General features: G+C 64.6%; 47 protein-coding genes. 35 read left to right on the top strand and 12 right to left on the bottom strand.

Annotation, left to right across the window (positions count from 1 at the left end):
* Positions 1–24 precede the first annotated feature (24 nt).
* Positions 25–1,074 carry an ABC transporter substrate-binding protein gene (locus XI04_RS33225; RefSeq protein WP_271610157.1) on the bottom strand — a complete coding sequence of 350 codons (1,050 nt, stop codon included), beginning with the start codon at positions 1,072–1,074 and terminating at the stop codon, positions 25–27.
* Between the two features lie 230 nt (positions 1,075–1,304).
* On the opposite strand from XI04_RS33225, the gene XI04_RS33220 reads away from it, so the two are divergent.
* The 7 genes from XI04_RS33220 (at position 1,305) to XI04_RS33190 (ending at position 7,104) form a co-directional block, all read left to right on the top strand.
* Entirely contained in the window at positions 1,305–1,673 is a 369-nt protein-coding gene (locus tag XI04_RS33220; protein ID WP_028140692.1) for a hypothetical protein, read from the top strand.
* Between the two features lie 117 nt (positions 1,674–1,790).
* A complete protein-coding gene (hisE, locus tag XI04_RS33215; protein ID WP_028140691.1) occupies positions 1,791–2,195 on the top strand; it encodes a phosphoribosyl-ATP diphosphatase in 405 nt (134 codons plus the stop codon).
* A 45-nt stretch (positions 2,196–2,240) separates the two neighbouring features.
* Complete coding sequence (locus tag XI04_RS33210; RefSeq protein WP_080670090.1) at positions 2,241–2,843, top strand: YqaA family protein; 603 nt, start codon at positions 2,241–2,243, stop codon at positions 2,841–2,843.
* Positions 2,844–2,991: 148 nt separating this feature from the next.
* A complete protein-coding gene (locus XI04_RS33205; RefSeq protein ID WP_271610156.1) occupies positions 2,992–3,531 on the top strand; it encodes a hypothetical protein in 540 nt (179 codons plus the stop codon).
* A gap of 30 nt (positions 3,532–3,561) precedes the next feature.
* Positions 3,562–4,962, top strand: coding sequence for an aspartate ammonia-lyase (locus XI04_RS33200; RefSeq protein WP_038948858.1), 1,401 nt, complete (start codon positions 3,562–3,564; stop codon positions 4,960–4,962).
* Positions 4,963–5,216: 254 nt separating this feature from the next.
* Positions 5,217–6,185, top strand: coding sequence for an NAD(P)H-dependent flavin oxidoreductase (locus tag XI04_RS33195; RefSeq protein WP_028140687.1), 969 nt, complete (start codon positions 5,217–5,219; stop codon positions 6,183–6,185).
* A gap of 145 nt (positions 6,186–6,330) precedes the next feature.
* Positions 6,331–7,104 carry a thioesterase family protein gene (locus XI04_RS33190; RefSeq protein ID WP_271610155.1) on the top strand — a complete coding sequence of 258 codons (774 nt, stop codon included), beginning with the start codon at positions 6,331–6,333 and terminating at the stop codon, positions 7,102–7,104.
* A 341-nt stretch (positions 7,105–7,445) separates the two neighbouring features.
* Here XI04_RS33190 and XI04_RS33185 read toward each other — a convergent pair whose 3' ends face one another.
* A complete protein-coding gene (locus XI04_RS33185) occupies positions 7,446–9,008 on the bottom strand; it encodes an AMP-binding protein (RefSeq protein ID WP_271623888.1) in 1,563 nt (520 codons plus the stop codon).
* Between the two features lie 124 nt (positions 9,009–9,132).
* Here XI04_RS33185 and XI04_RS33180 point away from each other — a divergent pair, with 124 nt between their 5' ends.
* From XI04_RS33180 to XI04_RS33165, 4 genes are all read left to right on the top strand, one after another.
* Positions 9,133–10,098 (top strand): NAD(P)H-dependent flavin oxidoreductase, encoded by a 966-nt coding sequence (locus XI04_RS33180; protein WP_271610153.1) that lies wholly within the window; start codon positions 9,133–9,135, stop codon positions 10,096–10,098.
* 144 nt (positions 10,099–10,242) lie between these two features.
* Positions 10,243–10,491, top strand: coding sequence for a hypothetical protein (locus XI04_RS33175; RefSeq protein ID WP_028140683.1), 249 nt, complete (start codon positions 10,243–10,245; stop codon positions 10,489–10,491).
* A gap of 132 nt (positions 10,492–10,623) precedes the next feature.
* Positions 10,624–11,343, top strand: coding sequence for a hypothetical protein (locus XI04_RS33170; RefSeq protein WP_271610232.1), 720 nt, complete (start codon positions 10,624–10,626; stop codon positions 11,341–11,343).
* A gap of 87 nt (positions 11,344–11,430) precedes the next feature.
* Positions 11,431–12,141: a hypothetical protein gene (locus XI04_RS33165; protein ID WP_097669130.1), complete on the top strand. Its 711-nt coding sequence runs from the start codon at positions 11,431–11,433 to the stop codon at positions 12,139–12,141.
* 49 nt (positions 12,142–12,190) lie between these two features.
* Here the strand turns inward: XI04_RS33165 and XI04_RS33160 are convergent, their stop codons facing one another.
* Entirely contained in the window at positions 12,191–13,762 is a 1,572-nt protein-coding gene (locus tag XI04_RS33160; protein WP_271610152.1) for a winged helix-turn-helix domain-containing tetratricopeptide repeat protein, read from the bottom strand.
* Positions 13,763–14,211: 449 nt separating this feature from the next.
* Here XI04_RS33160 and pcaB point away from each other — a divergent pair, with 449 nt between their 5' ends.
* Positions 14,212–15,573, top strand: a complete 1,362-nt coding sequence (gene pcaB / locus XI04_RS33155; protein ID WP_271610151.1) for a 3-carboxy-cis,cis-muconate cycloisomerase — start codon at positions 14,212–14,214, stop codon at positions 15,571–15,573.
* Positions 15,574–15,686: 113 nt separating this feature from the next.
* Entirely contained in the window at positions 15,687–16,943 is a 1,257-nt protein-coding gene (locus tag XI04_RS33150; protein WP_028140680.1) for an aminopeptidase, read from the top strand.
* Positions 16,944–17,096: 153 nt separating this feature from the next.
* On the opposite strand, the gene XI04_RS33145 is transcribed toward XI04_RS33150, so the two are convergent.
* Positions 17,097–17,651 carry a hypothetical protein gene (locus XI04_RS33145; RefSeq protein ID WP_038948847.1) on the bottom strand — a complete coding sequence of 185 codons (555 nt, stop codon included), beginning with the start codon at positions 17,649–17,651 and terminating at the stop codon, positions 17,097–17,099.
* A gap of 237 nt (positions 17,652–17,888) precedes the next feature.
* Between XI04_RS33145 and XI04_RS33140 the strand changes: the two genes are divergently transcribed.
* On the top strand, positions 17,889–18,344 hold the full coding sequence (locus XI04_RS33140) for a cupin domain-containing protein (protein WP_038948845.1): 456 nt from the start codon (positions 17,889–17,891) through the stop codon (positions 18,342–18,344).
* Positions 18,345–18,408: 64 nt separating this feature from the next.
* Here the strand turns inward: XI04_RS33140 and XI04_RS33135 are convergent, their stop codons facing one another.
* The 5 genes from XI04_RS33135 to XI04_RS33115 form a co-directional block, all read right to left on the bottom strand.
* Complete coding sequence (locus XI04_RS33135) at positions 18,409–19,524, bottom strand: amidohydrolase family protein (protein WP_271610149.1); 1,116 nt, start codon at positions 19,522–19,524, stop codon at positions 18,409–18,411.
* A 274-nt stretch (positions 19,525–19,798) separates the two neighbouring features.
* The gene (locus tag XI04_RS33130; protein ID WP_161966274.1) at positions 19,799–20,320 is read right to left on the bottom strand and encodes a hypothetical protein; all 522 of its coding nucleotides are present in this window, start codon (positions 20,318–20,320) and stop codon (positions 19,799–19,801) included.
* 64 nt (positions 20,321–20,384) lie between these two features.
* Complete coding sequence (locus XI04_RS33125; protein WP_271610148.1) at positions 20,385–21,197, bottom strand: MBL fold metallo-hydrolase; 813 nt, start codon at positions 21,195–21,197, stop codon at positions 20,385–20,387.
* A gap of 153 nt (positions 21,198–21,350) precedes the next feature.
* The gene (locus tag XI04_RS33120; RefSeq protein WP_095426861.1) at positions 21,351–22,877 is read right to left on the bottom strand and encodes a permease; all 1,527 of its coding nucleotides are present in this window, start codon (positions 22,875–22,877) and stop codon (positions 21,351–21,353) included.
* Entirely contained in the window at positions 22,874–23,623 is a 750-nt protein-coding gene (locus XI04_RS33115; RefSeq protein ID WP_038948841.1) for an ABC transporter ATP-binding protein, read from the bottom strand. The genes XI04_RS33120 and XI04_RS33115 overlap by 4 nt, the downstream gene beginning before the upstream one ends.
* Positions 23,624–23,885: 262 nt before the next feature.
* On the opposite strand from XI04_RS33115, the gene XI04_RS33110 reads away from it, so the two are divergent.
* The 6 genes from XI04_RS33110 (at position 23,886) to XI04_RS33085 (ending at position 30,701) form a co-directional block, all read left to right on the top strand.
* Positions 23,886–24,761, top strand: a complete 876-nt coding sequence (locus XI04_RS33110) for a branched-chain amino acid ABC transporter permease (RefSeq protein ID WP_018321344.1) — start codon at positions 23,886–23,888, stop codon at positions 24,759–24,761.
* Between the two features lie 4 nt (positions 24,762–24,765).
* Positions 24,766–25,917, top strand: coding sequence for a branched-chain amino acid ABC transporter permease (locus XI04_RS33105; protein ID WP_028140673.1), 1,152 nt, complete (start codon positions 24,766–24,768; stop codon positions 25,915–25,917).
* Positions 25,914–26,672, top strand: a complete 759-nt coding sequence (locus XI04_RS33100) for an ABC transporter ATP-binding protein (RefSeq protein WP_018321346.1) — start codon at positions 25,914–25,916, stop codon at positions 26,670–26,672. The genes XI04_RS33105 and XI04_RS33100 overlap by 4 nt, the downstream gene beginning before the upstream one ends.
* 3 nt (positions 26,673–26,675) lie before the next feature.
* Complete coding sequence (locus XI04_RS33095; RefSeq protein ID WP_038973129.1) at positions 26,676–27,464, top strand: ABC transporter ATP-binding protein; 789 nt, start codon at positions 26,676–26,678, stop codon at positions 27,462–27,464.
* 91 nt (positions 27,465–27,555) lie between these two features.
* On the top strand, positions 27,556–29,394 hold the full coding sequence (locus XI04_RS33090) for an AMP-dependent synthetase/ligase (RefSeq protein WP_271610147.1): 1,839 nt from the start codon (positions 27,556–27,558) through the stop codon (positions 29,392–29,394).
* 107 nt (positions 29,395–29,501) lie between these two features.
* On the top strand, positions 29,502–30,701 hold the full coding sequence (locus XI04_RS33085; protein WP_028140670.1) for an ABC transporter substrate-binding protein: 1,200 nt from the start codon (positions 29,502–29,504) through the stop codon (positions 30,699–30,701).
* A 180-nt stretch (positions 30,702–30,881) separates the two neighbouring features.
* Here XI04_RS33085 and XI04_RS33080 read toward each other — a convergent pair whose 3' ends face one another.
* Together XI04_RS33080 and XI04_RS33075 are read right to left on the bottom strand one after the other, a co-directional pair.
* Positions 30,882–31,994: a lysozyme inhibitor LprI family protein gene (locus tag XI04_RS33080; RefSeq protein WP_095426862.1), complete on the bottom strand. Its 1,113-nt coding sequence runs from the start codon at positions 31,992–31,994 to the stop codon at positions 30,882–30,884.
* 156 nt (positions 31,995–32,150) lie between these two features.
* Positions 32,151–32,882: a transglutaminase-like cysteine peptidase gene (locus XI04_RS33075; protein WP_028140668.1), complete on the bottom strand. Its 732-nt coding sequence runs from the start codon at positions 32,880–32,882 to the stop codon at positions 32,151–32,153.
* Between the two features lie 620 nt (positions 32,883–33,502).
* On the opposite strand from XI04_RS33075, the gene XI04_RS33070 reads away from it, so the two are divergent.
* Together XI04_RS33070 and XI04_RS33065 are read left to right on the top strand one after the other, a co-directional pair.
* The gene (locus XI04_RS33070; RefSeq protein WP_442868728.1) at positions 33,503–38,887 is read left to right on the top strand and encodes a VCBS domain-containing protein; all 5,385 of its coding nucleotides are present in this window, start codon (positions 33,503–33,505) and stop codon (positions 38,885–38,887) included.
* Between the two features lie 74 nt (positions 38,888–38,961).
* Positions 38,962–41,193 (top strand): CHASE2 domain-containing protein, encoded by a 2,232-nt coding sequence (locus tag XI04_RS33065; RefSeq protein ID WP_212428828.1) that lies wholly within the window; start codon positions 38,962–38,964, stop codon positions 41,191–41,193.
* A 338-nt stretch (positions 41,194–41,531) separates the two neighbouring features.
* Here XI04_RS33065 and XI04_RS33060 read toward each other — a convergent pair whose 3' ends face one another.
* On the bottom strand, positions 41,532–43,127 hold the full coding sequence (locus XI04_RS33060) for an ABC transporter substrate-binding protein (protein ID WP_271610145.1): 1,596 nt from the start codon (positions 43,125–43,127) through the stop codon (positions 41,532–41,534).
* A gap of 199 nt (positions 43,128–43,326) precedes the next feature.
* Between XI04_RS33060 and XI04_RS33055 the strand changes: the two genes are divergently transcribed.
* From XI04_RS33055 to XI04_RS32995, 13 genes are all read left to right on the top strand, one after another.
* On the top strand, positions 43,327–44,982 hold the full coding sequence (locus XI04_RS33055; protein ID WP_095426865.1) for an ABC transporter substrate-binding protein: 1,656 nt from the start codon (positions 43,327–43,329) through the stop codon (positions 44,980–44,982).
* Positions 44,983–45,177: 195 nt separating this feature from the next.
* On the top strand, positions 45,178–46,131 hold the full coding sequence (locus tag XI04_RS33050; protein ID WP_028140664.1) for an ABC transporter permease: 954 nt from the start codon (positions 45,178–45,180) through the stop codon (positions 46,129–46,131).
* A gap of 162 nt (positions 46,132–46,293) precedes the next feature.
* The gene (locus XI04_RS33045) at positions 46,294–47,199 is read left to right on the top strand and encodes an ABC transporter permease (protein ID WP_095426896.1); all 906 of its coding nucleotides are present in this window, start codon (positions 46,294–46,296) and stop codon (positions 47,197–47,199) included.
* Positions 47,200–47,201: 2 nt separating this feature from the next.
* Positions 47,202–48,263 carry an ABC transporter ATP-binding protein gene (locus tag XI04_RS33040; RefSeq protein ID WP_271610144.1) on the top strand — a complete coding sequence of 354 codons (1,062 nt, stop codon included), beginning with the start codon at positions 47,202–47,204 and terminating at the stop codon, positions 48,261–48,263.
* Positions 48,260–48,457: a hypothetical protein gene (locus XI04_RS33035; RefSeq protein WP_271610143.1), complete on the top strand. Its 198-nt coding sequence runs from the start codon at positions 48,260–48,262 to the stop codon at positions 48,455–48,457. The genes XI04_RS33040 and XI04_RS33035 overlap by 4 nt, the downstream gene beginning before the upstream one ends.
* On the top strand, positions 48,454–49,869 hold the full coding sequence (locus tag XI04_RS33030) for an amidase (RefSeq protein WP_271623887.1): 1,416 nt from the start codon (positions 48,454–48,456) through the stop codon (positions 49,867–49,869). Before XI04_RS33035 ends, XI04_RS33030 begins: the two co-directional genes overlap by 4 nt.
* On the top strand, positions 49,866–50,843 hold the full coding sequence (locus XI04_RS33025; RefSeq protein WP_028140659.1) for an ABC transporter ATP-binding protein: 978 nt from the start codon (positions 49,866–49,868) through the stop codon (positions 50,841–50,843). The genes XI04_RS33030 and XI04_RS33025 overlap by 4 nt, the downstream gene beginning before the upstream one ends.
* A 215-nt stretch (positions 50,844–51,058) precedes the next feature.
* The gene (locus tag XI04_RS33020; protein ID WP_028140658.1) at positions 51,059–51,328 is read left to right on the top strand and encodes a GlsB/YeaQ/YmgE family stress response membrane protein; all 270 of its coding nucleotides are present in this window, start codon (positions 51,059–51,061) and stop codon (positions 51,326–51,328) included.
* 260 nt (positions 51,329–51,588) lie between these two features.
* Entirely contained in the window at positions 51,589–53,337 is a 1,749-nt protein-coding gene (locus XI04_RS33015; RefSeq protein ID WP_095426868.1) for a type I secretion system permease/ATPase, read from the top strand.
* Between the two features lie 10 nt (positions 53,338–53,347).
* On the top strand, positions 53,348–54,682 hold the full coding sequence (locus XI04_RS33010) for an HlyD family type I secretion periplasmic adaptor subunit (RefSeq protein ID WP_028140656.1): 1,335 nt from the start codon (positions 53,348–53,350) through the stop codon (positions 54,680–54,682).
* A gap of 281 nt (positions 54,683–54,963) precedes the next feature.
* Complete coding sequence (locus XI04_RS33005) at positions 54,964–56,433, top strand: AMP nucleosidase (protein WP_028140655.1); 1,470 nt, start codon at positions 54,964–54,966, stop codon at positions 56,431–56,433.
* Positions 56,434–56,553: 120 nt separating this feature from the next.
* On the top strand, positions 56,554–57,168 hold the full coding sequence (locus XI04_RS33000; protein ID WP_028140654.1) for a tetratricopeptide repeat protein: 615 nt from the start codon (positions 56,554–56,556) through the stop codon (positions 57,166–57,168).
* 132 nt (positions 57,169–57,300) lie between these two features.
* Positions 57,301–57,576, top strand: coding sequence for a DUF1488 family protein (locus XI04_RS32995; RefSeq protein WP_020508771.1), 276 nt, complete (start codon positions 57,301–57,303; stop codon positions 57,574–57,576).
* Positions 57,577–57,671: the final 95 nt, after the last annotated feature.

Raw genomic sequence — 57,671 nt, 5'->3', positions numbered from 1 at the left:
TATAGCGGAAGCTGTCAGTTTTGCTCAGTTGATCAGCCGCCCCGCCACCGGCGGCAGGTACCGGTCGTCGAAGATGTCGCCCGCCGTGGGCCGTTTGCGGAATTTGAAGTCCTGCGCGATCTGGTCGATCGAGCGCTCCAGGCGCGCGGGCTCGACGCCGCCGAGGCCGTTGCGCTTGACCTCGTCGGTCAGGATGTTGTCGACGAGGACGGTGCGCAGGCGCTCCAGCTCCAGGTCGCGGTCGCCGTCGTCGATGCGGCCAGCGGCCTCGTCCGCCGCACGTGCCGGCTCCTTGATGGTCGCATTGATGCCGGCGATCAAGGCGCGGACGAAGCCCTTCACGGCGTCCGGCTTCGCCGCGGCGAAGGCGGGATTGACCACCACGGCGAAGCCATAGGCCTCGCAGCCATAGTCGGCATAACGCAGCACGACGAGATCGGCTCCGGGCACGCCGCGGTCGCGCAGGTTCACCGCGGAGAGATAGTTGAAGCCTGCGACGGCATCGACCTGCCCTGCGGACAGGATCGGCTCGCGGACCGCAGCGCCAATCTTGTGGAATCTGACGCGCGATGCCTTGATGCCGTTCTGCTGCGCCAGCGCCGGCCACAGCCGCATCGACAGGTCGCCGTCGGCAACGCCGACGGTCTTGCCGTCGAGATCGGGCAAGAGATGGATGCCGCGGCTCCTGCGCGCGACGATCGCGTAGGGCGCGCGGTTGAACAGCACGAACACCGCCTTGACCGGCGCCGAGTCCTCCTTGTCGCGAAGGCGGATCAGCTCGTTGATGTCGATCAGCGCAAGCTCGCTGTCGCCCTTGGCGACGCGTGCGAGCGCCTCCGGCGAGCCGGCTGCGCTGTTGAAGGACACGTTGAGACGTTCGGCGCTGAACCTGCCGTCCTTCGCCGCAAGGAAGAACGGCGCCATGCTCGCGTCGAGCGGGCGGTCGAAGGTGAAATGGATCGCAACGGACGGCGCAGCGGTCTCGGCCGCACTGACATCGCGTGCAACGAGCGTTGCAAGCGAGATCGAGAGAGCCAGCAGGCAACGCAGGGCGGTCGTCTTGAATCCTGACATCGATTGCGCCGGGTTCCGCATTGTTATGGTTTCGTGACGCTTTACGGCAGCCGGCTGCGGCCAGTCTCTCCGCGCCAACATGAACGGCAGATGAGCGGCGGTTGCGGCACGATTACGCAACCCCGTTCAGCTTGTGTTGGGGTTGGGGAACCCAACTTAGGCTGTGCGGGTTTGAAAGGCATGAGCCTGTCCGCAGGCGTCCATTCCAGGTCCCAAGGAGGGCCCAAGACATGTTCGAGCGATTCTCCAAGTTTGCGGGCCGAAAGGCCGTTCTTGCCACCGCGGCGGTGTTGGCGCTGACCGCGCTTGCCCCGACCGCATCCTATGCAGGCGGCCGTCACTGGCATGGTGGCGGAGGCGGCGCGGCCGCAGCTGCGGCTTTCGCGGCCATCGGCACCGGTCTTGCCATCGCCGCGACCCGTGACTCCTATGCCTATGACTACGGTCCGGGCTATGGCTATTACGGCGGTCCCGCCTATTACAGCGGCCCTTCCTACGGGCCCTATTATGGTCCAGGCCCGAACTTCCAATATCAGCGCTACGGCGGCACCGCTCCGTCCGAGTTCTGCGGCCAAGGTTACTACCAGAACTGCTACTAGCTCTGGCAGCTGGAGTTGACCATGACAGGCCGTCGCGCTTGCCGCGCCGGCCTGTTTTCTGCTTTTATTGCCGCGCGTTAACACGCTCGCCATTTGTTTAGAGTAGTTTTGAGTACCATGAGTGATTCGCTTGAGCGGCTATATCTGGCTGTGCTCGCGGCCAGGGATCTTGATCCGGCAACATCGCGTACGGCCCGGCTGTTTCAGCGCGGGCCCTCGAAAATGGCAAAGAAGCTCGCCGAAGAGGCCATCGAGGTCGTGATCGATGCCGTCAATGGCGATACCGACGCCGTGATCCGGGAAAGCGCCGATCTCCTGTACAATCTCACCGTGCTCTGGGCCTCTGCGGGCGTGCGCCCCGAGGACGTCTGGCGCGAGATGACGCGGCGGGAAGACATGCTCGGCATTGCCGAGAAGCTGCCGAAATCGTCGATGAAGCTGCCCAAGGTCGCGTCACCGCGCGTGGCTGCCAGGCGGCCAATTGTCGCGCTCGAGGGGCGTGCCGCGCGCAAGCGCCACTAGAAACGTCATAATTCGCCTCAATCTCGGCATGGACAAATCCGTCCCATGGTGCTTCATCGCGGCGCCATGCTGAAACGTATCTACGACTGGTGCATCGACGCCGCTCACAAGCCCTACGCGCTCTGGATCATGGGAGCGGTGTCTTTCGCCGAAAGCTCCTTCTTTCCGGTGCCGCCGGATGTGATGCTGATTCCGATGTCGCTGGCGCGCCCGCAGCGCGCCTGGCTCTACGCGGCCGTCTGCACCATCACCTCGGTGCTCGGCGGCATCCTGGGCTACGCCATCGGCGCGCTGCTGTTCGACTCGGTCGGTCATTGGCTGATCCAGGTCTACGGCCTCGGCGACAAGGTCGACGCCTTCCGTGCCTCCTATGCGGAGTGGGGCGCGGTGATCATCCTGCTCAAGGGTTTGACGCCGATCCCCTACAAGCTCGTCACCATCACCTCGGGCTTTGCCGGCTACAACATTCTGTTGTTCACCATCTGCTCGATCGTCGCGCGCGGCGGACGCTTCTTCATCGTCGCCATCCTGCTCAACCGCTATGGCGATTGGATCCGGGTCCAGATCGAGAAGCATCTCGGTCTCGTGGTGGCGGTCGGTGCTGCCGTGCTGGTGCTCGGCTTCGTGGTGGCGATCAAGTTGATCTAGAGCATGATCCGGATCCGAAGGGCCGCGTCAGCGCAAGGTGTGAAGCGGTTTTCCCTCGCGACAAACGCGGAACGCGTTTGCGCGGAGATCATGCTCACTTGGTAACCCGCGCTTTGCCGCCGGGCCGGGTTCGGCTACGGTTGCCGTCATGATGGTTCGATCCGGCAATCCGGCCTTGCGGCTCGGGACGCTGATATCAGCAGTGCTGCTGGTCCTGCTCGGTGCCGCCGGGACCGGATGGCCGCAATCCGCTCCGCCGGTGCTTGGCTTGCAGGAGCAGGGGCCGAAGGCCGCGCCTCAGCCGTCGACGCCCGCTCCATCGGCGCCGCCGGCGGTAGCGGAAAATCCCGGGCTGATCAATGAAATGGGCAAGCTGTTCGACAAGCTGCCCTCGATCCTGCCGCCGATCAAAAGCCCGAGCGAGACCATGAACGATCTGTCGCGGCTGGCGAAGCCTTCGACCATGGTGTCGGGCCGGGTGGCCTGTCCGCCCTCGTCCAACGGCGCGCCCGATTGCAAGCAGGCCGCCGACCAGCTCTGCCAGAGCAAGGGCTACAAGGACGGCAAGAGCCTGAATGCCGACTCCGCGGAAAAATGCTCGGCCAAGGTCCTGATTCCCGGCAGGGCTCGCAAGCCGGACGACTGCCGCACCGACACTTTCGTGACCAGCGCGCTGTGCCAGAACTAGAGGACGTCGCGCGAGCAACAAGGAGCGCCCATGAGCCGTACGGAGCAGGACTTCCTCGGACAGCGTGAGATCGCCGACGACATCTATTACGGCGTCCAGACCATCCGGGGTAAGGAGAACTTCCACATCACCGGCATTCCGATGAACCAGGAGCCTTACTTCGTGAAGGCGCTCGGTTACGTCAAGAAGGCCGCCGCCATGGCCAATCGGGATCTCGGCGCGATCGAGGCCAAGGTCGCGGACGCGATCATCCTCGGCTGCGACCGCGTGATCGCCGGCGACATGATGGACCAGTTCGTCACCGACTTCATCCAGGGCGGCGCCGGCACCTCCACCAACATGAACGCCAACGAGGTGATCGCGAACCTCGCGCTGGAATCGCTCGGCTTCGGCAAGGGCGACTATCAGCACGTCAGCCCCAACGATCACGTCAATTACGGCCAGTCGACCAACGACACCTATCCGACCGCCTTTCGCCTCGCGCTGATCCTGCGGCTCGAGAGCTACATGACCGCGCTGCGTCAGCTCCAGGAAGCGTTCTTCGCCAAGGGTCGCGAGTTCGATCGTGTCCTGAAGATGGGCCGCACGCATCTGCAGGATGCCGTGCCGATGTCGCTCGGGGCCGAATTCCGGGGCTGGGGCACCACGATCGGCGAGGAGGTCGACCGCATCTCGGAAGCGCGTGCGCTGCTGCGCGAGATCAATCTCGGCGCCACCGCGATCGGAACCTCCGTCACGGCTGCGGTCGGCTATCCCAAGCTCGCGGTCCGGCACCTCAGCGCGCTGACCGGCGTCGACTTCATTCTCGCCGGCGACCTCGTCGAGGCGACCTCCGACACCGGCGCCTATGTGCAGCTCTCGGGCGTGTTGAAGCGCACCGCGAGCAAGCTGACCAAGATCTGCAACGACATCCGTCTGCTCGCCTCCGGCCCGCGTGCCGGCTTCAACGAGATCAACCTGCCGCAGCTGCAGCCGGGCTCCTCGATCATGCCGGGCAAGGTCAATCCCGTGATCCCCGAGGTCGTCAACCAGACCAGCTTCCTCGTCATCGGCCTCGACACCACGGTGACGCTGGCCGCCAGCGCCGGCCAGCTCCAGCTCAACGTGATGGAGCCGGTGATCTCGTTCGCGCTGTTCTTCTCGATCCGCACCATGGAGCGCGCGGTCAACAGCCTGCGCGAGAATTGCGTCGTCGGCATCACTGCCAACGAGGAGCACACCCGCAACATGGTGCTCAACTCGCTCGGCATCGTCACCGTGCTGAAGCCGCTGCTCGGCTACAAGCAATGCGCCGAGATCGCGCGCGAGGGCTACAAGAGCGGCAAGTCGCTGCACCAGATCGTGGTGGCCGAACGCAAGCTGCTGACGCAAGAGAAGTGGGACGAGATGTTCTCGTTCGAGCGGCTGATCAATCCGGATCTGCTGGGGTAGGCGGTCGCTGTCATTCCGTGGCGCGCGTAGCGCGAGCCCGAAATCCATCTCGCTACGCGCATTGATGCCCGATGAATTCCGGGTTCGACGCTGACGCGTCGCCCTGGAATGACGAGGAAAGAATTCCGCATCTTGGAATAGTGTCGCGGGGTGCCGCCTACGGCGCCAAAACGCAATACTTGACAGTGGAAAGATTGCCTTGTTGGTATGGCGGTCAACCTTCCATTGACCTGCCAACAGAGGATCGTCCTGCAATGTCCATGCCTGCCTTGTTCAAAGGACGCCTGTCGATCCCCGTGATCGGCTCGCCGCTCTTCATCATCTCGGTGCCCGATCTCGTGATCGCGCAGTGCAAGGCAGGTGTGGTCGGCTCGTTTCCGTCACTGAACGCGCGGCCGCCGGAGCTGCTCGACGAATGGCTGGCGCGCATCACCGAGGAGCTCGCGGCCTATGACCGCGCGCATCCCGACAAGCCCTCGGCGCCGTTCGCGGTCAACCAGATCGTGCACAAGTCGAACAACCGTCTCGACCACGACATGCAGCTCTGCGCCAAGTACAAGGTGCCGATGATCATCTCCTCGCTCGGCGCACGCGAGGAGCTGAACCAGGCCGTGCACAGCTGGGGCGGCATCGTCTTCCACGACGTGATCAACCAGAAATTCGCCCACAAGGCGATCGAGAAGGGCGCCGATGGCCTGATCCTGGTCGCGGCCGGTGCCGGCGGCCATGCCGGCACCATTTCGCCGCTGGCCTTCGTCGCCGAGACGCGAAAATGGTTCGACGGCCCGATCGCGCTGTCGGGTGCGATCGGCAACGGCAAGGCGATCCGCGCCGCACGCATCTTAGGGGCCGACTTCGCCTATATCGGCTCGGCCTTCATCGCGACCAAGGAAGCCAATGCGGTGGAGAAGTACAAGGAGATGATCGCGGGCTCGACCGCCGACGACATCGTCTATTCCAACCTCTTCACCGGCGTGCACGGCAATTATCTGAAACCCTCGATCCTCGCCGCCGGCATGGATCCGGAAAATCTGCCGACCTCCGATCCCTCCAAGATGAATTTCGGCACCGACGCTTCCGGCGAGCGCGCCAAGCCGAAGGCCTGGAAGGAAATCTGGGGCTCGGGCCAGGGCATCGGCAGCGTAGAGAAGGTTATGCCTGCCGCCGAGTTGATCGCGCGCTTCAAGAAGGAATACGACGAGGCGATCGATCCGCCGTTGTAGTTTCTCGTGTCCGGGACGCGGTGCAGTGCGTAGCATTGCTCCGCAGAGCCGGGACCCATCGCCGCAAGGCACGGACCCCGGATCAGCAGCGCACCGCTACGCGCTGCGCAGCGTCCGGGGAACGTCAACCAAGACTGATTAAAACATGCCCCCCATCTACCGTGTCGACGGCGACAGCGTCGTCACCAGTCCGGATGCCGCCGGTCCCTGGGATCGGCGCATGCAGCACGGCTCGGCGCCGGCCTCGCTGGTGACATGGGCGGCCGAACGCATTCCGACGCCTGCTCCGATGGATATCGCGCGCGTCACCATCGATCTGATGCGGCCCGTTCCGGTCGCGCCGCTGACGATCGTGACTGACGTCTTGCGTGAGGGCCGCAAGATCCAGCTCTGCGAAATCAAGCTGCTCGCCGACGGTTTGCAGGTCGTCGGCGCCACCGTGCTCAAGATCAGGCGCCAGGCGCTGTCGTTGCCCGCCGACGTCAAGGCGGTGCCGGTGACGCTGCCCATGCCGGAGGACGCGCTGGTCGAGGACGGTCACGCCGCCACCAGCCCGTTCGTGCGTTCGGTCTCGATGCGCGCCGCGCGTGGCCGCTTCGGCCAGGCCGGCGCCGGCGCGATCTGGTTTCGCGTCGATCATCCGCTCATCGAGGGCGAAGCGATCTCGCAGGCCATGCGCGCCGTGGTCGCCGCCGATTTTTCCAACGGCACCGCCTCGACGCTCGATTTTCGCGCCTGGACCTACATCAACGCCGACCTCACCGTGAATTTCTCGCGCCAGCCCATTGGCGATTGGATCCTGCTCGACGGCGACTCCTGGATCGGACCCGACGGCGCGGGGCTCGCAATGTCGCGGCTGGCGGACCGGCAAGGCTATTTCGGCCGCGCGGTGCAGAGCCTGGTGATCGAGAAGCGGTGAGCGTGACGGCCTTTGCTGCTGTCGCTCTGTGAGCCGATTGAACGGCAGGCTTCCGCCGCCGCGGAAGGGATGCTTGGTCGTGTGCGACGAGGCATCCTGCCAGTTCACATTCCGTAGAAGATCTTGATCTCCCACAGCACCACGACGATAGCCGTGATCAAGGTGACCGCGGCGACTGCACTTTCCAGGGAAGCGACTCTCATTGCTTACTCCGCTTCCCAGCCCCGTCAGCGGTCTAGGTGATTCCCCGATTCGCCTGCAATCGGGCGGCCATTGCCGGCGCATACTCCGTTGCTCGTTGTGGTGCCGGGGCCACAATCATACCGTAAAATCCCGGGGTTTTACCCCACCATCCGGTCCCGCCCGCTCCAGAACCCCGCACGCAATACCTTCTTGTCGACCTTGCCGACACCGGTCATCGGCAGCTGCTTCACGAACTGGATCTGCTTGGGCGCATGCGCCGAGCCTTTTCGCGTCTTCACGAGGTTGATCAGCTCGTCCGGATCAGGCCTTGCGCCCTCGCGCGGCACGACGATGGCGGTGACGGCCTCGCCCCATTTCTCGTCGGGAATGCCGACGACCGCGACCATGGCGACATCGGCGTGCTGCGACAGCACGTCCTCGACCTCGCGCGGAAAGATGTTGAAGCCCCCGGAGACGATCATGTCCTTCTTGCGGTCGAGGATGAACATGTAGCCGCGCTCGTCCTTGCGCGCGATGTCGCCGGTGTGGACCCAGCCGTTCTTCAGCGTCTCGGCGGTGATGTCGGGCCGCTTCCAGTATTCCGCCATCACGTGCGGGGCGCGCACGCAGATCTCGCCGGCCTCGCCGGTCTTCACCTCCTGGTCGTTGTCGTCGAGGATCTTGACCTCGCAGGCTGCGATCGGGAAGCCGCAGGACAGGAACAGCTCGGGTGCCTTAAGATCGTGGTCGGCTTTGCGCAGCACCGAGACCGGGTAGCATTCGGTCTGGCCATAGAGCTGCGAGAACACCGGCCCGATCCGCTCGATGCCCCCGACCAGCCGGTTCGGCGACATCGCCGACGCCCCGTAGAGCACCAGCTCGAGCGAGGACAGGTCGGTCTTATCAAGCGAGGGATGATCGAGCAGCACGTAGATCATGGTCGGCACGAACAGCGTGAAGTTGATGCGCTCGCGCGCGATCGTGGTCAGCACGGCCTCGGGATCGAATCCCTTCAGCATGTGCACGGTGCCGCCGCGCATCAAGGTCGGCAGCACTTTCGTGCCCGCGACATGGCTGATCGGGGCGACCGTGAGGTAGCGGGCGGCGTCGGGGATCTCGAAATCGGCGAGGATCGCAGCGGCGGCTCCGGCGTTCTCGCGGTGATAGCGCAGCGCGCCCTTGGATTTGCCGGTGGTGCCGCCGGTGTAGTTCAGCGTGGAGAGATCGTCGAGACCGGCGAGGCACCGCGCGCTGGCGTGTCCCGCGCTCTCGATCGCCGCCAGCAGATCGACACCGTAACCGGCCGGCCCCGTGGTGAAGACCGCCTTCAGCCGGGTTGCCCTCGCGGAGAGCTCGCCGCCGCGGTCGCGGAAGGCGGCTGCGTCGACCACCAGCATCACGGCCTCGGAATCCTCGAGTTGGAACAGCTGGTCCTCCAGCGATCCTAGCGGATGCAGCCAGGTGATGCAGAGCCGCGACAATTGCGCAGCGACACCGGCGCACCAGCTGTCGGCGCGGTTCGCGGTGAGGAAGGCGACGCGCGCGCCCGCCTGCAGGCCAAGCCGCATGAACACGCCCTGGATGCGTCCGATCAGGTCGAGAGTGCCCTGATAGCTCAGCGATCCCTCGGGCCAGGCGAACGCTGTGCGGCCGGGATAGCGCGACAGCGCCCGTAGCGTCTGCGCACAAGTCGGGGACGATGCGTGGAGCGGATCGGACATATGTTTCCTCGTTGCTTTGTCACCGGCTTCTGGCGTGCCAATGTTGCCGATGACGCTAGCACAGAGACTGCGGGAGGAAACGACAAAGCCCGCACCGGGAGGCAAGCGTGACGAGGAGATTTGCGTGCCATCAGATCGACTGCAACGCTTCGGCGATCGTCTCGCTCTGCCGCTGATCGCAGCGCCGATGTTCCTGGTGTCGGGCGTCGAGCTCATGGTCGCGGCCTGCCGCCATGGGGTGATCGGCAGCTTCCCCACCGCGAATTGCCGCAGCACGGAGCAGCTCGATGAATGGCTCACCGCGATCGCGACGCGCCTGCGCCGGCACGAAGACCAATCCGGCCGCAAGGCTGCGCCGCTCTGCCCGAACCTGATCGTGCATCGCTCCAATGCGCGGCTCGCGCAGGATCTCGCCGTGCTGCTGCGGCACAAGCCGGAGATCGTCATCACCTCGGTCGGCTCGCCCGCGCCTGTGCTGAAGCCGCTGCATGACGCCGGCGTGCTGGTGCTGGCGGACGTCGCCTCGATCCGCCACGCCGAACGGGCGGCGGAAGCAGGTGCCGATGGGCTCGTGCTGCTCACGGCGGGCGCGGGCGGGCAGACCGGCTGGCTCAATCCGTTCGCCTTCGTCCGCGCGGTGCGCGCATTCTACGATGGCATCATCGTGCTCGCCGGCGGCATCAGCGACGGCCAAGCGCTGCATGCGGCCGAAGTGCTCGGCTGCGATCTCGCCTATATGGGCACGAAGTTCATCGCGACGCGCGAGAGCATGGCGGACGAACGCTACAAGCGCATGCTGGTCGAGAGCTGCGCCGACGACATTCTGCTCACCACTGCGTTCACGGGGTTGCAGACCAGCATGCTGAGGCCGTCGATCGTGGCCGCCGGCCTCGATCCCGACGATCTCCCGGCACGCGGCGCGATCGATATCGCTGAGGATATCGACGTTGCCGCGCGCGAGAGCCGGCCAAAGCGCTGGCGCGACATCTGGAGCGGCGGGCACTCAACCTCGGGGGTGACGGACGTGCCGGCGCTTGACGAGCTGGTTGCGCGGACGCTCGCCGAATATCGTGCGGCGGGCGGGCCGTAGGCGCAGCCCGTCGAGCCGGGCCACGACGGTGTGGATCACGGTTAATCCCGGGCTCCTCCGCTCCCCTTATTTAACGGCAGATTAACCAACGCCGGCCAAGAATCCCCCTCACGGCCCGCCAGTCAGGGCCGAGAGGGACAGGCGATGGACTTCGATTTTCTCAACAGCAAGACAGCGGCTTCGCTGGACGAAATCCGCGTCCGCGTCGCTCATGCCCTGGCGCGCCACCCGCTGTGCCGCAACGTCCGGTTCGACATCGTCAGCGTCCCCCGCACCCGCCGGGGCGGCAACTGGACGGTGACGCTGCAATCGGTCGAGCCGCGCGCGGTGTGGGAGGCCTCGGAGATCGTCGCCGACATCCAGGACGCCTACGACCTTTCGGCAGCTGCCTGATTTCCTTGAGTTTTCCGGGCGATGTCGCCGCAGTCCGCGCGATTGCCGCCGCGATGGCACGGTTAAGCCTTAATTATCGCCCAGTTGTCGGGCAGTGATCACGTGGACTTGAAGTTGGGCGCGGAGAGACGTTTGTCCAAAGCCATCACCATCGTTGTGCTGACCTGTTTCCTCGTCCTGGGTGCCGCCACCACCGCCATTCTTGGCCGGGACAGCGTGCCCAGCGTCAGCGAAGAGATGATCGCGCAGACGCCTCCAGCCAAGCCGCTCGCCACCAACCGCGCCGCCAAGGCCGACCGTCTGGTTCCGACCCTGGCCCTGGCTTCGGCCGCGATCGAGCCGGTCCAGGTGCCGGCCGACAGGCTTTCGCGGGCGCCCGTGCTGGCCGAGCCGCTGCGCCAGGCCTTTGCCGCCGCCACGCCATCCGATTTCCCGATGCCCAAGGCGTCGTTGAATGCATCCGAAGCGCCCGCCGCGGCTGAAGTTCCCGCCGTCGAAGTTCCGGCCAAGCCGAAGGTTGTCGCCAAGCCGCAGCCGCAGAAACACTATACCCTGCTATCCGACGCACAGATCTCTGGCATCCGGGATCGGCTGAAGCTGTCTTCGTCGCAGGAATATTACTGGCCTTCGGTCGAGACCGCGCTGCGCAACGTCGTCCGCAAGATCTCGGCCAACAAACTCTCCAATCCGAACGCGCCACCCAGCGCGCAGATCGATCCGAATTGCGACGAGGTCCAGCAATTGAAGTCGGCCGCCATGCCGCTGCTGTTCCAGTTGCGTGACGATCAGAAGGAAGAAGTGCGCAAGCTCGCCCGCCTCATCGGGCTCGAAAAAGTCGCGCAGCAGATCTGACACGCGGGGTTCCTCCGGGAACCGCTCCTGCATCAGGAACATCTGGCAATCAACGTGCGTTGCTCGCCCCAAAGAGGGAGTGGATCAATGCGCGCCTCGACAGCTTATTTCGTCGGTGCCGGAACTATTATCGCGGCCATTGCCATCGGTCTTGGCGGGGGCATCGTTGCCGGCAACATCATGAACCCGGTCGCGTCCAAACAGGGCCCGGACACCAGCAAGATGGCGCAGCGCGCGGAGTCCGCGGGCGCGCCGGCACAGACGAGCGCGCCGTCGGAACGCGTCAATTATCTCACCGGCTCGCAAGCCTTCGGCGCAATGATTGCCGCGCCGGCGCAAGCCGAAGCGAAGCCGGAAGCTGTAAAGCCCGACACGCAGACCACTCAAGCGAATGCCGGACCGCCGGCGCCGCCGCCTTCGCCAGCGGCCGCGGTCGAGCCACCCAGGGAACAGTCCAAGGAACAGTCGAAGTCAGCAATCGGATCGCCTCCGCAGGCCGTAAAGCCGGCTGAGCAGCAGGCCTCGACCGAGCCCGCCTCTTCACCCGAGAACGCCTATGCCAAGGCGAGGGACTCCGATGCGAAGCGCGCTGCGTCCGAGCGGCGCCGGATGGAGCGCCGCGAGCGCTGGACCGAGCGCCGCCACTACGATTCCCGCGAGCAGCGCGGCTTGCGCGATCGCACCGATTGGGACGACGTCGCGCGCAACATCCGCGAAGATTCCGATGTGCGTGATTACGCCAGCCGGCCGCGCGGCGGCTTCCCGCAGATCAGGCTGTTCGGGCCCGACGACGACTAGCGCCTAAATTAGCTCGCGATCGCGGCTGCGATGGGAGAGCGGGACGCGGTCACTTCATTCCCGCGCGCCGCAATCCTTCCAGATAGTGCGCACGGTCCTCGTCCCGCAGCATCGGTAGCTCGCGCGTGATCCAGGCGAGCGAGACTTCGGGCTGGGCGCGGCGCAGGCCTTCCAGGGCGGACGCTGCCAGCGCCGGATCTCCTGACATCCCGGCGGCGGCCGTCAGCACGCGGTGCGCGCCGACGAAATCGCCGCGCTGCCGCATCGATTCCCGCGCCATCTGCACGGCTCCGTCATAGTCACGGCCGACGAACCTGGCATAGGCCGCAACCCCGCAATAGACCGCCGCGAGCGGATCGCGCGGGCTCAGCCGCAGCGCGCGACGTGCGGCGGCATCGCCGTCCTGCCATCGTCCGGCGTAGCACAGCGTCACGCCGTAAAAGGCGTGCGCCATCGCGAAGTTCGGGTTGAGCGTCAGCGCCAGCTCGAACTCCGCCAGCGCGTCGTCGAAGCGGCGGCGGAACAGATAGGTGTAGGCAAGGCCATGATGGGCCCAGGCATCCTCGCGATCGGCCTCCACCGCCGCGAGCGCCGCGCGTTCTGCGATCGGCACTGTCGCGGCCATGTCGGCCCAGCCCATATGCGCGCCGAAGATATGGCTGGTCGCGAGCAGTCCCAGCGCCTTGCCATAGGCGGGATCGATTGCGACGGCCTTTTCGAGCAGCCCTTGCGCGGCGGCATTGTCCTCGCGCGTGCTGCGCCAGTGATGCGACAGCGCGCGCATCAGGAGGTCCCAGGCATCCAGGCTGCCCGGCGGCTTCTGCTGGGCGCGAAAACTTTCGGCAGCGTAGAGCTGCGGCTCGATTGCGGCGACGATCGCCTCGGTGATCTCGTCCTGCACGGCGAAGATGTCGGCGAGCTCGCGGTCGTAGCGCTCGGCCCAGAGATGACTGCCGGTCGAGACGTCGTTGAGCTGGGCTGAGATGCGCAGGCGCTCGCCGCTCCGCCGCACGCTGCCTTCGACCACGTAGCGAACCCCGAGCTCCCGCGCGACCTCGCGGATGTGCACGGCGCGGCCCTTGTAGACGAAGGAGGAGTTGCGCGCGATGACGAAGAACCAGCGCAGCTTCGACAGCGCGGTGATGATGTCCTCGCTGATGCCGTCGGAGAAATAATCCTGCTCGGCCGCGCCGCTCATATTGGTGAAGGGCAGCACGGCGATCGCCGGCCGCTCGGGAAGCGTGAGTGCGGCGCGCTGCACCCGCGCGGCGTAGCCGGGCTCCGGCGCGATTGCGCCACCCATCGTGCTACCTTTGGCCTCGACATGGCCGACGAAGCGAAAGCCCTTGCGGGCGATGGTGCGGATCAGCGCCTGGCTCGCGCCACTGTCGCCGACGGCCTTGCGCGCCGCGTTGATCCGGCTGGTCAAGGTGGATTCGGAGACGCTTCGCCCGTGCCAGATCTTGTCGATCAGCTCGTCCTTGCTGACCACCCGATCGCGGTTCTGCATCAGGTGGACGACGAGATCGAAAACCTGCGGCTCTACGGCAACGGGAACCTGCTCGCGGCTCAGCTCGCGCCGGTCGGTATCGAGAAGGTGGTCCCGGAACAGAAACTGCACGTCGAAACTCAGGCCTCATTACGAATTGGGGCTAGCAAAAAACAAAATGAAATTTGGGTCGAAAACTGTGAGTCTGCCGAAGGGGCCGCTTGGTTCATCGCGATCGCGTGATGGCAGCCATGCCGTGCGATTGGGGTAGACGCTGTGTGGGCGACCTGTTGACCGGATGTTCCGTCCGAAATCGACCCGTCATCCTGAGGGGCGAGCCGCGCGGCGCAAGGCGCCGCGTGGGGAGCTTCGAAGGTGGGACGGCCACGATGCAGCCGGGCCGTCCATCCTTCGAGGCCTCCGCTTCGCTCCGGCACCTCGGGATGACGGGCGATCGTGCGATGTGCGTCGAATGTCGTCGTGCGGGACGAATGTGCGACGAGCCGCGAATGTTCCTTTGCCGGACCGCGTGCCCTGCGTAAGCTGTCGCCCACACAAACACCAACCACGAAGAAACGCCGATGCCTGCTTTTCCTGCCTCCACCACCGTGCTCGATTCCATGCTTTTCCGCGACGCCTTCGGTACGCCCGAGATGCGGGAGGTGTTCTCCGACGTCGCGCTGGTGGCACGCTATGCCGAGGTCGAGGTGGCGCTGGCGAAGGCTGAGGCGAAGTGTGGCGTGATCCCGCAGCAGGCCGCCGATCAGATCTCGGCGCGGACCGACGTCGCCGCTTTCGATTTCGATCTGCTCAGGCAGGAGACCGACATCGTCGGTTATCCGATCCTCCCTTTGGTGCATCAGATGGTGAAGCAGTGCGGCGAGGCCGGCCGCTACGTGCATTGGGGCGCGACCACGCAGGACATCATGGACACCGCCGTGGTGTTGCAACTGCGCGCCGCGTTCGAGATCGTCGAGCACGACATCGCCGAACTTCGCCGTATCCTCGCCGACCTCTCGAAGCGTTACCGGGACACACCGATGGCGGGCCGTACCCATCTCCAGCAGGCGCTGCCAGTGACCTTCGGCTACAAGACCGCGATCTGGCTCGCCATGTTCGACCGCCACGCCGAGCGGCTGACGCAATTGAAGCCGCGCGTGCTGGTCGGCCAGTTCGCCGGCGCCGCAGGTACGCTGGCCTCGCTCGGCGACAAGGGTTTTGAGGTGCAGGAGGCGCTCTGCGCGGAGCTGAAGCTCGGCATTCCCGCCTCGACCTGGCACGTCGCTCGCGACGGCTTTGCAGAAGCCGTGAACTTCCTTGCGCTCGTCACCGGCTCGCTCGGCAAGATCGCACTCGACATCATGATCATGGCCTCGACCGAGTTCGCCGAAGTCTACGAGCCCTTCGTGAAGGGACGCGGCGCCTCCTCGACCATGCCGCAGAAGCGCAACCCGATCTCGTCGGAGCTGATGCTGGCGGCGTCCAAGGCGGTGCGCCAGCACGCCGGCCTGATGCTCGACGCCATGGTGCAGGATTTCGAACGCGCCACGGGCCCCTGGCACGCCGAGTGGATGGCGATTCCGGAGAGCTTCGTGCTGACTGCCGGCGCGCTGCACCAGGCGAAGTTCGCACTCGCAGGCCTCATCGTGGATGAGGCGAAGATGAACGACAATCTTGCGGTCAGCCGCGGCCTGATCGTGGCCGAGGCGGTCATGATGGGGCTCGCGCCACAACTCGGCCGGCAGGAGGCCCATGACGTGGTCTATGATGCCTGCCGTCAGGCCAACGAGAAGGGAATGAGCCTGGCCGAGGCGCTGTCCGTGGACTCCCGGATATCGAGCCGCATCGATCGCGCCACAATCGAGGCGCTCACCTCACCGAAAAATTACCTCGGCCTCGCGCCCGCCATGGTTGACCGGGTGCTGAAATCGGCAACGCGTTGAAAACCAAAATGCGTGAAACTGCGTATCTTCTCCATGTCGCAATGTGCTCGCGCACTTGCGTCCCGCGATGCTAGACTTAGATTGAACGACAGACTTTCGGCAGAGGGCCCCGCATGACTGATCACCGCAATTCCGCCACTCCCATCGATCCCGTGAAGCTCGACCGGCTGGCCGAGGTGGCGGTGAAGGTGGGCCTGGGCTTGCGGCCGGGACAGGATCTGCTTCTGACGGCGCCCGCGATCGCGCTGCCGCTGGTGCGGCGGATCGCCGTTCATGCCTACAAGGCCGGCGCCGGCATCGTGACACCGATCCTGTCGGACGAGGAGATGACGCTGGCGCGCTACCGCCACGGCCACGACAGCAGTTTCGATCGTGCCGCCGGCTGGCTCTACGAAGGCATGGCCAAGGCGTTCTCCGACAACACCGCGCGGCTCGCCATCGTCGGCGACAATCCGATGCTGTTGTCGGGTGAGGATCCTTCCAAGGTGGCGCGCGCCAGCAAGGCGAATTCGATGGCCTATCAGCCTGCGCTGGAAAAGATCGTCAATTTCGACACCAACTGGAACATCATCGCCTATCCGAGCCTGTCCTGGGCCAGGCAGGTGTTTCCTGATGATCCCGAGGACGTCGCGGTCGGCAAGCTCGCGGATGCGATTTTCGCGGCGTCCCGCGTCGATCGCGAGGACGCGATGGGCAATTGGGCGAGCCACAATGCGGTGTTGCGTGAGCGTACCAACTGGCTCAACGGCCAGCGTTTCCGCGCGCTCCAGTACAACGGACCGGGGGTCGACCTCACCATTGGCCTTGCCGATGGCCACGAATGGGAGGGCGGCGCCTCGCTCTCCAAGAATGGCATCAGCTGCAACGCCAACATCCCGACCGAAGAGGTCTTCACCACGCCGCATTGCCGCCGCGTCTACGGCCATGTCGTGAGCTCGAAGCCGCTGTCCTATCAGGGCACGCTGATCGACAACATCGCGGTGCGCTTCGAGGATGGCAAGATCGTCGACGCAAAGGCCTCGCGCGGCGCGGAGGTGCTGAACAAGGTGCTCGACACCGACGAGGGCGCCCGGCGCCTCGGCGAAGTGGCGCTGGTGCCGCATTCCTCGCCGATCTCGCAGAGCGGGCTGTTGTTCTACAACACGCTGTTCGACGAGAACGCAGCGTCCCACATCGCGCTCGGCCAGTGCTATTCGAAGTGCTTCATCAACGGCGCGCAGCTCACCCCGCAGCAGATCGCCGCGCAAGGCGGCAACCAGAGCCTGATCCATATTGATTGGATGATCGGCTCGGCCGAGACTGATATCGACGGCATCCTGCCCGATGGCAGCAAGGTACCGGTATTCCGCAAGGGCGAGTGGGCGAAGTAGGGCGTCTTGCGGCCATCCTTCGAGACGCCCGCCGCTGGCGGGCTCCTCAGGATGAGGTCTTGGTCTGTTGCGACATCTTAGACCCTCATGGTGAGGAGCGCCGTTTACGGCGCGTCTCGAACCATGCAGGCCGAGCATGTTCCGTAATTCAACTCACGCCGCCGCGTTGCGCAGCATCGGATTGTTGTCGATGCTGAAGCGGTTGAACAATGTCGTGAACGGGCTGCCGTCGGTGGCTCGTACGATGGCGTCGGAAGCGGCGATCGCCTCGTAGAGCGCGCCGACGGGATCGTCCGCGTCGTCCAGGTCGAGGCTCTTGAGGATCTCCTCGCGAGCCTCGTTGATCTCGTCCTCGTCGTCGAGCGTCGCCTCCAGCGCCTCCGCCGCACGCCGCATCTCCGCGAGGTCGCCGCCGCCGGAAAATTTGAGGATGTCGAGCCAATAGGGACGGGCGACGACGAGCTGGACGAACGCTTCGAACGTATCGGCGATAATCCCGGCGCGGCCCTCCGATGAGACGTAAAGCACATTCTGCGGCGGCAGCAGCACGAAGGCGCCCCCGGAGCCGTCACTGCCGATCTGCTGGGGGTTTTCGATGCCGTCGATGGTGAACCAGGGCTCCTCGTCCGGCGCGAAGGAGACATCGAGGCTGACCAGCCAGGCGACGGCCTCACGATTGGCTGTCAGAACCTCGGGCGTGAGGGGCATCGGCGTGGCTCCATCTTATGCTTCCGCGCACTTTGTCGCACCCCGGAAAAGATCGGTTCATGTGCTCGAATTTGCAGGGAAATCGCCGCGTTAACCGCTTCGCACCTGCAACTTCCGGCTGATTGTCGGGGCCTGCGTAAGAAAGAATTAAAAACCGATGACTAGCGTTCCCGGCATCTTTCGAAGCAATCCGGGCCGAGATCCGGCAATATTTTATTATACCCGCTGGGGAAGAAGATGTCGCGCGCATTGATTGAAATCGGTAGTTGCAATGTCGAGCTTGAGCTGCGGCCGATCGAGCCGTCCTGGATCATCGAGGGCAATCCCGTGTCGCGCTCGCACATCCTGTCCACCAGTGCCGACGGCACCGCATCGACCATCATCTGGCAGTGCACCGAAGGCCGCTTCAACTGGTACTACGATATCGACGAGACGGTCATGATCATGGAAGGATCGATCGTGCTCGAAAGCGACGGCATGCCGCCCAAGCGCTACGGCCCCGGCGACGTGATCTTCTTCCGCGACGGCGCGCATGCCAAATGGCATGTCGAAGGCCACGTCAAGAAGATCGCCTTCTGCCGCAAGACCAATCCCGTGATGATCGGCTTCCTGATCCGCGTCGTCAACAAGCTGAAGAAGATCTTCGCCTCCACCGGAGAGCGCCGTCCGGCCTCCCTGATGGGTGCCGGCTAGAGCATGATCCGGAAAAGTGTGCAGCGGTTTTCCGAAAAGATCATGCTCAAACAATAATCTCAATTCAAGAACGCTTCCCAGCGGCCACGACGGAAGAGGGGGCGGGATCATCCCGGCCCCTCTTCTCGTCATGACGCAGCTCGAGCCGGTAGACGTCGGTGGCGGTCTGCGAGAACAGCGCGGTCTTCTCGGCCTCGCTCAGGGGTGAGGCGATGCGCTTGAAGGCGTTGAAGATCACCTGGTAGCTGCACTGGCCCTTGTCCGGCGGGAAGTTGCTCTCGAACATCGCGCGCTTGGGTCCGAACGCCTCGATGCAGGTCTCGACGTAAGGGCGCCAGGCCGCGGCGAGCTCCTCGGATGACGGCGGCCTCTCGCGAAAATGGAAGTCGTAGCCGAGCAGGCACATGGCGAGGCCGCCGAGCTTGACCACCACGTTCTCGCATGTCGCGATCTCGCGGATCGAGGCGCGCCATTGTGCAAACACCTCTTCACGCCGTCCTGCAAAGCGGCCGACGCCAGCTGGGCCGCCGCAATGGTCGAGCACAATCCTGGTGTCGGGGAAGGCGCGCGCCAATTCGGTCAGCTCGCAGATCTGCGGATGGAACAGCCCTGCATCGAAGCTGAGGTTCAGTGGCGCCAGGCAGGCAAAGCCTTGGCGGAAAGCTGGATCCTGCAACAGGCCCTTCGGCCGGTTCGCATACATGCCGGCGACGACCGGGTCCTCGTCCCAGGCCGAGGAATGGCGGATGCCGCGGAAGCGGCCATTGCCGGCCGCGATCTCGGCTTCCAGCACCGGCCTTGCGGCGTCGCCGAGCAGCAGATTGGCGTGGCTGACGATGCCGGCGCAGATCGCCGCCTTGCCGTAAGCGCCGCTTGCGCTCATGGCGGCGACGCCGTTGGCGAACTCGACTTCGCCGACGGGCCGGAACGCTTCCGGCCCGTGCGCGCGATACATCGAGCGGCAATCGACATAGACGGTCGCGATGACGTTGTGGCCGGAGGCGATGTCGGCCGCCATTTCCTCGATCAGATAGCGGTGGCCGCGATTCCAGAGATGGTGATGGGGATCGACGATCGGCCGCAAGGGATCAATGATCGGCTCCTGATGCAGCGCGAGCCAGTCCTCGCGCGGCTCGACGAACAGCCCGCTCGTATTGCCGGGCACACTGCTTGCAGCCATCAGTGTCCGCTCCCTGTTGTCTTTTGAGAGAGGAGCCTAACATCTCACACGCACGCACAGCAGCGCGCATTGCTCAGAGCACCACAGCCGCGGCGGAGCAGGTGCGCTCCCTCTCCCGCTTGCGGGGGAGGGCTGGGGTGGGGGCGTCTCCGCAATGGGACACTCCCGATGTGGAGAGAGCCCCCACCCGGCGCTACGCGCCGACCTCCCCCGCAAGCGGGAGAGGTTGCAGCGAGCCTGGGGCCCACGGCTTCAACCAACAGCCATCAGATCTCTAGCCCTTCCGCCGCTTCGCCTTCACATCGACCATAAGCCGCCAATCGCTTGCATCGGCCGGCTTGGTCTCGCCGAGCCAGTGGAAGGAATCGCCGGTGATTTCCGTAAAGCTCCAGCGGGTCAATTCGCCGGCCTCCGTCGTGCCTTCCTGCACGATGTCGGCGCCGCGCGGCCGGCCGATCTGCTGGCGGAAGACGCTGCGTCCAGGATCGAACCAGGAAATCCGCCACGCATCGATGGTCGAATCGTAGAGGCGCAGCGTCGTGCCGTACCAATTGCCCGCAATCGGAAAGGCCGGGCTGCCCGCGGGGCGCGGGATGATCCAGACGTCCTGGACCGCGCGTCCCTCCAGCACCCAGCCAAAATGGATCTCGCCGCGCGCGGTGTGTTTGGTTCCATCGAGGCCGTGGGCCGTGATCTCGGCGTCCCAATCGCCGACAAAGCGGCCGTAGAGCTGCAGCGCCGCGGCGTGCTCGGAATTCGGTCCATCGGCGTGCAATAGTCGCGCAAAGTCGTTCATGTCGATCTCCTGTTGCGCGGAGATCAGCACCGAAGACGGCAGAAGGCTTGGAGAAAGTTGCGCCTCAGACCCCGTCGAGGATGATCACCGTCGGCATCGACGGCAGCGCGTCCCGCGACATCCGGAAGGACCGCCCGGAGCGCCGGTCGATCTCGAACTGCTGGCCGATCCGGCGCATGAAATCGTCGAGCGGGGTGGCAAAGCGATGCATCGGTAGCACGACGGAGGCGCGCAGGCGCTTGGTGATGTCAGAAATCCCTTCGAGCGACATGGTGTAGGTGCCGTCGATCGGCACCATCACGATATCGAGCCGTCCGATCTGGGCGAAATGGCTGTCGTCGAGCTTGTGATGGAGGTGGCCGAGATGGCCGATGCAGAGGCCGGCGACTTCGAAGATGAAGATCGAATTGCCGTCGCGGATCATGTCGGTGCCGGCGTCGTCGCCGAAATAGCGGCGGATGTCGGTCGTGACATTGCGGATGAAGGCGTCACTGATGCGTTCTGAAACGATCGCCGGCTTTCCGTCCTCGCCCCAACCATGCAGCACGTGAGGAATGCGCTTATCGGGAAACAGAGAGTAGTGGGTGCTGTGGGCCCGGTTCATGGTCACGACGTCGGGCAGCCGCCCGACCTGGTAGGCGCCGCTATAATCGGTCGCGAGGCGCAAGCCGCCGGGCGTGTCGATGAAATAGGTGGAGTGGCCGACATAGGTGATCTCGACCTCGCCTGTGCCGGCCGCCGGCCGGAATGCGACCGGCAGAGCGCGCGGGGCCGCGTTCGCCATCGCCAGGCACTCGCTGCGCTGTGGCTGCTGGGCAAGGGCAGGGGTCAGGAATGCGCCGAACAGCGCCAGGGCCGTCGAAACAAGTCGCCGCATAAGTCCGTCCCCGATGATGTCAGGGAAAGTCTAGCGTGCATTGCGGCGCGGGGCCAATGGGCTGCGATCAACAGCGCGTCAGTGTCGCACCTCTCACTCCGGCTATCAGTCCCGCCTTCAGTCCCGCCTTCAGTCCCGCCTTCAGTCCCGCCTTCAGTCCCGCCTTGGGCTGAACTTCCAGGTGATCGCAACCAGGCTCGCGGTGATCAGGCCGCTGATGAGGCCGGCGATGGGGAGTGCAAGCAGCAGTGCCGCGGTTGCGGCCCAGCCGATCGAGGAAAACGCTTCGGCGAAGGTCGCAAGCCGCGACGAGGTCTGGCGGCGCCGGAATTGGCTGCGCCGGGCCTGCACCCGAAACCAGAGCTGGATCGCGGTCGCGGAGGCCGCGCTGAGGATGATCGCGCCGGCACTCACTGCAGCCTGGATCGGTGCGGCGAAGGCCAGCGCGCCGATCAGCGGGCAGAAGATCACGGCGATCGCGATCAGCACCACCTCGATCTTGGCGCGGACGACGGCGGATGGCGTCAGCGGCGCAGTCGCGACCAGGTCGGGGGCGTCCTCGCCGGAGATCGTCAGCCAGGCCAGCCCGCCGGCAAGCTGTCCGGCCGCCATCACGATCACAGGCGTGATCAGCGTCAGCGCCGCGGAGCTGTCGGCAAAACTGCGCCAGAGCAGCAGCGCCGGCGGCACCAGATAGAGCAGCTGCATCAGGGTCTGCGAGATCAGCCAGGGATCGCGCCAGAGCAGCGAGAATTCCTTGCGCCGCAGCGCCTGCTGCCGCGACCCGCCGCGGAACGGACGCTCCTTCGCGCGCTCGCTGCCGGAGCTGCCGTAAGCCGCGGCATCGATCGCCGTGTCGGCAAAGCGGTGCGAGAAGATCGCCATGACGCTTCCGAGCAGCACCAAAGCGAGCGCCAGGAGCGGCAGCAGCGCTTCGCTGTCGCCCATCGCCGCCCGTGCCGGCCACCACCAGATGCTGTCGACATCGGGGGCATGGGCGGCCACGCTGCCTGAGGTCAGGATGGTGAAGCGCGACAGCGTGCCGTAGGACACGATCGCGGCGACCTGGAGCGCGATCACGAAGCCGGCGCCGATGATCGCGGCGAGGATCTGGGCAATCAGGCGCGTCCGCGCTGGGCCGATCAGGCGAAACAACAGGATGGTGACGGCGATCGCGACCGCCGCGGCCGACAGGCCCATGGCGACGACCACCCCGAATGCGCTGAGCCAGCGCGCGCCGCCGCCGATCACGAGCACATCGATGAACGGCGTCGAGAACAGCAGCGCGATCGCGGTGACGGTCAGCGCGATCGCGGCGATGCGGACCGAGAACAGATTGGCGAGCGTCGCCGGCGAGGACATGATCAGGTCGAGATCGGCGCGGGCGTAGAACACCCGCGTCACCGATTCGATCGCCTGCGACAGCATCAAGGTCCAGGCGAGAACGATCGTCGCCGAGATCACGATCAGCGAGGATTTGTCGAGCGGCAGCTGCAGATCGGCGAAACGGCCGATCACCGCCCAGGCCGGCAGATGCAGCAGCGCGGCGAAGCAGAGTAGGCCGATGATTGCGGCGCGCGCCCGCTTGCGTCGTCCGCCGGTCATCATGGCGAACCATTCGCGCCAGGCGAGCCGGAGCTCGTGGCGTGCGAACCAGGAGAGCGCGGTTGCCGAGCTCATGCGGCTTCCGGAAGCGTCACCAGCGCGATGAAAAGATCCTCCAGGCTGGTATCGGCATGGCCGTTCTGCTGGCGCAGCTCGGTCAGCGTGCCTTCGGCCACCAGGCGACCCGAGGCGATCACGCCGATGCGGTCGGCCATGCGCTCGGCGACTTCGAGAATATGCGTGGTCATGATGACGGTGCAGCCGGCGCGGACACGCTCGCTGAGCAGGCCCTTCACGTGGCGCGCGGAGACGGCATCGAGCCCCGTCAGCGGCTCGTCGAGAATGATGAGGCTGGGATCATGCACCAGTGCGCCGGCGAGCGCGACCTTCTGGCGCATGCCCTTGGAAAAGCCTTCGCAGCGCTCGTGCCGGTGCGGTGCCAGGCCGAGCGAGGCGAGCAGGTCCTGCGCGACCGGCTCCGAGACCGATGGCGCGATGCCCCAGAGGCCGGCGACGAATTCGAGATATTCGAGCGGGGTCAGCTTGTCGTAGATCATGGGCTCGTCGGAGACCCACGCCATCACCTGCTTGGCGGCGACGGGATTTTCGAGCGCATCGATGCCGAAGATCGAGACCGCGCCGGCATCGGGGCGCAGCAGGCCCGCAACCATGCGCAAAGTGGTGGTCTTGCCGGCGCCGTTGGGGCCGACCAGCGCATAGAATTCGCCGGCGTGGATGGTGAGATCGAGGCTGTCGACCGCCAGACGGTCAAAACGCTTCGTTAACCCCAGGACTTCCAGCGCCGACTTGTCCCGCTTCATGACGGCCACACTATCCGGTTTTGCATCGCTCGCGACCATGATCCCAAGATATTTCGGCACCGTGAATCTACGGCCCATAAATTCCGCCATCCGGTTTCGACTAATGGCAAGTCACCGTTTGTTGACAGTAAGGAGCGGTTCAGGCTGAATTGGTTCCGGACAAATGGCGCTAACGCAGCGAAACGACTGTGTAGCGACTGGACACAAGATGCGGCAAGGCGGTCGGGAAGAACCGCCGGTTGCATCGGGAGGACGCGCGTCAATGCTGGATTTCGTTCAGCAGCTGGTCAGCGGTGTTGCGCTCGGCTGCGTCTACGGCCTGATCGCGCTCGGGTTTGTGCTCGTCTACAAGGCCACCGAGGTCGTCAATTTCGCCCAGGGCGATCTGATGATGCTGGGCGGCTTCTTCGCCTTCACCTTCATCGGCATGATGGGCCTGAACTACTGGATCGGCTTTGCCGGTGCGGTGGCCGCGATGGCGCTGTTCGGCATGCTGGCAGAGCGCGTGGTGGTGCGGCCGATCCTCGGCTATCCGCAATTCTCCATCATCATGGCCACCATCGGCCTTGGCTATTTCCTGCGCTCGGTCGCCGGCATGATCTGGGGCACCGATGATCTGAAGATCGAGACCCCGTTCAGCCAGGGCGTGCTCCGCATCGGCTCGCTGGTGCTCGCTTACGACAAGCTGTCGGTGATCGCGGCGACGATGATCCTGTGCACGCTGCTCTATCTCTTCTTCAACAAGACCACGCTCGGCACCGCGATGCGCGCCAGTTCCGAGAACATGCTCGCGGCCTACTACATGGGCATCCCGGTCAAGCGCGTGGTGTCGATCGTCTGGGCGATCAGCGCGGCGGTCGCGACCTGCGCCGGCGTGCTGCTCGCGCCGATCACCTTCATCCATTCCAATGTCGGCCTCGTGCTTGGCCTGAAGGCATTTCCCGCCGCGGTCCTCGGCGGCTTCGGCTCGATCCCGGGCGCCGTGGTCGGCGGCGTCCTGATCGGCGTGATCGAGAGCATGGCCGGCTTCTACCTGCCCGAAGGCTGGAAGGATGTCGCGCCGTACCTCGTGCTGCTCGCCGTGCTGCTGTTGAAGCCCGAAGGCCTGTTCGGCCACCACGTCCGCAAGAAGGTCTGAACGCATGCGCTTCCTGTTCAAGACCGACTATGAGGACGACATCAAGCTGTTCCCGCATTCGGGCTATCTGGTCTCCTACGGCATCCTGCTCGCGCTGCTGTTGATCGCGCCCTATGTGCTCTCCAGCTATCTGATGAGCCAGCTCGTCTTCGTCTGCATCTATGCGATCGTCGGCGTCGCGCTGCTGATCCTCACCGGCTTTACCGGCCAGGCCTCGCTCGGCCACGCCGCATTCCTCGCCATCGGGGCCTACACGGCGGCATACTTGCAGAAGTACAACGTGCCGTTCCCGATCTACTTCCTCGCCGCCGGAGGTTTGACCGGCATCATCGGCGCGATGGTCGGCTTTCCCGCCCTGCGCCTGACCGGCATCTACCTCGTCATCGCTACCATCTCCTTTGCCCTGATCGTCGAGGAGATCCTGGCGCGCTGGGAAAGCGTCACCCACGGCAACGAGGGCATGCGGGTGAAGACGCTGTCGCTGCTCGGCGTCACCGTCCCGCGCGATAGCCCCACCTTCTATTTCCTCTGCCTCTCAGTGCTGGTGCTGACCATCGTCGGCACGCTCAATCTGCTGCGCTCGCCGACGGGACGTGCCTTCGTCGCGATCCGCGACAGCGAGACGGCGGCGCGCAGCATGGGCGTCAATGTCGCGCTCTACAAGGTGAAGTCATTTGCGATCTCGGCGGCGATCACCGGCTTTGCCGGCGTGCTGTTCGCCCACAAGCTCTCCTTCATCTCGCCGGAGATGTTCACGCTCCAGCTCTCGATCGAGTTCATCATCGTGATCCTGATCGGCGGCACCTTCAGCCTGCACGGCGCGGTGCTGGGGGCGATCTTCATCGTGATGATCGATCCGTTCCTGACCTATCTCAAGGACGACATGCCCGGCATGATCGCCGGGATCGCGGCGACGTTCGGCGCCGGCCCGGCCACCGCCGGCAACATTCAGTCGAAGGTCGCGGCCTTCGCCTCGCTCAACGGCCTCAAAGGCGCGATCTACGGCATCATCATCGTGCTGTTCGTGCTGTTCGAGCCGCTGGGTCTCTATGGCCGCTGGCTGAAGATAAAACTCTTCTTCCAGCTGTTCCCGCTCTACAAGCGCGCCACCTTCAAGCGGCAGAAGATCTACGTGAAGTCGGAGCGGAACCGATGAGCTATTTCCGCGCCGAGAATCTGTCGCTGCATTTCGGAGGGCTGAAAGCGGTCGACGCGGTCTCGTTCGCGGTCGAGAAGGGCGAGATCCTCTCGATTATCGGTCCCAACGGCGCCGGCAAGAGCTCGATCTTCAACCTGATCTCGCGGATCTACCGGCCGACCTCGGGCCGCATCTTCTTCGAGGATCAGGATATCACCGAAGAGCCGCCTTACGACATCGCCAAGCTCGGCATCGCCCGCACCTTCCAGAACATCGAGCTGTTCGAGAATGCGACCGTGCTCTCCAACCTCCTGGTCGGCCGTCACCGGCACTCGACCACGCAGCTCTGGCAGGAGCTCTTGTTCCTGCCGAGCGTGCGGGCCAACGAGAAGGTGCACCGCCGCAGGGTCGAGCAGGTCATCGAGTTCCTCGATCTCGAACCCTATCGCGATAAGCTGATCTCCGGCCTGCCCTATGGCGTGCGCAAGGTGATCGAGCTGGCGCGCGCGCTGTGCTCGGAGCCGAAGCTGATCCTGCTCGATGAGCCGTCGTCCGGCCTCAATGTCGAGGAGACCGACGACATGTCGTTCTGGATCCGCGACATGAAGAGCGAGCTCGGCGTCACCGTGCTGATGGTCGAGCACGACATGTCGCTGGTCAACCGCGTCTCCGATCGCGTCATCGCGCTGAATTATGGAAGGGTGCTGGCGATGGGCTCGCCCGCCGAAGTGCAGCAGCACCCCGACGTCGTCGCCGCGTATCTGGGAGCTTGACGCATGGACGCCGCTGTCACGCCCGAGATCATCCTGAAACTCTCCAACATCGAGAGCTATTACGGGCCGATCATGGCGATCCGCGGCATCTCGCTGGAGGTGCCGCGCGGCCGCATCGTCACCCTGCTGGGGGCCAATGGCGCCGGCAAGACCACGGTGCTGAAGACCATCTCGGGCATTCTCGATCCGCAGAAGGGCTCGATCGAATTCCTGGGCAGGCCGATCCAGCGCATGGAGGCCGACCGGATCGTGCGGCTGGGCCTCAGCCACGTGCCGGAGGGGCGCGAAGTGTTCCCGTTCCTCTCGGTGCGCGAGAACCTGATGATGGGGGCCTATCCGCGCAAGGACCGTGATGGCGTCGTGGAGGATCTCGACCGCGTCTATGGTTACTTTCCGCGGCTGAAGGAGCGCATCAACCAGCCGGCCGGCCAGCTCTCCGGCGGCGAGCAGCAGATGCTCGCGATCGGACGCGCCCTGATGAACCGGCCGACGCTGCTGCTGCTCGACGAACCCTCGCTCGGCCTGTCGCCGCTGCTGGTGAAGGAGATCTTCACCATCATCCGCCGCGTCAACGAGGAGCAGGGCATGTCGATCCTGCTAGTCGAGCAGAACGCCAAGGTGGCGCTGGAGACGGCGCATTACGGCTACGTGTTGGAGATCGGCCGTATCGTCATGAACGACACCTGCGACCGCTTGATGCATTCCCAGGACATCCAGGAGTTCTACCTTGGCGCCAAGGAAGCGGGCGCGCGAGGCGAGCGCCGCTGGAAAAAGAAGAAGACGTGGCGGTGAGGAAGAGCTGGCAGTAAGATGAGCTCGCCATCTGCAATAGAGACCGCCGGCAAGGCAGGCAGCGGAGGCAGGCGACAAGGAGGAGACGTGCATGGCCCGACCGGCGGTGCTGACGGTCGCTGATACGATCGCGAAGAGCTTCTTGCGCGCTGCGGAGACGCGGGGCGATCGGCCTGCCATCCGCGAGAAGAAATTCGGCATCTGGCAGCCGACAAGCTGGCGCGAATGGCTGGCGATATCGAAAGAGATCGCCTACGCGCTTCATGCGACCGGCTTCATGCCCGGCGATGTCGCCTCCATCATCGCCAACGCCGTGCCGGAATGGGTCCATGCCGACATGGGCATCCTGTGCGCCGGCGGCGTCGCTTCGGGCATCTACCCGACCGATGCGTCGTCCCAGGTCGAATATCTGGTCAACGATTCCCGGACGAAGGTGATCTTCGCCGAGGACGAGGAGCAGCTCGACAAGATCCTCGCTTGCCGCGCGCGCTGCGCGAGCCTGCAGAAGATCATCGTGTTCGACATGGAGGGCCTCAGCGGCTTCTCCGACGACATGGTGATGTCGCTCGACGAGTTTCGCGCGCTCGGCCGCAATCACATGGTCGGCCGCGAGGCGCTGTGGCAGGAGATGATCGACAGCCGCAGCGCCGGCGATCTCGCGATCCTGGTCTATACGTCCGGCACCACCGGTCCCCCCAAGGGCGCGATGCACGCCAACCGCAGCGTCACGCACCAGATGCGTCACGCCAATGATTTCATTCCGGCGCAGGAGGAGGAGGATCGCCTGATCTTCCTGCCGCTGTGCCACGTCGCCGAGCGCATCGGCGGCTACTACATCTCGGTCGCACTCGGCTCGGTGATGAATTTCGCCGAGAGCCCGGAAACCGTGCCGGACAATCTGCGCGAGGTGCAGCCGACCGTCTTCCTCGCGGTCCCCCGCATCTGGGAAAAGTTCTATTCCGCCATCACCATCGCGCTGAAGGATGCGACCCCGCTGCAGCAATGGGTCTATCGCCGCGCCATCGGCATCGGCTACCGCATGGTCGATTACCGGATCGAGGGCAAGCCGCCGCCGCTGTCGTTGCGCCTCGCAAGCCGGATCGCCTACCGGCTCGCATTCCGCAACATCCGCCGCATGATCGGGCTCGATCGCTGCCGCGTCGCCTTCACCGGCGCAGCGCCGATCGCGCCGGAGCTGATCCGCTGGTATCTCGCGCTCGGCATCGACATGCACGAGCTCTACGGCCAGACCGAGAATTGCGGCGTCGCCACCATGATGCCGGCGGAGCGGATCAAGCTCGGTTCGGTCGGCACCGCCGTGCCCTGGGGCGAGGTCACGCTGTCGCCCGAGGGCGAGATCCTGATCAAGGGCGACTTCCTGTTCATGGGTTACCTCAACCAGCCGGAGAAGACCGCGGAGACCATCGATCAGCGCGGCTGGCTGCACACCGGCGACGTCGGCACCATTGACAATGAAGGCTTCGTCCGGATCACCGACCGCATGAAGGACATCATCATCACCTCCGGCGGCAAGAACGTCACGCCGTCCGAGATCGAGAACCAGCTCAAATTCTCGCCCTACATCTCCGATGCCGTCGTGATCGGCGACAAGCGGCCGTATCTGACCTGCCTCGTGATGATCGACCAGGAGAACGTCGAGAAGTTCGCCCAGGACCACGACATTCCCTTCACCAATTATGCGAGCCTGTGCCGGGCGACGGAGATCCAGGATCTGATCGGGCGCGAGATCGAGCAGGTCAACGGCAATTTTGCCCGCGTCGAGACCATCAAGAAGTTCTACCTGATCGAGCGCCAGCTCACCCCGGAGGACGAGGAGCTGACGCCGACCATGAAGCTGAAGCGCGGCTTCGTGAACAAGCGCTACGCCGCCGAGATCGAGGCGATGTATCGCGAGCGCGCGGTTGCTTGAGCATGATCCGGAGGATCATGCTCAAGAGAGATGGATTTGAGAAAACGGCGAAGGCTTGAGAGGCCCGATCCTTCGCTCAACACGGGCCACTGAAGGAGGAGACTGCAATGTCGAAATCGCTGAAGGCGCTGGGCCTCGCGGTGAGCGCCCTTGCGCTGACCTGTCTGCCGGCCACCGCTCAAACCAAGGTCACCAATGAGGGCATCTCGGCATCCGAGATCGTCATCGGCACGCATCAGGACCTGTCGGGGCCGATCAAGGGCTGGGGCGTGCCGGTCTCCAACGGCATGAAGATGGCGGTCGAGGAGATCAACGGGGCGGGCGGTGTCCAGGGTCGCAAGATCAAGCTTGTCGTCGAGGATAGCGGCTACGATCCGAAGAAAGCCGTGCTGGCTTCGCAAAAGCTGATCGAGCGCGACAAGATTTTCGCGATGGTGGGACCAATGGGATCGCCGACCGTGCTCGCTGCGCAGGATATCCTGCTCGACGCCGGCGTGCTTCAGCTCTTCCCGCTGACGGCGGCCGAGTTCACCTTCAAGTTCGATGCGGCCAAGCCGCAGGAGCGGCTGAAGTTCAACAACCTCCTGCCCTATGTCGAGAGCACGCGCGCAGCGCTCAAATACATGATTGAGGCAAAGAATTTCAAGAAGCCGTGCATCATGCATCAGGATGACGAGTACGGAAAAAATGTGCTCGATGGTTTTAACCAGCAGCTCGCCGCCATGAAGGTGCAGCCGGCCTCGATCACGAGCTACAAGCGCGGCGCCTCCGACTTCTCGGCGCAGGTCGCCAAGATGAAGTCCGACGGCTGCGACCTCGTCGTGCTCGGCGCGGTCCTTCGTGAGCCTATCGGCACCATGACCGAGGCCAGGAAGCTCGGCTGGGAGGTCACCTTCCTCGGTGCCACGCCCGTCAACGTGCTCGAAGTGCCGGCGCTCGGCAAGGAAGTGGTGGAAGGCTTGTATGCCGCTTCGAACTTCGAAATTCCCTACGAGGACACCGCGAAGGGAAAGGTGAAGGACTGGCTCGTCAATTACAAGAAGATGTTCAACGCCGACGCCAACACTCAGGCGATCATCGGCTACAATGCGGTGATGACGTTTGCGCATTATGCCAACAAGGCTGGCAAGGATCTCACTGGCCAGAAGATGCTCGACGCGCTGGAGTCCGGCGACAAGTTCCAGGATATCTTCAATTCGCCGCCGACCGTGTTCTCGAAGACCAACCATCTCGCCACCACGGTCACCCAGGTGCAGCAGGTGAAGAACGGCCGTTGGGTCCTGGTGAAGGACAATCTGATGTTTTGATGCGGACTCTCTCGCGGCGAGTTCAGTGCACCCTCTCCCCTTGTGGGAGAGGGTGGCTCGCCGCGTCGAGCCGGGTGAGGGGTCTCTATCCTCACGAATAGTCTAGCGAGTGGAAAGAACCCCTCATCCGTCGCGCTCGCGCGCGCCACCTTCTCCCACAAGGGGAGAAGGAAGAAGCACCTACGATCCCCCGCTCGCCGTCCCCGAATTCACCGGGGCCAGTTCGTCTTCCCTGCAGCGCCAGCCGTCGGCGGCTTTGACGAACGCAAAAGTGCGCTGGATCCTCACGCGACGCGTCACGTTGAAGGCTTCTGCCGAACGCTCCTTGTTGGCGGCGCTGGGCTGCGGAAGACCCGTCCTGGCGTCCCAGCAGGTGCCGGTGCAGCTGGATGCGACCTTGCTGCACATGGTGAAGGGCGCCAGCACCGCCATCTCGATTTCGCCGGTGACCTGCGCCTCCTGCTCGGTCACCTGGCTGTCGAGCGCGTAGACGCGGTTGATGCGGAGGAAGCTGCCGCACGAATTGGCCGCGTGGATCCGCGCCGCGCAGAAGTCGACCGCGTCGGTGTCGGGGATGCGGGCCGCGATCTGCCGGCCGAACACCTTCTTGGGATCGCCCTTCGCCGCGCGAATGTCGTCGGCTTTGTGCTTCAAATGATCGGCGAGGCAATCCTCTGCGGATTCGAGCTCCTGGAGCGGCACGTTCTCCTTGCCGACCAGATTGCATTTGCGATCGCGCTCTCGTGTCCACCTGCCATATTCGGCGAAGGCAAAGCGCGCTGCGGTCGGGTCCAGCTTGCCGATCAGGCCGAGCACCTGGCCATTGAGCTCCGTTTCGGCAAGGGCCAGCGACGGGTCCGCACAAATCACCGCGCCCGCCGCGGTGTTGGCTGCGAGGCAGTCGAAATCCGGATCGCGCAGGATCGCGGCGCGCTCCTCGGTCACCTTGAGCAGGCACGCCTTCACCCGCTCGAAATCATCAGTGCGGATCGCGGTCTGGCCGACAATGCCGCAGCCGAGATTGCGCTGGCGGATCCAGATCGCATTCTCCTCGATCGCGGGAAGGCGATCGGGCAGGCGGGCGAGCCGCGCCTCGATCGCGGTGTTCAGCTTCTCGGCGGCGGCGGCAAGCGTGGCATCACCGCAGAACAATTGATTGCCGGGGTCGCGAATCTGCTGGCAGTTGTTCCTGGCGAACAGCGGCAGCCGATCGGCGATGGAGCGGTCGGACTGCGCTGACGCGGGTAAGGCGAGCGCCAGCAGCGCAATCACAGTCAGCACGATGAACCGCATTCCCGTCGCCCCCGCAAAGCCGTGGCCATGCTAGCCGCCCGGATCGCGTGGTGGAATGAGTTTTTGGTGAACGGAGGTTCGTAGCCTGGATGGAGAGAAGCGTAATCCGGGACTCGTAGGACAAGCGACAGCGGCCCCGGATTGCGCTGCGCTCCATCAGCGCGCCTCGGCGGCGACCATCGAGACCTGCATCGGTTCGTCGACATATTTCATTACGGCCGACTGATGGAGCGCGAACAGCGGCTGGTAGCTCCGCGCAGCGTCGTCCTCGACCATCGCCATGCGGCGGTTGTCGAGCATCAGCCAGCGGCCGTCGAGGCGCGCGGCGACAACCGCGTGCTCTTCGCCGGCCCTGACGTCGCGCACCACGAGGATGCGGAGGTCCTCAGGCGCCACGCCCGCCAACCGCAGCGCGGCCAGCTTGGCGATGGCATAGTCCTCGCAGTCGCCGGCGCCGCGCGCGAAGGTCGCTAGCGGCGAGCCCCAGACGTCGTCGATGCCGTCATTGGCGGCCCGGATGGCAAGGTTGATGGCGCGGTTGGTCTCGCCGAGCCGCGCGCGGCCGTCGCGGGCTCGGGCCTGGTCGACGATGGCGAGCAGCTTCAGGGCCGCCGGCGAAGCGCAATTGTCCCGGTCACCGTCGCATAACGCGAGCTGCACCATGTCGCCGTCGAGCTTGTCTTTCAGCGCGAGCCATTTCTGTTGCAGGCTGCCGGCGGAGATGGCGAAGGCGAACACGCCGAACGGCTCGGCGGATTTGCGCACGAGCAGGCCTGCGCCCGGCGACAGCAGCGTGCCGGCGCGAAGCTCGGCGGCTGATCCGAGCAGGACCAATCCGCACAGGACAAGGATTGCGCGCCAGGCGCGCGAGCGAGCAGCGGTCTCCATCTGACATCCCCTTCCCGAGCTTCGTCAGATCCCCCTCGACCTGAACGTGCCGGGCTTTGTTGCTTTCGCGGAGATAGTGCGAGACGGGCCGTTTTGTTCTGCTTAACGCGCCCGGCTGGGGTTCCAAAACCGGGGAACAGCCTGAAATGGACCTGCCCAAATTGCGTAAAACTTTACGATTCGCCGGCTAGGAGTGTCCGGCTGCCGCGAAATGGAGCCAATTGCAGACACAGGTTGTGGGGGTGCCGAATCTGGGTCCTATGGCTAACGCCCCCCTATTTCATGGGGTTCTGTTAGTTAGGTCACAGATTTAACTCCGTATTTGCCGCAGGATGCCGCGGAACCTCGCGAAGGAAAGATGACGCAAGTATCTGTTTCGTTACTATGCGTCAGATTACTTTGGATGACTGGAAATGCGTGGAAACAGGCCGAACTCGACTTCCGAATATTTGAGAGATTACTTTCGCTTCTCTGTAGCGGCGCCAAGCCGTGGGGCCTCTTGGGGCCAAGTGATGCGAAATCACACAAGCAATAGATGGTATCGCTAAGGACTTGCTAATGCTATGCAAGCTTAGGCGGTCGATACTTACTTAAATTTTAACCCTTTTTACGGTGCCCGGTTGAACTACGCTGGCCAATTTGACGCCGCGATTTCCTTGGACGGCCAGGGTTCCCGTTCGCCCGCGGGCAGTCATGTCGATTCCTTTACGGCGAAGGCGCATGGTCACGTGCCTGAGGGCGCGTTCGTTGTTCCCGACCCCAACCTGATCTTCAACGGCGAATTCAAGCGCACGGGTCTCGATCTCGTGTTGTCCCACGAGGGTCACGAATTCGTCGTTCACGATTATTTCCGGGGCGAAAAGCGTGCCGCGCTGGCCTCACCCGACGGCGCCCATCTCACCGGCGAAATCGTCAACGCGCTCACGGGCCATGTCCAGGTCGCTCAAGCCGCCCCCGGCGGCGCTGCTGCGGCCCAGGTCATCGGCCACGTCACCAAGCTCGTGGGCAGCGCGACCGCGATCCGCAACGGCGTCTCGGTCATCCTGAACAACGGCGACAACGTCGAGAAGGGTGACGTGGTCTCGACCGGCGCGGATTCCACGCTCGGCATCACCTTCATCGACGGTACCGTGTTCGGCCTGTCCTCGAATGCGCGGATGGTGCTGAACGAGATGGTCTACGACCCCAACGGGTCGAGCAATTCCTCACTGCTCAGCCTGGTCGCCGGCACCATCACCTTCGTCGCCGGCGAGACCGCCAAGCACGGCGACATGAAGATCGACACGCCGGTCGCCACCATGGGCATCCGCGGCACCGCCGTGCTGACCCAGATCAACTTCGTCGTTCCCGCCGGTGGCGGCGATCCGCAGCCGCAGGCGAGCTTCCAGGTGCTGGTCGAGCCGAACGGCACGACGGGCTCCTACATCCTGTTTGACAAGGTCACGCTGCTGCCGATCGCGACGGTCAACCAGGCCGGCCAGATGATCCAGATCAGCGGCGGCAACGTCTCGATCTCCAATGCGCTGATGTCGCCGGACGTTCAGAAGCTGATCACGGACGTGTTCACGCTGAAGTTCACCGACAACAACACCAACACCAAGCTGACCACGAACTTCACCGACACGCTCACGCCGATGAGCCTGGACGTCGTGTTCAAGTCGGGGGGCGGCGCCGTGGCGACCGCGACATTCGTCAATCTCAATTCGCAGGGATCGGAGGCGCCCGGCACGTCTACGCCGCCCATCGTGCGTATCCCCGGCCAGCCGATTGTGCAAAGCTTCGACGCCGGCGGCAATGTGAAGACGGCGTTCGCGCTGACCGAGCGTGCTGACGCGACCGGCGACACGCATTCCGATACGATTTCCGGCCTGATCAGATTCGTCGATCAAAACCTCGGCGACCGGCCGACGGTGAGCATCAGCCTCGCCGAAGCGCCGAACTACGTCTACAAGGACGCCGGCCAGCACGACGTCACCGGCTCGCTCTCGGCGCTCCAGAAGCAGGACATCGCGGCGACGCAGATCCAGATCAACGTCGCCCCCGACGCTGCCAACGAAAACAACGGCTCGGCGGTCTGGACTTACACGATCCCGGACAAAGTCTTCGACTTCCTCGCCGCCGGCGAAACGCTGGCGCTGACCTACATGGTCCGCGTCGACACCAATTTCTCAGTCAGCCCAGAGTCGAAGCTCATCCCGATCACCATTACGGTCACGGGCACGAACGACAAGCCCACCGTCGCGACGTCGGGTGGAACCGTCATCGAGAAGGTCGGGACCGGCAACGAGACTCTGGATACCATCACAGGCACCGTCACCTTCACCGACGTCGACCTGACAGACCGGCCGATCGTGAATGCCGCGCTCTCGTCCACGCAGCCGTTCAAATATCTCGATGCCGAAGGCAACGATATCACGTCGACGCTGACGCCGCAGCAACTCGCGGCGATTGCCGCCGTCGAGGTGCCGCTGACCGTGGTACAGGGCGCGGGGAACGGCAACAACGGCTCGGCCACCTGGACCTACAGCGTTCCCGACCATCTTTTCGATTTCCTCGCCAAAGGCGAGAAACTGACCCTCAACTATGTGGTGCAGGTCGACGACGGACACGGCGGCGTCGTCAGCACCCCGATCACGGTGTCGATCAACGGTGCGGACGTCAATGTCGAGGGCACCAACGACGTGCCGACGATCGTCGAAGATCTGACCACGCCGACCGGTGCGGTGACCGAGGATACGGCGGCCACGCTCGCCGCCAACGGCACCATCACATTCAACGATCCTGATCTCACGGACACGCACACCGCGAGCTTTTCGCTGAAGTCGACGATTTCGACCACGCATCTGCCGGGCTTCAGCGACGGCACCTCGCATATCGGCACGTTCGCGCTTGCCCCGGTGGTTGAAAGCCCGGGCGCCAGCTCCCGCGGGTCAGTGGGCTGGACCTTCACGCTCGACGACAACGACCCGGTGCTCCAGTCGCTGGCCGAAGGGCAGACCATCACGCAGGTCTATACTGTCAGGATCGACGACCATCACGGTGGGACGGTCACCCGGGACGTCACGGTCGTCATCACGGGCAAGAACGACGCGCCGACAGTCACCAGCGGTGCCGCGGCGGCGACAGGTCATGTCGTCGAGGACGCGGACCTGACGCTGTCGATCGGCGGTACGCTGGCCATCCAGGATCTCGACCTGATCGACACCCATGCGGCGCAGGCGGTGTTCAAGTCGTCGTCCATCAGCTCGGCTCTGCCGGGCTTCGATGCCGACAGCACGCACATCGGTACGTTCACGATCGATCAGTCGGTGCTCGAGTACAACTCCGACACGAGCAATGGCGCGACGCTGGGTTGGCACTTCAGCCTCGACAACAGCAATGCAATGCTGCAGTCGCTGGCGCAGGGCCAGACCATCACGCAGGTCTATACCGTTACGTTCGACGATCATCATGGCGGTACCGTCAGCGAGGACGTCACCGTCACGATCACGGGCGTCAATGATGCACCGACGATCACGAACGATGCCGCCGCAGCGACGGGCGCGGTGACCGAGGATGAGTGCGCCTCGCTCACGGCCGACGGCACGCTGGCGATCCAGGATTTGGACCTGACCGACACCCACACGGCGGCGTGGTCGTTCAAATCTTCGTCGGTCAGCTCGAACCTGCCGGGCTTCGGGACCGGCTCGCATATCGGCACCTTCACGATCGATGCGGTGTCCGAATCCAGCACTGACGGTAACAACGGTGCGACGTTGGGCTGGCACTTCACGCTCGACAACAACGATCCCGTGCTGCAGTCGCTCGCGGAAGGGCAGACCATCACCCAGGTCTACACCGTGACGTTCGACGACCAGCACGGCGGCAAGATCAGCCAGGACGTGACCGTCACCATCACCGGCACCAACGATGCGCCGACCGTCTCCTACGCCACGTCGGACGACATGGGCTTCGACGGCCACACCATCGCGGTCGGCGCCGCGCCGACGGTCGCCACTGATGACGTGACGCTGGACGGCCGGGTGAACTGGAACGGCGGCGCCGAGGCTGGTCACGGCCAGATCCTGTTCTACAACGGCAACACCTCGACGACGGGCTTTGGCCTGCTCGGCACGGTCAATGCCAACGGCACGATGGAGCTGCAGATCCTCGCGGGCGGCGTCCAGATCGCCGATACCGGCGTGGCAATCGCCGCGTCACAGTGGCACAACATCGCGCTGACCCGCGAGAACGGCACCTTCTCGCTCTATCTCGACGGCCATCTCGAATATTCGCAGGCATGGTCGGTCAACCCGATCGACGGCAGCCCGTCCAATCCGTCGCACTCTTACATGATGATCGGCGGCGCGAGCGAGCCGGGTGCGGCGGGCTTTGGCTCGGAAGGCTTCTTCGGCTCGATCGCCGACGTCAGCGTCTGGACCGACGCGCTGACGCAGGTTCAGATCCAGTCGATCGATTTCACCGCGCTCAGCGGCCACGAGACGGATCTGGCCGCGTACTATCAGCTCGGCGGCGGCAGCGGCAACACGGTCGCCAATTCGGTCAACCCCGCCCAAAGCCTCGACATCGACCTTGCCGACCTCAAGGAAACCAATGAGGGGCTGGACACTCACGGCGTGCTGACGGTTTCCGACGTCGATGCGACCGATCACGTCACGGTGTCGGTCAGCCACGTGCAGGCCTATCTCGACGGCGTGCTGCAAACGGACAGCGTCGGCGGGCTGTCGAATGCCGACCTCCTGGCGGATCTCACTGTCCCCTCGGGCTACATCCTCGACGGTACCGCGACTCATACGCAGTTCACCTGGAACTTCAATTCGCACGGACAGGCGTTCGATTTCCTCGGCGCCGGCCAAACGCTGTCGCTGCAATACACGATCGTTCCGGCCGATGGTGTCGGCGCGGGCACCGGTGCAGTCGTCACCGTCAACATCGCCGGCAGCAACGACGCGCCGACGCTCGCAGATCTCCACATCGGTCCGCTCTCGGACACGGCTGCTGCCGACACTTTCTGCGATCTGACCGGGACGTTGGCGGGCAACGATGTCGACACCGGCGAGACGGCGACGCTGACCTATGCCGTCATCAATGCGGATCACCACGCGGCCACGACAGCTGGCGGACTCTACGGGACGCTGACGGTCAATCCCGATGGCAGCTACAGCTACGTTCCGAACGCCGCCGCGATCAACGCGCTGACCGACGGCTCCTACGCGGATATCTTCACGGTCCAGACCACGGATGTGCACGGTGCAACCGGCACGGCCACGCTCACGGTCGACGTGAGGGGCGCGAACGAGGCCGGCGGCCCGGTCATCGACACCGGGAGCTTCCAGGTCGAGCACATCATCGAGAACAGCAACGACATCATCACTGATCTCGTCGTCGTCGATACCGATGCAGGCGCAGCTGCGGATACGTTCACCGTCACGCTGTCGACGGCGCATCCGGACGTCAGCAGCGTCTATTTCGCTCCGATGACGGGTTCACTCGGCGCAATCAACGCGGGCCTCGCGAGCGGCGGTACTGGCGTCGTCTACGATCCGACAGGCGCCAGCGCCGATGACTACCCGCAGCCGCCCGTGACCGACCGGGTCACCCTGACCGTCGCCGATTCGGCCGGCCACTCCGACACGGTCAACTTCATCTTCGTCGCGGGAGCGAGCAGCCAGGATATCATTCTGGCAGGCGCCGACGGCAAGGACGTCATCTTCGCGACCGAGTCGAACGATACGCTGATCGGCGGCGGCGCCAAGGACCAGTTCGTGTTCGCGCCGACGTCGTCGCAGACCGCGGTTCAGCACACCGTGAATGACTTCGAGACCGGCCTCGACAAGATCGACCTGCGGCAGTTCACCAGCATCACGTCTTGGACGCAGGTTTCGCAGCACGCGGCGCAGCAGGGCGTCGATACCTTGCTGACGCTCGACAGCAACGACAAGATTCTCCTGAAGAACACAGTCGTCGGCAATCTCCACGCCAGCGACTTCATCGTTCATTCCTGACGCTTGGGCGCGTCGATCGTCGGTATCTGCGATCGGCGCTGCCATTGATCGTCAATGCATGATATTCCACCAGCATGAAACGTCTCAAGATCCTGCGGCGGTGGTTTGCACGGAAGCTGGGCTTTGCGCGGCTGATGTGCCTTGCGCTGCTGGTCATATTCGCCGGCGCGCGCCTGTGGGATCCGCTGCCGATCCAGGAATTGCGGCTGCGCACCTTCGACATGTTCCAGCTGATCGACCCGCGCCACAAGGCATCGCGGCCGGTCGTCATCGTCGACATCGACGACAAGAGCCTCGCCAGGCTCGGGCAGTGGCCGTGGCCGCGCACGCGCATCGCCGACCTGATCCAGAACCTCACCGATAGCGGCGCGGTGGCGATCGGCTTCGACGTGGTGTTCTCGGAGCCCGACCGGCTCAACCCGGAGCTGGTCGCGAGCCAGATGCGCTATCTGGACGACGCCACCCGCGCCAAGCTGCGCGAACTGCCGAGCAATGACCAGGTCCTCGCCGACGCGATCAAGCGCTCGCGGGTGGTGCTGGGAGAAACCGGGCTTCCAGAGGTCCTGTCCGAGCTCGATAAATCGCTTCCGTTCACGGGCGTGGCCACGCTCGGGGAGGAGGGCGCCGAGCGCTTCCTGTTCGAATTCCCCGGCCTGCTCCGCAACGTGCCGATCATCGAGAAGATCGCGGCCGGTCGCGGCCTGTTCTCGATCCGGACCGAGCGTGACGGATTGATCCGCCGCGTGCCGATGATCATGCGCGCCCAGGGCAACATCATGCCCTCGCTCAGCCTCGAGATCCTGCGTGTCGTCACGGGAACGCCGACCCTGCTGGTCCGCACGGACAAGGCCGGTATCAGGTCGATCCGCCTCAAGGGCCTGGAAGTTCCGACCGACAAGAACGGTCAGCTCTGGGTGCACTATGCCCGCCGGGATCCTTCGATCTACGTGTCCGCGGTCGACGTGCTCGACAACAGCCTGCCGCCTTCCAGGTTCGCCGGCAAGCTGGTGCTGGTCGGTACCTCCGCGGGCGGATTGAACGACATCAAGACGACGCCGGTGTCACGGGCCATGCCGGGGGTCGAGATCCACGCCCAGGTGCTGGAGAGCGTGCTGAGCGGCGCGGTGATCTCGCAGCCGAATTATGCGCTCGGCGTCGAATTGCTGGCCGCGCTCGTCATCGGCCTGCTCGTGATCATCTTCACGCCGAATCTCGGCCCTGTGCGCCTCGTGCTCGCGGGTGCGACCTTCGCTGCGATCCTGGTCGGCGTGTCCTGGTTCTTCTACGCGCAGTACCGCTACCTCATCGATTTCACCTATCCGCTGCTCTCGACCACTGCGGTCTATCTGACGCTGATCTTCGCGAGCTTCGTGCGCGAGCAGCGCCAGCGCGTGCAGATCCGCGGGCAGTTCGCGCAATACATGTCGCCGGTTCTGGTCGAGCAGCTGGCGCAGTCGCCGGAAAAGCTCGTGCTCGGCGGCGAAGAGCGCGAGATGACGATCATGTTCTCGGACGTGCGCGGCTTCACCACGATCTCGGAAAGCTACAAGCAGGACCCGCAAGGCCTGATTGCGCTGATGAACCGCTTCCTGACGCCGCTCACCGACGTGATCATCGAGCGGAAGGGCTACATCGACAAGTACATGGGCGACGCCATCATGGCGTTCTGGAACGCGCCGCTCGACGATGCCGAGCACGAGGTCAACGCCTGCGAGGCCGCGATCCAGATGCTGGAGCAGATCGACGCGGTCAACAAGGAGCGCGAGCAGGAAGCCGCCGACGGCGGCCATGTCTACATTCCGCTCAATGTCGGCATCGGCCTCAACACCGGCATCGGCGTGGTCGGCAATATGGGATCGGACCTGAAGAAGAATTATTCGGTGCTCGGCGACAGCGTGAACCTGGCTTCACGCCTGGAAGGCCAGTCGAAGGAATACGGCTTCCCGATCATCGTCGGATCCAGGACCGCGCTTGCCGCCAAGGACAAGTTCGCGATCCTCGAGCTCGACTTCATCATGGTCAAGGGCAAGACCGAGCCGGAGGTGATCTACGCTATCGCCGGGCGCGAGGACGTGATGCACTCAGGCGCCTTCCAGCGCCTGCGCAACATCACCATCGAAATGCTCGGCTGCTACCGCGGCCGCGACTGGCAGGGCGCACTCGATGCGATCGAACGCGGCCGTCGCAGCGAGGATGCCGACACGCTGGAAAAGCTGTTCAGGCTCTACGAGGCGAGGATCAGGGATTTTCAGATCAACCCGCCGCCGGAGGGTTGGAGCGGGGCGTATGCGCTGCTGACGAAGTAGTGGGGAGGCGTTGTTTGCGTTGCCAGCGCCTCAAATTCGCTGTCGTCCCCGCGAACGCGGGGACCCATAACCCCAGGGAGTGGTTGCCGCGCGAGATTGGCAACCACGTGTCTTCGTCAAACGACTCCCTGTGGTTATGGATCCCGGGTCTGCGCTGGCGCTTGCCCGGGACGACAGTGGTGGTTGATACGGCAGCTTGGCTCAAACGCCAGCGACGTCCATCAACTCTCGTAGGGTGGGCAAAGGCGCGTTAGCGCCGTGCCCACGATCCTGCTCCGCAATGCCGAGGTGGTGGGCACGCTTCGCTTTGCCCACCCTACGACACCTGTGTTTGCCGCTCACTCCATCCCGATCGTCGTCAGATCCTGAAACCAATGCTGCGCCTGCACGAACTGCTTGATCTTCGGCGACAGCGCGTGCGGGTTGGTATCGTGTACAACCCAGACCAGCGTGGCGTCGTCCACGATCAGCGCGTGCGCCTGGGCCAGCAACTCGTCCTGTTTGGCGCTATCGAATGTCTGCTTGGCCTCGTCGATCAGGGCATCCACCTTCGGGTTCTTGTAGCCGCCCCAGTTGACCCCCACAGGCGCGATCTGGCCCGAATGGAAGAAGCGGACGATGGCGTAGAGCGGGTCTGAGGTGACATAGGCGATGTTGTTGGCGGTGATGCCGGCGTTGATCTCGTCGGCCGCGCCCTTGCGCCAATGCGTATACAATGTCTCGAGCTCGACCACTTTGAAGTCGATGTCGATGCCGATCTCCTTAAAACTCTGCTGCAGGAATTCGTTCATCGGCAGCGACAGCATCTGGCCGGTGCCGCCCTGTGCGATGATGAAGGTGGCCTTCAGTGGTTTCGCCTTGGAGTAGCCGGCCTCCTCGACCAGCTTCTTCGCCGCAGCCAGATCATATTTCAGCTCGAAGCCCGGCTTGCCGAACCACGGGCTGGACGGGTCGACCTGGCCCTTCGCGGGCTTGGCGAGGCCATTCATCAGCCCGACCACGGCGTCGCGGTCGATCGCAAGGTTCAGCGCCTTGCGCAGGCGGATGTCGGTCCAGGGCGAGCCCGGCAGCACGCTGAGATGATAATTCCAGACATGCGGTGTGACGTTGTCGACGAGCTTCATGCCGGCGGCTTTCAGCTGCGGCACGGCATCCGGCGCCGGCGTCTCGATCAGATCGACTTGCCCCGCCAGCAGCGCGTTGGTGCGGGTCAGCGCTTCCGGCATCGGCACCAGCACGATTTTGTCGGCCTTGGGAATGCGCTTCTTGTTCCAGTAGTCCGGGTTCTTGCTGAGTTCTGCAAGCTCGCGCGGCACCAGCTTCGTCAGCTTGAACGGGCCGGTGCCGGAGGGCTGGCTCGCGAACTTGTCCCAATCCTTGCCGAGCTTGTCGTACTGCGCCGGGCTCGACACCAGGAACCACAGCATCTGATAGGGAAAGAAGGAATCGACCGTCTTGGTGGTGATCTCCACGGTGAAATCGTCGATCTTGGCGTAGCTCGCAACGGAGGGGAGGCGGGTCTTCACCTGCGCGCTCTGGCGCTTGTCGAATTGCGGCGCCTTGTCGTTGAGCACCTTGTCCAGATTCCAGATCACGGCGTCGGCGTTGAACTCGCTGCCGTCGTGAAACCTCACGCCCTTGCGAAGCGTGAAGCGCCATTTGGTCTTGTCGGCATCATCGACCTTCCAATCGGTCGCAAGCCCCGGCACCAGCTTGCCGGGCCGGTCGGCGACGTCCATCTCCCAGGCCACCAAGGGATCGTAGATCGTGTAGGCCGTGAACTGATAGGCGCCGGCGCCGCGATCGGGCTGACCCGTGGTGAGCGGAATGTCCGCCATCGAGATGCCGTAGCGCACCACGGTTTCGGCGCGCGCCGAGATTGCGGACAACGCCAGTGCAAGCACGGCGAGACAAATCGATAGACGAACACGCATGGCCCAGAGCTCCCAGGGGATTTCGAGACCGAACTTGCAATCTTGATGCCAGAATAGGCAGCGCGGCGCGTGGACCCGCCTGCGACCTACAAGGACTTGTCGTCGCAGGGCCAAATCGCAGAATAAGTTTCTCTTTGGCATAGCCATTGCATACGATTGCATCAAAAATAGTCATCGAAGCCGGAAAGGGATTGAGGCGATGCTTACTAAGAAGAACACGCGCGCGGCATGGATCGCGGTGCTCGCTCTAGCGACGGCGGCTGCATGGCCGCGTGAGGCCAGCGCCGACACCGTGCTGCGCATCGGCATGACCGCTGCCGATATTCCGCGCACGCTTGGCCAGCCCGATCAGGGTTTTGAAGGCAACCGCTTCACCGGCCTCACCATGTACGACGCGCTGACCGGCTGGGACCTGTCCTCCGCCGAGAAGGCGAGCGTGGTGATTCCCGGCCTTGCCACCGAGTGGAAGGTCGACGATGCCGACAAGACCAAGTGGGTTTTCAAGCTGCGCCCTGGCGTGACCTTCCACGATGGCTCCCCGTTCAACGCGGATGCCGTGGTGTGGAACGTCGAGAAGGTGTTGAAGCAGGACGCGCCGCAGTTCGACGCCAGCCAGGTCGGCGTCACGGCCTCGCGCATGCCGACGCTGGCCTCCGCCAAGAAGATCGACGACATGACGGTCGAGCTCACCACCAAGGAGCCCGACAGCTTCCTGCCGATCAACCTCACCAATTTGTTCATGGCGAGCCCGGCGAAGTGGCAGCATTTCTATGACAAGGCCGAAGGCGCCGACGCCAAGGCCAAGTCGCAGGCGGCATGGACGGCGTTTGCCAAGGACGCTGCAGGCACCGGCCCGTGGAAGATGGCGAGCTTCACGCCGCGCGAGCGGCTAGAGCTCGTCAAGAACGCGAGCTATTGGGACAAGGCGCGCGTGCCCAAGGTCGACAAGATGGTGCTGTTGCCGATGCCGGAAGCCAACGCCCGCACCGCGGCGCTGCTCTCCGGTCAGGTCGACTGGGTCGAGGCGCCGGCGCCGGACGCACTGCCCGAGCTCAAGCAGCGCGGCTTCAAGCTCTACGCCAACGAGCAGCCGCATGTCTGGCCGTGGCAGTTCTCCCGCGTCGAGGGCTCGCCCTGGAACGACATCCGCGTGCGCAAGGCCGCCAACCTCTGCGTCGATCGCGAAGGTCTCAAGGACGGCCTGCTCGCCGGCCTGATGGTGCCGGCCACCGGCACCTTCGAGCCCGGTCATCCCTGGCGCGGCAAGCCGAGCTTCGAGATCAAGTATGACAAGGCGGCTGCGCAGAAGCTGATGCAGGAGGCGGGCTTCGGCCCCAACAAGAAGCTGACGGTCAAGACCCAGACCTCCGCCTCGGGTTCGGGCCAGATGCAGCCCTTGCCGATGAACGAGTATCTCCAGCAGGCCCTTGCCGAATGCTACTTCGATGTGCAGCTCGACGTCATCGAATGGAATACGCTGTTCACGAACTGGCGCCGGGGCGCCAAGGATCCGTCGGCGAACGGTTCGCACGCGACCAACGTGACCTACGCGGCGATGGATCCGTTCTTCGCCCTGGTGCGCTTCCTGCAATCGGGCATGGCGCCGCCGGTCTCGAACAATTGGGGTTTCATCAACAATCCCAAGTTCGACGAGCTGGTGAAGAAGGCCCGCCAGACCTTCGATCCCGCCGCGCGCGACGCCGCGCTCGCCGAGCTGCACGCGGCCTCGGTCGACGATGCCGCATTCCTCTACGTCGCCCACGACGTCGGCCCCCGCGCGATGAGCCCGAAGGTGACCGGCGTGGTGCAGCCGAAGAGCTGGTTCATCGACTTCTCGCTGGTGTCGATGAAGTAGTTCGCGCCACACGAACAGTGCACCCTCTCCCCTTGTGGGAGAGGGTGGCTTCGCGACAGCGAAGCCGGGTGAGGGGTCTCTCTCCGCGAGTGACCCTCTCGCTCATTCGATAATGCTGTATCCGCGGATAGATACCCCTCATCCGGCGCTTCGCGCCACCTTCTCCCACAAGGGGAGAAGGAAGAAAGAAGACCAGTGCTCGCCTATATCGCCAGACGCATCGTCTACGTCGTCCCGATCGTCATCAGCGTCGCGCTGGTGTGTTTCCTGCTCGTGCACATCACGCCGGGCGATCCGCTGGTCGCGGTGCTGCCGGCCGATGCCTCGCAGGAGCTCGCCGCGCAGCTGCGTACCGCCTATGGTTTTGACCGCCCGCTGCCGGTGCAGTTCGGCTTGTGGCTGATGCGCGCGCTGCACGGCGATCTCGGCAATTCCATTGCGACGGGGCGCCCCGTGCTCGCCGAGGTCATGCGCGCGGTCAGCAACACCGTCACGCTGGCTATTGCCGCCGCGATCATCGGCTTCACCATGGGCATCCTGCTCGGCCTGATCGCCGGCTATTTCCGCGAGACCTGGATCGACAAGCTCGCGACGTCCTTTGCCATCGCGGGCGTATCCGTGCCGCATTACTGGCTCGGCATGGTGCTCGTCATCATCTTCTCGGTGCAGCTGAACTGGCTGCCCGCGGTCGGCGCCGGGCCCGGCGGCTCCGCCACCTGGGCCTGGGACTGGGCGCACCTGCAATACCTCGTGCTGCCCGCGATCACGACATCGGTGATTCCCATGGGTATCGTCACCCGCACGGTGCGCGCGCTGACCGGCGACATCCTGAGCCAGGATTTTGTCGAGGCCCTGCGCGCCAAGGGGCTGCATGAGCGCGGCGTGTTCCGCCACGTCATCAAGAACGCCGCGCCCACCGCGCTCGCGGTGATGGGGCTTCAACTCGGTTATATGCTCGGCGGCTCGATCCTGATCGAGACCGTGTTCTCCTGGCCGGGCTCGGGCTTCCTGCTCAACTCGGCGATCTTCCAGCGTGATTTGCCGCTGCTGCAGGGCACGATCCTGATCCTGGCGCTGTTCTTCGTCTTCCTCAATCTCATGGTCGACATCGCGCAAGCCGCGATCGATCCGCGCATCAAGCGGGGCTAGTGGGATGAGGTGCCACACACTCAGTGTCGTCCCGGCGAAGGCCGGGACCCATAACCCCGGTAAGCGGTTGTGGGACGAGACGGCCACGACGAGTCTTCGCCAAATTACATTTCGTGGCTATGGGTCCCGGCTTTCGCCGGGACGACGATGGAAATTGCGGCGATGAGCGAGCTTCCGTTGTCCGCCGCCACCGCCGATGCCGCGCTGCAGGCCGCCCCCGCCACCAAGGCGCGCGGCTATTGGGCGACCGTCGGCCGCCGCATCCGGCGCGACAAGGTCAGCATGGCCTGCGCGCTGGTGCTGCTGCTGATCTTCCTGTCCGCGATCCTTGCGCCATGGTTGGGTCTGGAAGATCCCTACAAGGGCTCGATGATCCGCCGCCTGCGCCACATCGGCACCGTTGGCTACCCGCTCGGCACCGACGAACTCGGCCGCGACATGCTGGCACGGCTGATCTACGGCGGGCGGCTGTCGCTGGTCATCGGCATTCTGCCCGTGATCCTCGCCTTCTGCATCGGCACCTCGCTGGGCCTCGTCGCCGGCTATGTCGGCGGCAAGCTCAACACCGCGATCATGCGCACGATCGACGTGTTCTACGCCTTTCCCTCCGTGCTGCTGGCGATCGCGATCTCCGGCGCGCTGGGCGCCGGCATCCTCAATTCCATCGTGTCGTTGACGGTCGTGTTCGTGCCGCAGATCACCCGCGTCGCCGAAAGCGTCACCACCGGCGTGCGCAACATGGATTTCGTCGAGGCCGCGCGCGCTTCCGGCGCCGGGCCCTTCACCATCATGCGCGTGCACATCCTCGGCAACGTGCTCGGTGCGATCTTCGTCTATGCGACGAGCCTGATCTCGGTCTCGATGATCCTGGCCGCCGGTCTTTCCTTCCTCGGCCTCGGCACCAAGCCGCCGGAGCCGGAATGGGGCCTGATGCTCAACACCTTGCGCACCGCGATCTACGTCAATCCCTGGGTCGCCGCATTGCCGGGCGCGATGATCTTCGCGGTCTCGATCTGCTTCAACCTGCTTTCGGACGGCCTGCGGAGCGCCATGGACATCAGGAACTAGCCATGAGCGAGAGCAACACATCCGTCGAAATGCTCGAGCCGGTCGAGGACGTCGGCGGCGTCGCGCAGCCGTTGCTTCAGGTCAACGGACTGACAAAGCACTTTCCCGTTCGCGGTGGATTGTTTGCCGCGAAGCGCACCGTGCGCGCCGTCGACAACGTCTCCTTCGCCGTCGCCAAGGGCGAGACCGTCGGCATCGTCGGCGAGTCCGGCTGCGGCAAGTCCACCACCGCGCGCCTGCTGATGCATCTGATGCCGCGCGACACCGGCGACATCATCTATGACGGCATGACCGTCGGCCAGTCGCTGAGCTTGCGCGAGCTACGCCGCGGCATGCAGATGGTGTTCCAGGACTCCTATGCTTCGCTCAATCCACGCCTGACGATCGAGGAATCGATCGCCTTTGGCCCGAAGGTGCACGGCATGGGCGATGGCGCGGCACGCGCATTGGCGCGCGAGCTGCTCGGCAAGGTGGGCTTGCGCCCGGAGAACTTCGCCAACCGCTATCCGCACGAGATCTCCGGCGGCCAGCGCCAGCGCGTCAACATCGCGCGCGCGCTGGCGCTGTCGCCGCGACTTGTGATTTTGGATGAAGCGGTCTCCGCGCTCGACAAATCCGTCGAGGCGCAGGTGCTCAACCTGCTCGCCGATCTCAAGCGCGAGTTCGGGCTGACCTATCTCTTCATCAGCCATGACCTCAACGTCGTCCGTTACATCTCGGACCGCGTGCTGGTGATGTATCTCGGCGAGGTCGTCGAGCTCGGCCCGGTCGACCAGGTCTGGGACAACCCTGCGCATCCCTACACGCGCGCACTCCTGGCGGCGATGCCGTCGTCGGACCCCGACAGGCGCACCGAGCAACCGCCAATCACCGGCGATCCGCCCAACCCGATTGATCCGCCCCCGGGCTGCCGCTTCCACACCCGTTGCCCGTTTGCGGAGCCGCTCTGCGCAAATGCGACACCAAAGCTCACCGCGCTGGATAATATGGGCCACGAGGCCGCGTGCTACATGGCGATACCGGGTTCAGGCCACAGCCGCGCGCCCAGGGAGAAGATCGCATGACGAGACCGACACCGAAAGAGATCAAGCCGATTGCGCTGGTTGCCGGCGTCCCCGTGGACGACGAGATCGCGATGCGCATCTCTAATTCCATCGGACCTGCCTTCGAAGGCTTTGCGGCCATCGCCGGCACGCTGCCGTTCGACCTCGAGCCCGCGCTCTATCCGATCGCGCAGACGCAGAAGGTGTCGAAATGAGCACTGAGCCTGCATTGATGACGCTCACCGAGGTCGCGCGCGCGATCGCGATGAAGCAGGTGTCCTCGCATGAGGTGACGCGCGCGCTGCTGCACCGCATCGCGCAGTGGCAGCCGCATCTCAACGCCTTCATGTCGATCGAGGCGGAGGCTGCACTGAAGGCGGCCGAGGTCGCTGATGCCGAGCTGGCCAAAGGCAATGTCCGTGGTCCGCTGCACGGCGTGCCGCTCGCGCACAAGGACATGTATTACGACGCAGGCCACGTCGCGACCTGCGGCTCGCTGATCCGTCGTGATTTCGTGCCGACCGTGACCTCCACGGCCTTGCAGCGGCTCAAGGATGCCGGCCAGATCAGGCTCGGCACGCTGCATCTGGCCGAATTCGCCTATGGTCCGACCGGGCACAACGCCCATTACGGCCCGGTGCGCAATCCCTGGAACGTCGCGCACATCACCGGCGGCTCGTCGTCGGGCTCCGGCTCGGCGGTCGCGGCGCGGCTGACCTATGGGGCGCTGGGCTCGGACACCGGCGGCTCCATCCGGATGCCCGCGCATTTCTGCGGCGTCACGGGGTTGAAGACCACCGTCGGTCGCGTCAGCCGGGCCGGCGCGATGCCGTTGTCGCATTCGCTCGACACCGTCGGCCCGCTTGCCCGCACCGCCGAGGATTGCGCGCTGCTGCTGGCGCTGATGGCTGGGGCGGACCCTGCGGACTCGACCTGCAGCCACGAGCCGCTATCGGACTATGTCGGCGCCACCAAGGGCTCGCTGAAGGGCCTCAAGATCGGCGTACCCGCCTCGTTCTATGTCGACGATCTCGACAGCGAGGTCGCGCGCGTGCTGGACGAGACCATCGCCGTGCTCAAGCGCGAGGGCGCCGACATCGTCACGGTCGAGCTGCCGGACCAGCGGCAATTGTCCTCGGCGAGCCAGCTCGTGCTCGCCGCCGAAGCTGCCGCCTTCCACAAGCGCTGGATGATCGAGCGTCCGCAGGACTATGGCCCGCAAGTCCTGATGCGGCTGCAGAACGGTCTCGCCGTTCCCGCCATCACCTATCTCGAGGCGATGCGCTGGCGCGGCCCGGCGCTGGCCGCGCACAACGCAGCGACCTCGGACGTCGATGCCGTGATCGCGCCGGCCTCGCCGGTGCCGGCGCCGACGATCGAGGAGAGCGATGTCGGGGGCGGGCCGAACGCACCGGCCATGGTGCAGCGGCTGACGCTGTTCACCCGCCCGGTGAACTTCCTCGGCCTGCCGTCGCTCACCGTGCCCTCGGGCTTCACGAAAAGCGGCCTGCCGGTCGGCATGCAGCTGATCGGCCGCTCCTTCGACGAAGCGACCCTGCTCACCATCGGCGCCGCCTTCCAGCGCGTCACCGATTATCACGATCGATTGCCGAAACTGCCGTCATGACCAACCTCGTCGACATCTCGGGCCTCAACATCCGCTTCACCGGGGAGCGCACGGTCTACGCCGTGAACGATCTCAGTCTCTCGCTGGGCAACAGTGAGGTGTTGGGCCTGCTCGGCGAGTCCGGTTCGGGAAAGAGCGTGACCCTGCGTGCGCTGATGCGGCTGTTGCCGAAGAAGCGCACGCAGATTTCCGGCACCGTCAACGTCATGGGCCGCGACGTGCTCGCCATGAACGACGAGGAGCTGTCGTCCTTCCGCGGCCAGACCGTGTCGATGATCTTCCAGGAGCCGGCATTGGCGCTGGATCCGGTCTACACCATCGGGGCGCAGATCGCCGAAAGCGTCGTGCGCCACGAGGGCAAAAGCTACGCGGAGGGCAGGGCACGCGCACTCGAAATGCTCGAAGTCGTGCGCATTCCCTCCGCAAAACGCCGGCTCGACGCCTATCCGCACGAGATGTCCGGCGGCATGCGTCAGCGCGCCATGATCGCGCTGGCGCTGGCGTGCCGGCCAAAAATCCTGCTCGCGGATGAGCCGACCACCGCGCTCGATGCCACCGTGCAGATCCAGATCCTGCTCTTGCTGCGCGAGCTGCAGCGCGAGTTCGGCATGTCCGTCATCTTCGTCACCCACGACATCGGCGTCGCCATCGAGATCTGCGACCGTGTCGCGGTGATGTATGCCGGCCAGATCGTGGAGCAGGGCACGCTTCGCGACATCGTCCGCAGCCCGGTGCATCCCTATGCCAAGGGCCTGCTCGCCTCGACTATTCACGGCGCCAAGCGTGGCGCCCGCCTCGAAACCATTCCCGGCACGCCGCCTTCGCTGACCGAGAAACCCCACAACTGCTCCTTCGCCCCGCGCTGCGCCGTGGCGCAGCCCCGTTGCCTGGCGCAATTGCCTGCCAATGTGGCGGTCGGGCCGGGCCGGGCGGCGCGATGTGTGCTGGCGGAGCAGACGGCGGCGCTGTCATAGTATTTGAACGGCGCTGCAGCAGCGCTTCCTTTGAAATTCCTCTACGGCAACACTGAGTTGTCACAGTTCACCGGCGACTGCAGGCAGAAGCCGTTCTACTTTGCATGGGGTTGTTTTCGACATTTTTGTCGAAGGCGGGTGAAGCGACTAGCATTCAGACGCCATTCATCCCGGTTCCCGTTCCATGCGGCCGTTCATGCAGAGGGACCAGATTTATGCACATTTCAAACGAAGGCCTGCTCGTCATCCTGTTCGTCGGCCTGGTGGCCGGCTGGCTCGCCGGCAAGGTGGTGCGCGGAACGGGGTTCGGGATCATCGGCGACATCGTGGTCGGCATCGCCGGTGCGCTGGTGGCGAGCTTCCTGTTTCCGAAGCTCGGCATTCGCCTCGGCACGGGCCTGGTATCCGAGATCGTCTATTCCGCCATCGGCGCGGTCATCCTGCTGCTGGTGGTACGGCTGGTGCGGGGCGGCGGCCGGTTCTAGCAGCCGCCCGGTTCGATCGATCGGAACTAGCCGCCTCTCCAGGACCGGGAGGGGCGGCGGCCACTGCACCAAAAAGCCGCAAAGACTGTGAAATACCGGACTTGCGTGCGGGGCCATCAGGGGTAGATGTGGGCCATCAGGGTTTTGGATGAACCCGGCTGCGTTGGACGCAGGGCGAACATGATGTTAATCCGGGGCGAGTACCCTGAATTGCTCGTAAAATCAGGGGCCTTGGCCCCCACCTGAAAGAGATCAGACTGATGGCAGCCGGTCCTGGCGTCCGCCGTTCAGAGCTCGGTGACGCCTTACGCGCTTGTCGCACGGCGTTCATCGGCGTCGGCTTGATGAGCTGCATGATCAACCTGCTCTATCTGACCGGGTCGATATTCATGCTGGAGGTTTACGACCGGGTGCTGCCGAGCCGCAGCGTCCCGACCCTGGTCGGCCTGATCATCCTCGCCAGCTTCCTCTACATGGCGCAGGGTGTGCTCGACATGATCCGCAACCGGATCCTGGGGCGGATCGGCACCGCGCTCGATGAAGCCCTCAACAAGCGCGTGTTCGACACCATCGTGCGCCTGCCGCTTCTGGTCGGCAGCCGCAACGAAGGCCTCCAGCCGCTACGCGACCTCGACAATGTCCGCTCCTTTCTCGGCGGAATGGGCCCGAGCGCATTCTTCGACCTGCCCTGGCTGCCGCTCTATCTCGCCATCTGCTTCGCCTTCCACGTCATGATCGGCGTCACCGCGCTGGTCGGCGCCATCATCCTGGTCGGGCTGACGCTGGTCACCGAGTTCATGTCCCGCCAGCCGGCGCGCGAGGCGATGGGGCTTGCCGCCCAGCGCAACGATCTCGCCCAGGCCAGCCGCCGCAACGCCGAAGTCATGGTGGCGATGGGCATGGCCGGCCGGATGAACCAGCGCTGGAGCGAGACCAACGAAAAATATCTCGCCGGCAATCAACATGCGAGCGACGTCGCCGGCGGTCTCGGCGCGGTCGCAAAGGTGCTGCGCATGATGCTGCAATCGGCCGTGCTGGCGGTCGGCGCCTATCTCGTCATCCACCAGGAGGCGACCGCCGGCATCATCATCGCCGGCTCGATCCTCTCCGCCCGCGCGCTTGCGCCGGTCGATCTCGCCATTGCGCACTGGAAATCCTTCGTCGCGGCACGCCAGAGCTGGCACCGCCTCACACGCCTGCTGGAGCAGATGCCGGCGCAGACGATGCCGACCCAGTTGCAGGCGCCCACGAGCCGGCTCTCGGTCGAAGGCGTCGCCATGGTGCCGCCCGGCGACCAGCGCCTCATCGTGCAGGACATCACCTTCGCGCTCGCCGCGGGCAACGGCCTCGGCGTGATCGGCCCGAGCGGTTCCGGCAAGTCGTCGCTCATCCGCGCGCTGGTCGGGGTCTGGCAGCCGGTGCGCGGCAAGGTGCGGCTCGACGGCGCGGCGCTCGACCAATGGTCGTCCGACATGCTTGGCCGGCACATCGGCTATCTGCCGCAGGACGTCGAATTGTTCGGCGGCACCATCGCCCAGAACATCAGCCGGTTCGATCCCGAGGCGACGTCCGAGGGCATCATCGCGGCTGCGAAAGAAGCCGGCGTGCACGAGATGATCATCAAGATGCGCGAGGGCTACAACACGCAAGTCGGCGAGCAGGGCACGGCGCTTTCCGCCGGCCAGGCGCAGCGCGTGGCGCTGGCGCGCGCGCTCTATGGCAACCCCTTCCTGATCGTGCTCGACGAGCCCAACTCCAATCTCGACACCGAAGGCGACGAGGCGCTGACCCGCGCCGTCCGCGCCGCTCGCGAGCGCGGCGCCATCGTGGTCGTGGTGGCGCACCGCCCGATCGGCGTCGAGGCGGTCGACCAGGTCCTGGTGCTGCGTGATGGCCGCATGCAGGCTTTCGGCCCAAAGGAGCAGGTGCTCGCCCAGGTACTGCAGCCGCGCGTGACGCCGCCGGCCCCGATCAAGATCGTCAGCGAAGGTGGAGTGGCCAAACCATGAGCACAAAGCCATGAGCACGATGGCCATCGGCGGCCCGAAGCCTGCCGCGAACAAGACCGTACGCGAATCCATCAAGTTTCACCTGATCCTCGGCTTCGTGATCGTGCTGGTGCTTGTCGTCGGTCTCGGCGGCTGGGCCTCGACCGTGCTGATCTCGGGCGCGCTGATCGCGCCGGGCCAGATCGTGGTCGAATCCAACGTCAAGAAGGTGCAGCATCCGACCGGCGGCGTGGTCGGCGAGGTGCGGGCCCGCGACGGCGACCTGGTCAAGGCCGGCGATATCGTGGTGCGGCTCGACGATACCGTCACCAAGGCCAACCTTGCCATCGTCACCAAGAATCTCGACGCCGCGCAGGCGCGTGCGGCGCGCCTGCAGGCCGAGCAGCGCGGGGTCGACAGGATCGAATTTCCGCAGGCCCTGATCGAGCGCGCTGGGGATCCCGACGTCAAGCTGCTGCTCTCCGCCGAAACCAAGCTGTTCGACGTCCGCGTCAACGGCCGCACCGGACAGAAGGCCCAGCTTCGCGAGCGCATCACGCAGCTCAACGAGGAGATCGCGGGGCTCAGCGCCCAGGAGAAGGCCAAGGATCAGGAGATCGCGCTGGTGCAGAACGAGCTCACCGGCGTGCGCGAGCTCTACGACAAGCGTCTGGTGCAGATCTCGCGTCTGACCCAGCTCGAACGCGACTCGGCCCGTCTCAACGGCGAACGCGCGCAGTACATCGCTTCGCGCGCCCAGGCCAAGGGCAAGATCACGGAGACCGAGCTCCAGATCATCCAGGTCGACAAGGACGTGGTGAGCGAGGTCTCCAAGGATCTGCGCGAGACCAACGACAAGATCGGCGAGCTGATCGAGCGCAAGGTCGCCGCCGAAGACCAGCTTCGCCGCATCGACATCCGCGCGCCGCAGGACGGCATGGTGCTGCAATCCACGGTGCACACGGTCGGCGGCGTCATCACCGCCGGCGACGCTCTCATGCTGATCGTGCCGCAGGCCGACGATCTCCAGGTCGAGGCAAAGGTCAATCCGGTCGACATCGACAAGCTGCAGATCGGCCAGAAGACGCTGTTGCGCCTCTCCGCCTTCAATCAGCGCACCACGCCGGAGCTCAACGGCCTCGTCAGCCGCGTCTCGCCCGACGTCACCACCGACCAGCGCACCGGCCAGAGCTACTACACCATCCGCGTCTCGATGCCGGCCGCAGAGATCGCCCGTCTCGGCGACGTCAAGATGATTCCCGGCATGCCCGTGGAAGCCTTCGTCCAGACCGGCGACCGCACGATGCTGTCCTATCTGATGAAGCCGCTGCACGACCAGCTGATGCGGGCGTTCCGGGAGAAGTGACGGGCGAAAGCGCGTCGTGATCTCGTAGGGTGGGTTAGCGCAGCGTAACCCACCGCTTCTCTATCCGCGGAAGCAGAAGTGGCGGGTTACGCTGCGCTAACCCACCCCACGGCACCGTGTTTCTCGCTGTCGGTCTCGTCGGGTGGGCAAAGGCGCGATGCGCGGTGCCCACCGTCTCTTACACGACGGGCATATTGGTGGGCACACTCCGCTTTGCCCACCCTACGGCACTGACTTCTTTGCTATAGTTCGACTCAAGCCCATCAACTCGGCGGTCGACCATGCAATCCCCATCCTCCATCGCCACCGAATCCTTCTCCGACGCCACACTCGCGGTCGCGCGGCTCGAAGAAATCTACGAGCGCAACACAAAATTCCTGCGCGACCGGTTCGAGGCCTATGTCGGCGGCGAAGCGATCACGACGCGGGTGCGAGCCTATTATCCCTTCGTCCGCCTCACCACCGCGACGCATGCGCGGCTGGATTCCCGTCTCGCCTACGGCTTCGTCGCCGGGCCCGGCGTCCATGAAACCAGCGTGACGCGTCCGGATCTGTTCCGGAGCTACCTTATCGAGCAGATCGGCCTCTTGATCCAGAATCACGGCGTGCCCGTCGAGATCGGCGAGTCTGCCGAGCCGATCCCGATCCACTTCGCCTATCGCCGCGACATCAACATCGAAGCTGCGATCACGACGAGCGAGAACTCCTCTGTCGCGCGATCGCTGCGCGACGCGTTCGACGTGCCCGATCTCGCCACCATGGACGATTCGATTGCCGACGGCACCTTCGAGCTTCAGCCGGGCGCGCCCGAGCCGCTGTCGCTGTTCCGCGCCGCCCGCGTCGATTACTCGCTGCGCCGGCTCTATCACTACACCGGCACCGACCCCGAGCATTTCCAGAATTTTGTCATTTTCACCAACTACCAGTTCTATGTCGACGCCTTCGCGCAGCTCTGTCAGCAGCGGCTCCAGTCGAGTGAGGCTGGCCTTGACGCCTTCGTCGCGCCGGGCAACGTCATCACGCGCAGCGCCGGCGCAATCAGCGGCGTTGCGCCGGCGCGCATGCCGCAGATGCCGGCCTTCCACCTGGTCGCATCAGGCTATCGCGGCATCACGCTGATCAACATCGGTACCGGTCCGTCCAACGCGCGCAACGTCACCGACCATGTCGCGGTGCTGCGCCCGCATGCCTGGCTGATGCTCGGCCATTGCGCGGGCCTGCGCAACACGCAGCGCCTCGGCGATTACGTGCTCGCGCACGGCTATGTGCGCGAAGACCACGTGCTCGATCGCGAGCTGCCGCTGTGGGTCCCGATCCCCGCGCTGGCCGAGATGCAGGTCGCGCTCGAGGAGGCGGTCGAGGACGTCACGGGGCTCGAAGGTTTCGAGCTCAAGCGCCTGATGCGCACTGGAACCGTCGCGAGCGTCGACAACCGCAATTGGGAGATCTCCGGGCCTGAGGTGATCCGGCGTATGTCGCAGTCGCGCGCGGTCGCGCTCGACATGGAATCGGCCGCGATCGCCGCCAACGGCTATCGCTTCCGCGTTCCCTACGGCACGCTGCTCTGCGTCTCCGACAAGCCGCTGCACGGCGAGATCAAGCTCGCCGGCATGGCCAGCGAATTCTACCGCCGCCGCGTCGGCCAGCATCTCGAGATCGGCCTGAAGGCGCTGGAGCGGCTCAAGCAACAGGAATCGGAGCGGCTGCATTCGCGAAAGCTGCGCAGCTTTGCCGAGGTGGCCTTCCAGTAAAGGACACCGGAACTGTCGTACGCATGCTGACGCCTCCGTGAGCGCAGCGTCCCGGAATATTGCCGCCGAGGCAGGGTTATCAATTGGTCCGGGGCCGCTTGAAACACTGAGGAGGCAGACATGATCGCAGCGATGATCAGGCGCTTCGTGTTGGGTACGTTCGCGGCAGCCCTATTGTGCTCGCCGGCCTTTGCCGCGGGCGGAGGCGGGGGTGGAGGAGGCGGGGGCAGCGCCAGCTCCACGGATCCGTACGCGGGCGCCTATTCGGATCAGAAACCGCAGCCGACCTATCCGAAGCGTCCGGGCGCCAAGGCAACCCAGAAAGGCAAGAAGCCGAACAATCAGTCCGGCATCGGCGATCCCGCATTCGCGGCGGGCTACCGCGTGGCCTATGACACGATCTACGAGCGCAACGACTATGCGGCCGCGATCGCGCAATTGAAGTCGCTCGGCCATGACGACCATCCGAACGTCGCCAACCTCATCGGCTACTCCTATCGCAAGCTCGGCGACTACGAGCAGTCGCAGGTCTGGTATGAGCGCGCATTGAAGGCGGATCCGAACCACGTGCTGACGTGGCAATATTACGGGCTGTGGCAGCTCGAGCGGGGTAATCGCGAGCAGGCGCTCTATCATTTGAGCCGGATTGCCTCCATCTGCGGGACCGGTTGTGAGGAGTATCGGTCGCTGGCCGCGGCGCTCGACAGGCCGACCGGCACGGCGCTCGTCTACTGAAGCTGGAGAGCAGCCGGTTCGTCGAGCCGCTGCTGATAGGCGTCGGATGACCGCCACGTCCTTCGGCGCGGATAGTGACAAGGCGTCAGATTTTCAGCATTGTCCCGTTCGGGGGCGCGACGGGACAATTGGATGCCGCTGACGCGCGACAAGATCATTGGCCATGACCTCGAACGGCTGGCCTTTCGCTTCACCATGCTGAGCGGCGACGAGGTCGTGCAGTGCCAGATCAGCGACGCCGCCATGGACGAGCTCGCGGGCATGCAGGGCACCGAAAGCAGCGCACGGCAGGCGCAGTTCCTGTCGTTGCGTGAGACCATCGAGCGGATCGCGTCAGATCTCTACGACGAAGCACCGCGATTCCAGGGATATGTGGTCCGGATCTTCATGCGGCATTTGGGGCGGTGAGCTCTCGCCTCACTCTCCGCTGTCATGCCCCGCGAAGTGTTTAGCCCGGACAGATCACTGACGGGTGTTCGGAGACATAGCTGACACATCAACAT

This window comes from Bradyrhizobium sp. CCBAU 11430, from assembly GCF_028128855.1.
In the GTDB taxonomy this organism is placed as follows: Bacteria; Pseudomonadota; Alphaproteobacteria; order Rhizobiales; family Xanthobacteraceae; genus Bradyrhizobium; species Bradyrhizobium ottawaense.
This window is presented reverse-complemented; position numbering and strand designations above follow the sequence as displayed.

Bases quoted from the DNA above. Each gene is read 5' to 3' on its own strand.
- XI04_RS33055 (WP_095426865.1), top strand. From the start codon at position 43,327: ATGCTTACTAAGAAGAACACGCGCGCGGCATGGATCGCGGTGCTCGCT.
- XI04_RS33065 (WP_212428828.1), top strand. From the start codon at position 38,962: ATGAAACGTCTCAAGATCCTGCGGCGGTGGTTTGCACGGAAGCTGGGC.
- XI04_RS33165 (WP_097669130.1), top strand. From the start codon at position 11,431: ATGCGCGCCTCGACAGCTTATTTCGTCGGTGCCGGAACTATTATCGCG.
- XI04_RS33120 (WP_095426861.1), bottom strand. From the start codon at position 22,877: ATGAGCTCGGCAACCGCGCTCTCCTGGTTCGCACGCCACGAGCTCCGG.
- XI04_RS33045 (WP_095426896.1), top strand. From the start codon at position 46,294: ATGAGCGAGCTTCCGTTGTCCGCCGCCACCGCCGATGCCGCGCTGCAG.
- XI04_RS33130 (WP_161966274.1), bottom strand. From the start codon at position 20,320: ATGAACGACTTTGCGCGACTATTGCACGCCGATGGACCGAATTCCGAG.
- XI04_RS33210 (WP_080670090.1), top strand. From the start codon at position 2,241: ATGGTGCTTCATCGCGGCGCCATGCTGAAACGTATCTACGACTGGTGC.
- XI04_RS33220 (WP_028140692.1), top strand. From the start codon at position 1,305: ATGTTCGAGCGATTCTCCAAGTTTGCGGGCCGAAAGGCCGTTCTTGCC.
- XI04_RS33080 (WP_095426862.1), bottom strand. From the start codon at position 31,994: ATGCGGTTCATCGTGCTGACTGTGATTGCGCTGCTGGCGCTCGCCTTA.
- XI04_RS33200 (WP_038948858.1), top strand. From the start codon at position 3,562: ATGAGCCGTACGGAGCAGGACTTCCTCGGACAGCGTGAGATCGCCGAC.
- XI04_RS33085 (WP_028140670.1), top strand. From the start codon at position 29,502: ATGTCGAAATCGCTGAAGGCGCTGGGCCTCGCGGTGAGCGCCCTTGCG.
- XI04_RS33010 (WP_028140656.1), top strand. From the start codon at position 53,348: ATGAGCACGATGGCCATCGGCGGCCCGAAGCCTGCCGCGAACAAGACC.
- XI04_RS33095 (WP_038973129.1), top strand. From the start codon at position 26,676: ATGGACGCCGCTGTCACGCCCGAGATCATCCTGAAACTCTCCAACATC.
- XI04_RS33190 (WP_271610155.1), top strand. From the start codon at position 6,331: ATGCCCCCCATCTACCGTGTCGACGGCGACAGCGTCGTCACCAGTCCG.
- XI04_RS33090 (WP_271610147.1), top strand. From the start codon at position 27,556: ATGGCCCGACCGGCGGTGCTGACGGTCGCTGATACGATCGCGAAGAGC.
- XI04_RS33030 (WP_271623887.1), top strand. From the start codon at position 48,454: ATGAGCACTGAGCCTGCATTGATGACGCTCACCGAGGTCGCGCGCGCG.
- XI04_RS33140 (WP_038948845.1), top strand. From the start codon at position 17,889: ATGTCGCGCGCATTGATTGAAATCGGTAGTTGCAATGTCGAGCTTGAG.
- XI04_RS33150 (WP_028140680.1), top strand. From the start codon at position 15,687: ATGACTGATCACCGCAATTCCGCCACTCCCATCGATCCCGTGAAGCTC.
- XI04_RS33125 (WP_271610148.1), bottom strand. From the start codon at position 21,197: ATGCGGCGACTTGTTTCGACGGCCCTGGCGCTGTTCGGCGCATTCCTG.
- XI04_RS33135 (WP_271610149.1), bottom strand. From the start codon at position 19,524: ATGGCTGCAAGCAGTGTGCCCGGCAATACGAGCGGGCTGTTCGTCGAG.
- XI04_RS33060 (WP_271610145.1), bottom strand. From the start codon at position 43,127: ATGCGTGTTCGTCTATCGATTTGTCTCGCCGTGCTTGCACTGGCGTTG.
- XI04_RS33110 (WP_018321344.1), top strand. From the start codon at position 23,886: ATGCTGGATTTCGTTCAGCAGCTGGTCAGCGGTGTTGCGCTCGGCTGC.
- XI04_RS33105 (WP_028140673.1), top strand. From the start codon at position 24,766: ATGCGCTTCCTGTTCAAGACCGACTATGAGGACGACATCAAGCTGTTC.
- XI04_RS33005 (WP_028140655.1), top strand. From the start codon at position 54,964: ATGCAATCCCCATCCTCCATCGCCACCGAATCCTTCTCCGACGCCACA.
- XI04_RS33225 (WP_271610157.1), bottom strand. From the start codon at position 1,074: ATGTCAGGATTCAAGACGACCGCCCTGCGTTGCCTGCTGGCTCTCTCG.
- XI04_RS33185 (WP_271623888.1), bottom strand. From the start codon at position 9,008: ATGTCCGATCCGCTCCACGCATCGTCCCCGACTTGTGCGCAGACGCTA.
- XI04_RS33175 (WP_028140683.1), top strand. From the start codon at position 10,243: ATGGACTTCGATTTTCTCAACAGCAAGACAGCGGCTTCGCTGGACGAA.
- XI04_RS33145 (WP_038948847.1), bottom strand. From the start codon at position 17,651: ATGCCCCTCACGCCCGAGGTTCTGACAGCCAATCGTGAGGCCGTCGCC.
- XI04_RS33015 (WP_095426868.1), top strand. From the start codon at position 51,589: ATGGCAGCCGGTCCTGGCGTCCGCCGTTCAGAGCTCGGTGACGCCTTA.
- XI04_RS33040 (WP_271610144.1), top strand. From the start codon at position 47,202: ATGAGCGAGAGCAACACATCCGTCGAAATGCTCGAGCCGGTCGAGGAC.
- hisE (WP_028140691.1), top strand. From the start codon at position 1,791: ATGAGTGATTCGCTTGAGCGGCTATATCTGGCTGTGCTCGCGGCCAGG.
- XI04_RS33205 (WP_271610156.1), top strand. From the start codon at position 2,992: ATGATGGTTCGATCCGGCAATCCGGCCTTGCGGCTCGGGACGCTGATA.
- XI04_RS33075 (WP_028140668.1), bottom strand. From the start codon at position 32,882: ATGGAGACCGCTGCTCGCTCGCGCGCCTGGCGCGCAATCCTTGTCCTG.
- XI04_RS33100 (WP_018321346.1), top strand. From the start codon at position 25,914: ATGAGCTATTTCCGCGCCGAGAATCTGTCGCTGCATTTCGGAGGGCTG.
- XI04_RS33020 (WP_028140658.1), top strand. From the start codon at position 51,059: ATGCACATTTCAAACGAAGGCCTGCTCGTCATCCTGTTCGTCGGCCTG.
- pcaB (WP_271610151.1), top strand. From the start codon at position 14,212: ATGCCTGCTTTTCCTGCCTCCACCACCGTGCTCGATTCCATGCTTTTC.
- XI04_RS33025 (WP_028140659.1), top strand. From the start codon at position 49,866: ATGACCAACCTCGTCGACATCTCGGGCCTCAACATCCGCTTCACCGGG.
- XI04_RS33195 (WP_028140687.1), top strand. From the start codon at position 5,217: ATGTCCATGCCTGCCTTGTTCAAAGGACGCCTGTCGATCCCCGTGATC.
- XI04_RS33000 (WP_028140654.1), top strand. From the start codon at position 56,554: ATGATCGCAGCGATGATCAGGCGCTTCGTGTTGGGTACGTTCGCGGCA.
- XI04_RS33115 (WP_038948841.1), bottom strand. From the start codon at position 23,623: ATGAAGCGGGACAAGTCGGCGCTGGAAGTCCTGGGGTTAACGAAGCGT.
- XI04_RS32995 (WP_020508771.1), top strand. From the start codon at position 57,301: ATGCCGCTGACGCGCGACAAGATCATTGGCCATGACCTCGAACGGCTG.
- XI04_RS33035 (WP_271610143.1), top strand. From the start codon at position 48,260: ATGACGAGACCGACACCGAAAGAGATCAAGCCGATTGCGCTGGTTGCC.